The sequence below is a fragment of the Arthrobacter sp. MDT1-48-3 genome, assembly GCF_054511015.1.
In genome coordinates this window covers 113917-171587 of sequence record NZ_JBTNDL010000006.1, presented here as the reverse complement: position 1 = coordinate 171587, position 57671 = coordinate 113917, and the positions used below count along the sequence as shown (strand labels likewise).

Sequence of the window (57671 nt, the reverse complement as noted above, 5' to 3'; positions counted from 1 at the left end):
AACATCATCGAGACCTTGACGGGCTCGGTCTTGCCGGCCTCGGCGAGCAGTGCCTTGGCAGCCTCGATGTCGGCGACGCCGTCGCTCTTGGCGGCGGGAGCGCCCTCGAGGACGGTCTCGTAGTCGGCCTGCGCCGGCTGGTACTCGTGCAGGTTGAGGACGGAGCCCTCGGGGTCGACCGGGGTCACGAACTTGTCCACCATGTCGGCGGTGGGGATGCACTTGGCGAAGGCCTGGCGGACCTTGAGGTCCTCGAACACGGCGCCGGGGCGCTGGTCGAGATCGACGTGCGAGAAGGTCAGCGACTGCCCGGTGTCGACGGTGACCGTCTCACCGATCTGCTCGAGGGCGGTCTTGGTGTCGACGGTCGGGCTGGAGGGCTCGATGATGTCGACGTCGCCGTTCTGCAGCGCCTGGACGGCTTCCTCGTCGACGATGGTCTTGAAGACGATCGTGTCGGTCTTGCCGGCACGCTCCTCGCCCCAGTACTGGTCGTTCTTGACGAGCGTGAGGGTGCCGTTGGTCGCGTTGTCCAGCGTGTAGGGGCCGGACGAGGGGAGGAGCGCCGTGTCCGGCAGTGTCGGGAGGTCGGCTTCGTAGTTCCAGCCGGTGTTCCAGAACTCGGCGACCGGGCCGAGGGCCGCGCGGTCGTCGGCCTGGATGGCCTCGATGAGCTCCGCGCCGTCGCCCTCCGCGGACAGACCGGCCTGCTCGGCGGCGATGTGCGCCGGCATGAGTGCGCCCGACATGACGGACTCCCAGTCGGCGTAGGGCTCGGTGTAGACGACCTCGAACTCCTTGGCGCCGGGCTCGCCCTCGGGCATCTCCATCTGGCCGAAGCCGTTGGTGGAGGACGCGAGGAAGAGATCCGCTTCCTCGCCGGTCTCCGCATCGGTCGTGCCGCTCGGGTGCGTGCCCGAGAAGGCGGCCCACTGCAGGAGCACGTCGTCGAAGTCGATCGCCGTGCCGTCCGACCAGACAGCATCCTCGTTGATGGTGTACTTGACGGTCAGCGGGTCGTCGCTCGTCTTCTCGTAGGTGCCGAACTCCTCGTTCTTCTCGAGGTTGCCGTCGGCGTTGAACGCGACCCAGGAGCTCGTGGTCAGGTTGTTCACGTACGTGTTGTAGACCGCGTTGGTGGCGGCCGTCCCGTCGTTGTAACCGGTCGGGGCCTGGCTGATCGCGATGTTGATCGTCGTGGCCAGGTTCTCCGCGGCACCTTCCGATGCCGGGGTCTCTGCGGTGCCGCCCGCGGATCCGCAGGCGCTCAGGGTGAGCGCTCCGATGGACAGTGCGGCGAGCGTCAGGGTGCGCTTATTACGCATTCGTTAGTCCTTACTGTGCTGGGCGCGAGGGACGCGAGAAAGTCCTCCGAGGCGGATTGTCGCCGTGACGGCAATCACACTCGGACAGCATAACCATGGAAAGTTGCCTTCGGACACTCAGTGAGCCATTGATAACCCATTCGTTACCTCGTGGAAATACGGGGTCCCGGGGCAACAGAAAAGCCCCGGAAACGGCGTGTCTCCGGGGCTCCAGGTCCTGCGTCTGCCTTACTCTGGCGCGGGCACGTCCAGCCACTGGAACCAGCCGCGGTGGAGGACGAGCCAGGCCATCAGGCCGTAGCCGGCCTGGCCGGGACCTCCCCCGTTCGCTGCCAGGTCGTGGCGCCACTGCTCGTGGGCGAGCAGGGGGGTGAAGGTGTCGACGAACACGTGCTTGCGGCGCGTCGTGACGTCACCGAACGCGGCCGAGAGGTCCGCGAGGCGACGGTTGCGCTCCGCGTCGAGGCCGGGGGGCGGCCCGACGACGAGGACCTTGACGCTCATCTGCGACGCACCGTCGAGGATGTTGGCGAGGTTGAGGCGGCTCCTCGCCGTGGACAGGTCGAGGTCGAGGTCGCGGTCCGACAGTCCGATGACGAGGCGGTTCTCGAATCCGTCGCCGAAACGCCGTCCCACCTCCTGCAGCCAGCGGTTGGCGAGGGCTTCGGTCCCCTCACCCGGGGCCGCGAGGCTGTAGGCCTCGACCGAGGCGTTGTCCGGCCGGGTCCGGGCCATCACGCGGCCGAGCCAGCCCAGCGCCCGAGGATCACCGAGCCCCGCGAGGAGTTCGTCGCCCACTGCTGCTAGCCGGATTCTGCGTCGTTCCACTGGTCCCTCGGTGTGCTGGTCGTCGGTGCTGGTCGGTGCTGCTCGGGTGCTGCTCAGGGCCGTAACGGGCCGCCGGGGAACCCGCGCGAGCCATCGACCCGTCCTTAAAGACGTCAGGTGGGGCCTGAGCCCCACCTGACATCATACTGATGGCCTTACTACTGGCGGCCGAAAGCCCTCTTGATGAGGAGTTCCTGCTCCACCGCGTGGTTCTTCGCGGATCCGGTCGCGGTCGAGGCCGAGGCGGGACGCGAGGCCAGGCGCACGGGTCGGTCCAGTTCCTGCGGCAGGTTGAGCCCGATGAACGGCCACGGCCCCTGGTTCGCCGGTTCGTCCTGTGCCCAGACGATCTCCGCGTTCGGGTAGGTGGCCAGTGCTTCGCGGATCTCGTCGAGCGGCAGCGGGTACAGCTGCTCCACACGCACGATCGCCGTCCTGCCGTCGTCGAGCTTCTGGCGTGAGGACAGCAGGTCGTAGTAGAGCCGTCCGGAGACCAGGATCACGCGCTCGACGTCGTTGCCCGGCGTCTCCAGCGTATCGGGGATCACGGGACGGAAGGTCCCCTGTGTGAAGTCCTCCACCGAGCTCGCGGCCGCCTTCAGGCGCAGCAGCTGCTTCGGGGTGAAGATCACGAGCGGCTTCCGCGGGCGGTGGTACGCATGCCGGCGCAGCAGGTGGAAGTGCGACGCCGCCGAGCTCGGGTTGGCGACGACCATGTTCTCCTCGGCGCACATCTGCAGGAAGCGCTCGATGCGTGCGGAGGAGTGGTCGGGGCCCTGGCCCTCGTAGCCGTGCGGCAGCATGAGCACGAGGGAGGAACGCTGTCCCCACTTCTGCTCGGCGGAGCTGAGGAACTCGTCGATGACGATCTGGGCGCCGTTGACGAAGTCACCGAACTGCGCTTCCCAGATCACCAGGGCGTCGGGGCGCTCCACCGAGTACCCGTACTCGAAGCCCATGGCGGCGTATTCGCTCAGCAGGGAGTCGTAGATCCAGAACTTCGCCTGGTCCTCGCTCAGGTCGTCGAGGGGGAGCCACTCGTGGCCCGTCGCGCGGTCGTGGAAGACCGCGTGCCGCTGCACGAAGGTGCCACGGCGCGAGTCCTGGCCGGCGAGGCGCACGGGGACGCCCTCCATAAGGAGCGAACCGAAGGCGGCGATCTCGCCGAAGCCCCAGTCGATCCCGCCCTCGCGGGACATCTGCTCGCGCTTGTCCAGCAGGGCCTTCAGCTTCGGGTGCACCGTGAAGCCCTCGGGGATCGCGGTGTGCGCCGCGCCGATGTGGGCCAGGGTCTCCGTGCTGATCGCCGTCTGCGGTGCCTCGGCCTCGCCGCCGTCCGCCTGCTGGGCGTACGGGCGCTCGATGTCGGAGACCGCCTGCGGGTCCTTCGTGACGATCGGGATCGGGGAGGTCTGTGCGGCGTGCGTCTCCGCGAAGACGCGCTCGAGCCGCTCCTGGTAGTCGCGCAGGGCCTGCTCGGCCTCCTCCTGCGTGATGTCGCCGCGGCCGATCAAGGCCTCGGTGTACAGCTTGCGGACCGAGCGCTTCGCCTCGATCAGGTTGTACATCATGGGCTGCGTCATCGAGGGATCGTCACCCTCGTTGTGCCCGCGACGGCGGTAGCAGACCATGTCGATGACGACGTCCTTGTTGAACCGCTGACGGAACTGGTACGCCAGCTGGGCCACACGGACCACGGCCTCGGGGTCGTCGCCGTTCACGTGGAACACCGGGGCCTGGACCATCTTCGCGACGTCGGTGGAGTACACCGACGAGCGCGACGACGTCGGGCTGGTGGTGAAGCCGACCTGGTTGTTCACGATGACGTGGATGGTGCCGCCGGTGCGGTACCCGCGCAGCTGCGACAGGTTCAGGGTCTCGGCCACCACGCCCTGGCCCGCGAAGGCCGCGTCGCCGTGGATGAGGATCGGCAGGACCGGGAAGGTCTCGCCCTGGTCGAGGAGGTCCTGCTTGGCGCGGACGATGCCCTCGAGCACCGGGTCCACCGCCTCCAGGTGGGAAGGGTTCGCGGCGAGGTAGACCTTCGTCTCGTTGCCGGCGTCGGAGGTGAACGTGCCCTCGGTGCCGAGGTGGTACTTCACGTCGCCCGAGCCCTGGACGGAGCGGGGGTCCTGCGTGCCCTCGAACTCGCGGAACACCTGGGCGTAGGTCTTGCCCGCGATGTTCGTCAGCACGTTCAGGCGTCCGCGGTGGGCCATGCCGATCGCGACCTCGTCGAGGCCGTCGTCCGCCGCACCGGAGATCACTGCGTCGAGCAGCGGGATCAGGGATTCGCCACCCTCGAGGGAGAAGCGCTTCTGGCCGACGAACTTCGTCTGCAGGAACGTCTCGAAGGCCTCGGCGGAGTTCAGCTTGTGCAGGATGCGCAGCTGCTCCTCCCGGCTCGGCTTGGAGTAGGGGTGCTCCAGCTCGTCCTGGAACCACTGCCGCTCGGCCGGGTCCTGCAGGTGCATGTACTCGATGCCCGTGGTGCGGCAGTACGCGTCGCGGAGGACGCCGAGCATGTCGCGGAACTTGAGCATCGGCTGGCCGCCGAAGCCGCCCGTCGGCCACTCGCGGTCCAGGTCCCACAGCGTGAGGCCGTGGGTCCGGATGTCGAGGTCGGCGTGCTTGCGCTGGACGTACTCGAGCGGATTGGTGTCCGCCATGAGGTGACCGCGCACGCGGTAGGCGTGGATGAGCTGCTGGATCCGGGCGACCTTGTTGATCTGGTCCATCGGATCGACCTGGATGTCGGCGCTCCACCGCACGGGCTCGTAGGGGATGCGCAGCGACTCGAAGATCTCGTCGTAGAAGCCCTGCTCGCCCAGCAGTAGCTGGTGGATGATCCGCAGGAACTCGCCACTGCCCGCGCCCTGGATGACGCGGTGGTCATAGGTCGAGGTCAGGGTGATGGTCTTGCTGATCGCGTGCTTCGCGAGGGTCTTCTCGCTCGAGCCCTGGAACTCCGCCGGGTACTCGAGGGCGCCTGCACCGATGATGCAGGCCTGACCCTTGGACAGGCGGGGGACCGAGTGGACCGTGCCGATGCCGCCGGGGTTGGTGAGGGACACCGTGGTGCCTGCGTAGTCGTCGGCGCCGAGCTTCCCGGCACGGGCCTTCTTCACGAGCTCCTCGTAGGCGTGCCAGAACTCCGAGAAGTTCATGGTCTCGGCCTTCTTGATGTTCGGCACCACGAGCGAGCGCGTCCCGTCGGGCTTCGGCATGTCGATCGCCAGGCCGAAGTTGACGTGGGCGGGCTGCACCGCGGAGGGCTTGCCGTCGATCACGTCGTAGTAGACGTTTTGCGACGGGAACTGGGCGAGGGCCCGGATGATCGCGTAGCCGATGATGTGGGTGAAGGACACCTTCCCGCCACGGGCACGCGCCAGGTTGCTGTTGATGACCACGCGGTTGTCGATGAGGAGCTTCGCCGGGATCGCTCGCACGCTGGTCGCGGTGGGGACGCTCAGGCTGGCTTCCATGTTGGTGGAGATCGCCTTGGCCGGTCCGCGCAGCACGCTGACCCTGTTCTCCTCCATGTCGGCGTTGCGGTCCGAGGCCGGCAGCTGTGCCGGGATGGGCTTGGTCCCCGGCTTCTCCTCCCGCGACGTCTCCGGCTTCTTCGCCGGTTCGTTGGGGACGGGCGGCTTCCCGCTCTGCTGGGTGCTGGCGGGCGACTCCCCGGAGGCCTTGGGTGCGGGAGCCTCGGCCTGCACGACCGGGAGTTCCTTGGTGGGGGGATTGGAGGCCGCGGGTGCCGCGGCTGCCGGGGGAGTGCTTCCGTTCGAGGGGCGGGACTCCGGGGTGGTGGCCGCCGGGGAGGCTGCGGGGTCCTCGGGCCTGTCGGCCGCCGTCCGGCCGTTCTCCGCCGACGATCCCTCCGCGTCGAAGGAGTCGAACAGGTCCCACCACTTCTTGTCGACCGAGTGGCGATCCTTCTGGAACTGCTCGTAGAGCTCGTCAACAAGCCACTCGTTCCCGCCGAATTCTTCAGGTAGACGGTGGCTGGTTTGTTCTGGCACTTGGTATACGCCTCTTCCGTAAGTTGCCCTGAGCGCGGTGCGGTCGGCGAGATCGGCGGAAAGCCGTGTCTGGACCCTGTCCAAGTGTAGTGACAGGAGTAACGAACAAGCCAATCAGGCGTGTCCTGCCGAGCTGCGCCGTGCGATACTGCGGGCCCGCACGCACTAGACTCTTTGCGGCCCTCGAACCGGCCGTCGATCCAGGGAGAACCATGCGCTTCATCAATCCGCCCACCACGGACCTCACCTACTCGGACGTGTTCCTCGTCCCCTCCGCCTCGGAGGTCCTCTCCCGCTTCGACGTCGACCTGTCCTCCGACGACGGCACCGGCACCACGATCCCGCTCGTCGTCGCGAACATGACGGCGGTGACAGGGCGGCGCATGGTCGAGACCATGGCGCGGCGCGGCGGCATCGGCGTCCTTCCGCAGGACGTCCCGGTCGAGGTCATCGCGGAGGTCACGTCGTCTGTCAAGGACCGCCATCCGGTCTTCGAGACGCCGTTGAAGCTGCAGCCGGGCAACACCGTGATCGACGCGCTGCACCTCATGCACAAGCGCGCGCACGGCGCGGTGCTCGTGATCGACGACGGCGGCGCGTGCGTCGGGGTGGTCAACGCCTCGGACTGCGAGGAGGTGGACCGCTTCGCCTCGCTCGAATCCGTCATGCGGCCGGCTCCGGCCGCCCTCGAGGCGTCGTTGTTCGACGAGGACCCCGCCGCCGCCCTGCAGAAGGCCTTCGAGGACCTCGACGGAGCCCGCGTGCCGCTCGCGCCCGTGGTGCGCGACGGCGTGCTCCAGGGCGTCATCACCCGGACCGGCGCGCTGCGCTCCACGATCTACGACCCCGCGCTCGACGCCTCGGGCAGGCTGCGCGTCGCAGCGGCCGTCGGCATCAACGGGGACGTCGAGGCGAAGGCCGCCGCCCTGCTCGACGCCGGTGTCGACGTGCTCGTCGTCGATACGGCCCACGGCCACCAGCGCAAGATGCTGGACGCGCTCGCCCTCGTACGCGGCCTCGACCCGAAGGTCCCCATCGTCGCGGGCAACGTGGTCAGCGCCGAGGGCGTCCGCGACCTCGTCGCCGCGGGTGCCTCCATCATCAAGGTGGGTGTCGGCCCGGGCGCCATGTGCACGACGCGCATGATGACCGCCGTCGGGCGTCCGCAGTTCTCCGCCGTCCACGAGTGCGCGCAGGCGGCCGCCGAACTCGGCGCCCATGTCTGGGCCGACGGCGGCGTCCGGTACCCGCGGGACGTGGCCCTCGCCCTGGCCGCCGGTGCGAGCCAGGTCATGATCGGATCCTGGTTCGCGGGCACCTACGAGAGCCCCGGCGACCTGCAGACCGACAGCAACGGCCGCCGGTACAAGGAGAGCTTCGGCATGGCGTCCGCCCGTGCGGTGCAGAACCGGACGCGGCGCGACGACGTCTTCGCGCGTGCCAGGAAGGGACTGTTCGAGGAGGGCATCTCGACCTCGAAGATGTACCTCGATCCGGCCCGTCCGGGTGTGGAGGACCTCCTCGACATGATCACGGCGGGCGTCCGCAGTTCGATGACCTACGCGGGTGCCGCATCGCTGGCCGAGTTCCGGGAGCGGGCGCTCGTCGGGGTGCAGTCGGCAGCAGGGTACGAGGAGGGGCGGCCGCTCCAGCAGAGCTGGTAGGTCCGTCCGGCCGTGCGGCCCTGCGCCGTCGGAGGAATTCCCGTGCGGCGGATGGCGACCAGCCGATAGACTGGTCTCCTTATGGACAGTCCTTCTAGGGGCCGGCTCGACGCCGGCGCACCCTCTCCTCTTGCCCATCCCCTGCCCGAGCCCGGTCTCCCGCGTCCTGTCGACGCCGGCCCCGACCAGGACGCGGAGACCCTCCCGTCCGACGCGGCGGACCCCCTCAGACGCGGACCGCTCCGTCCCCGTCCCGGTGCCACCGGGGAGGGGATGTAGCGGTGGAATGGATCTACCTGGCCGCAGGCCTCCTGCTCGTCGTCGGGACCGGATTCTTCGTGGCCGTCGAGTTCGCACTCGTCGCCCTCGACCAGACCTACGTGCAGCGGGCCGTCGATGACGGCGACACGAAGGCCGAACCGCTGCTCCGGTGCCTGAAGTCACTGTCCACCCAGCTCTCGAGCTGCCAGCTGGGCATCACCCTGACGACCCTGCTCACCGGCTATGTCATGGAACCGTCCGTCGGGCGGCTGCTCGAGGCGCCGCTGGGCTCCCTCGGGCTGTCGGAGGCGCTGGTCGCCTCGACGTCCCTCATCATCGCGATGATCCTGGCGACCCTGCTGTCCATGCTCATCGGAGAGCTCGTTCCCAAGAACCTCTCCATCGCGCTGCCCTTCAACGTGGGCAAGGCCCTCGCCCGGCCCCAGCTCCTGTTCACGGCCGTATTCAAGCCGGCCATCATCGTGCTCAACGGCTTCTCCAACCGGGTCCTCAATGTCTTCGGCCTCGAGGCGAAGGAGGAGATCTCGGGCGCCAGGACGCCGTCGGAGCTCTCCTCCCTGGTGCGCCGCTCCGCGGAGATGGGCACGCTCGACCAGGGGACGGCGAACTTCCTCGCCCGGACCTTCAGTTTCTCGGAGCGCACCGCGGCCGACGTCATGACCCCCCGGATCCGCATGGAAGTCATCGACTCGGACCAGACCGTCGCCGACGTCGTCGAGGCCGCGCGCCGCACCGGCTACTCCCGCTTCCCCCTGATCGGGGATTCCGCCGACGACATCCGCGGAGTGGTCCACGTGAAGAAGGCCGTGGCCGTGCCGCGCCACAAGCGTGCGGAGCTGCCCGCGGGCACCATCATGACCGACGTCCTGCGCGTGCCCGAGACCGTGCACCTCGATTCGCTGCTGAGCGAGCTCCGTGACGCGAACCTGCAGCTCGCCGTCGTGCTCGACGAGTACGGGGGCACGGCCGGCGTCGCGACGCTCGAGGACCTGGTGGAGGAGATCGTCGGCGAGGTCAAGGACGAGCACGACAAGCTCAAGCCCGGCGTGCTGCAGAGTGCCGCGGGGGACTGGTTCTTCCCGGGCCTCATGCGGCCCGACGAGCTCACGATACAGATCCCAGGACTCGTGGTGCCGGACGAGGCGGGCTACGAGACGGTCGCCGGTTTCATCATGGCCGAGCTGGGCCGCGTGGCGGCGCCGGGCGACCGCGTGGAGGTGCCGGCCGGCACCCTCACCGTGGAGCGCATGGACGGACGTCGGATCGACCGCGTCCAGTTCGTGCCCGCCCCCGCGGCCTCGCGGGAGCCCGGGGGCGCGGCGGACGACGCCGTCGTGCCCGAGCACCAGGCGGTCCCGCAGGGCACGCACGGTGTGCCGGAGGTCCGTCCCGCCCTGGCCGGCAGTACGGCCGTACGGAAGGATGATCGATGAGTGACTGGGTAGGAATCGTCTGGCTCGTCGTCCTCCTGATGGGCAACGCCTTCTTCGTGGCGTCCGAGTTCGCCATCATGTCCGCGCGGCGCAGCCAGATCGAGCCCCTGGCCGACGAGGGCTCGAAACGCGCACGGACCACGATCTGGGCCATGGAGCACGTGTCGCTCATGCTCGCCTGCTCGCAGCTGGGCATCACGGTCTGCTCGCTCCTGATCCTGCAGGTCGCGGAGCCGGCGATCCACCACCTCTTCGTGGTGCCGTTCGAGGCCCTGGGGGTTCCGGAGGGACTCGCCGACGGCGTCGCCTTCGCGCTGGCCCTGGTCCTGGTCACCTTCCTTCATGTGACGTTCGGCGAGATGGTGCCGAAGAACATCTCGGTCTCCGTCGCCGACAAGGCCGCTCTCCTCCTGGCGCCGCCGCTCGTGATGATCGCGCGGGTCGTCAACCCCGTGATCTCGTCGCTCAACTGGGCGGCCAACCACATCCTCCGGGCCCTGAGGGTCGAACCGAAGGACGAGGTCTCCTCGACCTACACGCTGGAGGAGGTGCAGTCCATCGTCGAGGAGTCGACCAAGAGCGGCCTCGTGGACGACGAGTCCGGCCTGATCACGGGAGCTCTCGAGTTCTCGGGTCAGACGGCCGAGACCACCATGGTGCCCCTCGGCGAGCTCGTGACCGTCCGCACCGACGCCACGCCGGAGGACTTCGAACGTGCCGTCGGGCGCACCGGGTTCTCGCGCTTCGTCCTGGTGGACGAGAACGGCAACCTCACGGGCTACATGCACCTGAAGGACATCATGTCGATGCCGCAGGCGATGTACCGGCGGCCGATCACGGAGAACAAGGTGCGGACGCTCGCGAACCTGTCGCTGGGCGACGAGATCGAGGACGCGCTGACGGTCATGCAGCGCACCGGGTCGCACCTGGCGCGCGTGCTTGGCCCCGACGGCTCCACCCGCGGCGTCCTCTTCCTCGAGGACGTGATCGAACAGCTGGTCGGCGAGATCCGGGACGCCACCCAGAACCAGGGCGCCCGCCGCACCGGCGAGGGGATCGGCGGCACGGAGACTCCGGTCCGCTGACGATCACGGGAATGCGAACCGTTCGCGTTTCGGTTATGCTCGAATCGCTAACGTAAATAATTCTCATTAGTTTGATCGAGGTTCCGATGCCCGTCTCCCGCCGTCTCGCCGTGCCCGCCCTCCTGGCGGCCTCCGCCCTCGCCCTCGCAGCCTGCGGGGACGGGGCCGCAGCGGGTGCGTCCGGCGATGCCGGTGCGGGGGAGCAGCTCAGCATCGTCACCTCCACCAACGTCTACGGCGACATCGCCGCCACGATCGGCGGGGACGACGTCGCCGTGACGTCGATCGTCGACAGCCTCAGCCAGGACCCGCACTCCTACGAGGCGACCGTGCAGGACAAGCTGTCGGTGTCGGAGGCCGATCTCGTGATCGAGAACGGCGGGGGATACGACACCTTCCTCGGGCGGCTCGCCGGGGAGACCGGGGTGGAGACGGTCCTCGATGCCGTCGAGCTCTCCGGACTCGACGAGGGTGCCGCGGAGGAGCACGCCGACGAGGGCGAGCACGCCGGGGAGGAGGGGCACGGGCACGGGGGCTTCAACGAACATGTCTGGTACGACCTGCCCGCGATGGCGAAGCTCGCCGACGCCGTCGCCGACGAGCTCGGCACGCTGGACGAGGCCAACGCGGACGCGTACCGCGACCGGGCCGACGCCTTCATCACGGAACTGCAGTCCGTCCAGGACCGGCTGGCAGCCCTCGCAGCGGAGGGACCCGGCGGCGTCGTGGCCGTGACGGAGCCGGTGCCGGCGTACCTCCTCCAAGCCGCGGGCCTCGAGGACGGGACGCCGGAGGAGTTCGGCGAGGCGATCGAGGAGGAGACCGACGTGCCCGTGGCGGTCCTCGAGGAGATGAAGACGCTCGTCTCCGGCGGCACGCTCGCCTTCCTTGCCTACAATGGCCAGACGGAGGGGGCGCAGACCGAAGCCGTCCGCGCCGCTGCCGACGAGGCGGGACTCCCTGTCCTCGACTTCACCGAGACGCTGCCCGACGGCGAGGACTACATTTCCTGGATGACGGCCAACACCGATAGCATCGAGGCCGCCCTCCGATCCTGAGGACCACCGCGACGACAGGGTCGGGCCTCCGCCGGTTCGACCCGGTACTCCACCCCCGACAGACTGGAAGCCGCCCCGCATGACCCCGACGACCTCCCGGCCGGCACGCTCCCCGCACGGGGCGGCGGGCAGGCCGGCGATCAGCCTGCGCGGCGCCGCCCTCTCCTTCGGCAGCCGCACGCTGTGGGAGGACCTCGACCTCGACGTGATGCCGGGCGAGTTCTTCGCCGTGCTCGGCCCCAACGGATCGGGGAAGACCAGCTTCCTGAAGGTGCTCCTCGGACTGCAGCCACTCGACTCCGGAACGGCGACCATCGACGGCCGGCCGATCGCCCGCGGCAGCAGGACCCTGGGCTACATCCCGCAGCAGAAGTCCTTCCCGCCCGAGACCCCGCTCCGGGCCCGCGACCTCGTGGGACTCGGCATCGACGGCCATCGGTGGGGAGTGCGGATGCGGAGCCGGAGCCACCGCGACCTGGTCGACGGCCTCCTGCGCGACGTGGGTGCGTCGTCCTACGCGGATGCGCCCGTCGGGCTCCTCTCGGGCGGTGAGCAGCAGCGGCTGCGGGCGGCCCAGGCGCTCGCCACCGATCCGCGCGTGCTCCTGTGCGACGAGCCCCTGCTGTCGCTCGACCTGAACCACCAGCAGGCGGTGAGCTCGCTCATCAACCGGCAGTGCCACGAGAGGCACAGCGCCGTGGTGTTCGTGACCCACGAGATCAACCCGATCATCGACTACGTGGACCGCGTGCTCTACCTCGCGGACGGCAGGTTCCGTGTCGGTTCGCCCGCGGAGGTCATGACGAGCGAGGTCCTGTCGGACCTCTACGACAGCCCGGTCGAGGTCCTGCACAGCAACGGCCGGATCGTCGTCGTCGGACTGCCGGACGCGACCACGCACCACCACGAGGGCGTGTAGGCATGGACGTCCAGGACATCGTCGAGGCCGTCTTCACCTTCGACAACTACGCGCAGCTGCTGCCGCTCGTCCGCAACTCCCTGATCGCCGGAGCGGTGCTGGGCGTGCTGGGCGGGCTCATCGGGACGTTCGTCATGATGCGGGACCTCGCGTTCGCGGTCCACGGCATCGCGGAGCTCTCCTTCGCCGGGGCCGCCTTCGCGCTCCTCGTCGGTGCGAACGTCGTCGCCGGTTCCCTCGTCGGATCGGTGCTCGCCGCCCTCGTCCTCGGGCTGATGGGCATCCGTGCGCGCGACAGGAACTCCATCATCGGCGTCGTCATGCCCTTCGGGCTCGGCCTGGGTATCCTCTTCCTCGCCCTGTACGAGGGGCGCGCGGCCAACAAGTTCGGCCTGCTCACAGGCCAGATCGTCTCGGTCGACGACGTGCAGCTGAACCTGCTCCTGGGGTGCGCCGTCGTGGTCATCGTCGCGCTGATCGCCATCTGGCGGCCGTTGACCTTCGCCAGCGCCGACGCCGATCTCGCAGAGGCCCGCGGCGTACCCGTGCGGGGACTGTCGATCCTCTTCATGGTGCTGCTGGGTGTCTCGGTGGCCCTGTCCATCCAGGTCGTCGGCGCGCTCCTGGTCCTCGCCCTGCTCATCACGCCTGCCGCCGCGGCCCTGAAGGTCACCTCGGCACCGGGGCTCGTCGTGCTCCTCAGCGTGGTCTTCGCCTGCACCTCCGTGGTGGGAGGGATCCTGCTCGCGCTCGGAGGGCGGATCCCGATCAGCCCCTACGTGACGACGATCTCCTTCGCGATCTACCTGGTGTGCCGCCTGATCGGGTCGCGACGCACCGCCCGCAGGTCGCGGAGAGCAGTCCTGTCGTCCGGGAGAGTCCGAGCTGCGGGAGATGGGCGGCAGGGAGTCTGAGCTAGGGCTCCTGGGTCCGGTCCGGTTGGCTGACGGCGTCCGCGATCGCCTGCTCCATGCTGCGCAGGAAGCGGGTGACGGTCTCGGTCTCCTCGCTGGTCAGGGAGTCCGCCGCGGCCAGGACACCCCGCTTCTCGATGTCGAAGGCCGTCCGGAAATCGTCGGTCGCCTTGTCGCCGGGCTCGAGGAGGACGGCGCGACGGTCCACGGGATGGCGTCGCCTGCGGATGAAGCCGGCCCGCTCGAGCCGGTCGATCACCAGGGTGGTCGACGCGCTCGAGATGCCGAGGGCGAGGGCGAGGTCCTTGGGGCTGGCGCCCTGGTCCCGCTGCCATACGCCGAGCAGGTGGCGGAGCGCTCCGAGGTCCGTCTCGTTGATGTTGAGCCGTTGGCTCAGGCGGCGGCGGAGGCCGCTCTCCACCGTCCGGTAGGCCCTCAGGGCATTGAGGACGTCGACACCCGTCGCGGCCTGCCCGGTCCCGCCCTCGTCGGACGGGGGATACCAGTAGCCCGCTCCCTGCCGTGCCTCCGAAGGTTTCATGCCTACATCTTAGACCAACTAGTAGTCAATCTATCTAGGTAAGCCGGGACATTTCCGCGACGGCGCTCAGGCCTGGTGGGCGGCCGGGGTGGGGGAGGGGAACTCGAGGGTCGTCATGGCGACACCCAGGGCGGCGAGGAACCGCGCGGTGGTGCGGCATTCCTCGGGTGAGAGGCCGCCGGCGATCGCCATCATCCGCTCGTGCAGGATGCCCATGGTCGAGCGGACCTCGTCATCGGTCGCGGCCGTCGGCCAGATCTCGATCACACGGCCGTCCGTCGGGCTCCGCCGCCGTTCGGCGTGACCGCTCTTCTCGAGGCGGTCGACCAGGACGGTCGTGGCCGCGGTGGAGATCTCGAGCTCGCGTGCCAGTGCGGCCGCGCTGAGCGGATGCCCGGACCGGCCCGCGTGCAGCATGAGGCGCAGCGCCGTCATGTCCGTCTTGCCGAGGTGCATGGAATCGCGGCTCCGGCCCCGCATGAAGCCCTCCGCGTTCCGGTAGCGCCGCACGGCGTCGACGAGCTCGTCGACCTGGCCGGCGCGGTCGCTCGGGGAGCCGGCGGGCGTCGGGTCCGCCTCGGACGGGGTGGAGCTGTCGGAAGACATCACCCCTCCAGCGTAATCGACGGCACCGACGCCGTCAGGGCCTCCGGGACGGGAGCGGGGCTCCTTGTCGGGGGCGAGCCCGCGGGGCTGCGCCTCCGAGGTCAGGATCGTCGTGCCGCCGTGCAGTCGGGGCACAGCCCGTGGATCTCGACGGTGTGCGCCGCGTCGGTGAAGCCGTGCTCCGCGGCGATGCGCGCGGCCCACTGCTCCACGGCCGGCGCCTCGATCTCGACGGCCTTCCCGCAGTTCCTGCACAGCAGGTGGTGGTGGTGGTGCTCGACGGCGCAGCGCCGGTAGACGGCCTCGTTGTCACCGTTGCGCAGGACGTCCACCAGGCCGTCCTCGGCCATGGACTGGAGGATGCGGTAGGTCGTCGCGAGCGAGACGGACTCGCCGCGGTCGTGCAGCAGCCGGTGGAGTTCCTGCGTGCTCACGAAGTCGTCCAGCTGGTCGAGCGCAGCGCCGACGGCGACCCGCTGCCGCGTGACGCGCTGTTCGGACCCCTTCCGCGCCGGTGTCTCCTGCTGGGCGGTGGGTCCTGCCGGTGGAACTGCCTCGGATGTCGTTTCAGGCGTCATGTCATACCCTTTCCGCGGGCACTCGGAGGCCCTGGACCAGAGTCAAGATTATCAGCGCCGCCGCCGGTAGTCTGGGCCCATGCTGATGACCAAGTTCTCCCATTCCTGCGTCCGGCTCGAACAGGACGGCTCCGTGCTCGTGATCGATCCGGGGACGTTCTCCGAGATCGAGGAGGCCCTCGCAGGTGCCTCGGCCGTCCTGGTCACGCACGAGCATCCGGACCACATCGACGTGGACCGGGTGGTCGCGGTGCTGTCGGCCGACCCCTCGGTGGAGCTCTGGGCGCCGCAGGGTGTCGCGACCGCCGTCACCGAGGGCCTGGGTGACGCCGCGGGGAACCGGATCCACTCCGTGGCGGGGGGCGAGGAGTTCTCGGCAGCGGGCTTCGGCGTGCGGACCTTCGGCGGCCAGCACGCGCTGATCCATCCCCTGATCCCGGTCATCGCCAACGTCGGATTCCTGGTGGGAGCGGTCTACCATCCAGGGGACGCCTTCATCGTCCCGGACGGCGTGGACGTCGGCACGCTCCTCGTCCCCGTGCACGCGCCCTGGTCGAAGCTGGCCGAGGTGGTCGACTTCGTGGCGTCGGTCCGTGCGCCCCGCGCCTTCCAGATCCACGACGCCCTCCTGAACGAGACCGGTCTCGGCATGGTGGAGGGCCACGTGACGCGCCTCGGTTCGCGCTACGGCACGTCCTTCCGCCACCTCGCGGTCCGCGAGACCGTCGAGGTCTGACGCGTCAGGCGACGGATCCCGTCGCCGGCCACCTGCCCGACGAGAAGAAGCCCTCGAGGATGCCCAGCGCAGGCGTGGGGTCCAGGCCCTGCCGGGCGAGCCATGCGTCGTCGTCGTACGTGGCGGCGTAGCGGCTCCCCGAGTCGCACATCAGCGAGACGATGCTGCCCGTGCGGCCGTCGGCGATGAGGTCGGCAACGAGCTGCCAGACACCCCACAGGTTCGTGCCGGTGGACGGCCCGGCATGCAAGCCCGTCAGGGTGCGCAGGTGCCGGGCGGCCGCGACGGACGCCGCGTCCGGGACACGGATCATGGTGTCGATCACGGACGGCACGAAGCTCGGCTCGGGGCGCGGCCGGCCGATCCCCTCGATGCGGGACGGCCGCCCCACGGGTCGCGACCCGGGCTCCGCCCACGCGGGATAGAACGCGGAGTTCTCCGGGTCGACGACGGCGAGGCGGGTGGGGTAGCGGTGGTACCTGAGGTGGCGCCCGATCGTCGCGCTCGTACCACCGGTCCCCGCGCCGACGACGATCCACTCCGGCAGCGGATGGGCTTCGAGTGCGAGCTGACCGAAGATCGATTCGGCGATGTTGTTGTTCCCCCGCCAGTCCGTGGCCCGCTCGGCGAAGGTGAACTGGTCCATGTAGTGGCCACCGGTCTCCTGCGCGACGGCCTCTGCCGCGGCGTAGACCTCGGAGGCGTGCTCCACGAAGCGGCACGTCCCGCCGTACTGCTCGATCAGCGCGATCTTCTCCGGGCTCGTGGTGCCTGTCATGACCGCGATGAAGGGCAGGCCGAGGAGCTGGGCGAAATAGGCTTCGGACACCGCGGTCGAACCGCTCGAGGCCTCGACGATCGTCGTCCCCTCGGTGATCCAGCCGTTGACGAGGCCGAACAGGAACAGGGACCGGGCGAGCCGGTGCTTGAGGCTGCCGGTGCGGTGGGTCGATTCGTCCTTGAGGTAGACCTGCACGCCCCAGTGCGCGGGGAGGGGCACGGCGAAGAGGTGGGTGTCGGCCGAGCGGTTGGCGTCCGCCTCGATGCGCTGCACGGCGTCGTCGGACCAGACTCTGGCGGCGGCGGGGAACCTGGACATCCGGCCAGCCTACAAGCTGTCGCGGGTCCACGACGGGCGCTGCCGGGAAGGTCCTTGGTGTCGGGACCGCCGTGTGGTGGACTGGCGTCCATCAGGACCGGGCGTAGCCACCACCGCGATCCGGTCACCCGTCCCGACAGGAGATCTCGATGAAGACTCTGATGGATGTGCAGGAACTGCAGGACCGGATGACCTCCGGCGCGCAGACCCTCCTGCTCGATGTGCGCTGGGCCCTGGGCGACCCCCATGGCCACGAGCACTACCGCGCGGCCCACATACCCGGCGCCGTGTACGTGGACATGGAGACGCAGCTGTGCGCGCCCGGCGGGCCCGGTCTCGGCCGCCATCCGCTGCCCGCCGCCGACACGCTGCAGGAGGCGGCCCGCCAGTGGGGCCTCAACGACGGTGACACGGTGGTCGCCTACGACGAGTCGGGCAATCTGGCGGCGGCGCGCCTCTGGTGGCTCCTGAGGGACGCCGGCTTTCCCTCGGTCTGCCTGCTCGACGGCGGCCTGACGGCATGGCGCGCAGCCGGATTCGACGTGGAGGGCGGGGAGGAGCGGCACTGCGTCGGCTCCGTCCGGCTGTCCGCGGGCCATATGCCCGTGGTCTCGATCCCCGACCTGCTCGAACCGGCGGACCGCGGCCTGCTCCTGGATGCACGCGCCGGGGAACGTTACCGTGGCGAGTCGGAGCCCGTGGATCCGCAGGCCGGCCACATCCCGGGGGCCGTCAGTGCGCCCACGGCGGACAACCTCCGTGACGACCGGCGCTTCCGCCCGGCCGAGGAACTGCGGCGGCGTTTCGGTGCGCTCGGCGCGGACCGCGGACGTGTCGCGGTGTACTGCGGCTCGGGCATCACCGCAGCCCACGAGATCGCGGCCCTCGACATCGCAGGCATCGACGCCTCGCTGTTCCCTGGCTCCTGGTCGCAGTGGTCGACGACGGCAGGGCTTCCCGTCGCGACGGGCGCCTGATCCCCGCGATGCGCCGGCGGCCGGCCCGCGGCGGGCCGGTCTGGCCCGCCACGGGACGGCAGGGTAGCGTCGGAGCATGAACCCAGGACGTCCCGTACCGCCGCCCCTGCGCGGCGGCGTCGCGCTGACCCCCGGGCCGGCGCACGGCGACGTCCCGTCGGACGAGGCCCCAGGAGGATCGATGAGCACGCTGTTCACCCGGATCATCAACGGAGAGGTCCCCGGCCGCTTCGTCTGGCAGGACGACGACGTCGTCGCGTTCCTCACGATCGCCCCGATCACCCCCGGCCACACGCTCGTGGTGCCGCGCCGGGAGATCGAGCACTGGCTCGAGGCCGACGCCGGGACGCTCTCGAAGGTCATGGCCGTCGCCCAGAGGATCGGGAAGGCCCAGGAGGAGGCTTTCGGCGCGCGGCGCGTGGGGGTCCTGCTCGAGGGCTACGAGGTGCCCCATCTCCACGTCCACGTCTGGCCGACGCAGTCGCCGAAGGACTTCGACGTGAAGCGGGTGGACCTCGCGCCCGATCCCGCCGCCATGGACGGAGCCGCAGAGGCCCTGCGCGATGCCCTGCGGAAGGCCGGCCACGGAGCGAACGTCCCCGACTGACCGGGCGGGCACGATGCCGTCGCGGGACCTTCCCGACCCGGTGGTCCGGCCCCGTACCTCGAGCGCCCTCGGGCGGCTCGAGGCCGCGCGGCACTCCCGGCTCGTCCCGTCCCTTGACGGGCTGTCGCCGACCCCTCCTACCGCGCGGCGGCGAGCGCCTCGTTGAGGGCCGTCCGCACCCGCTTCTCGGACACCGAGTACGCGGTGCCGAGGTCCTGGGCGAACAGGCTGACCCGGAGTTCCTCGATCATCCAGCGCACCCGTGCCAGCGAAGCGGGCCGGTGTCGTCCCGCGGCGAGCGACGCGACGGCGTCGTCGTACTCGTCCTCGAGGCGCTGGATGACGGCCGTGGCGAGCCCGTCGCGCTGCACATTCGTCGGGAGCTTCTCGAGCCGGACCTCGATCGCCTTCAGGTAGCGGGGCAGGTGGGCGAGCTGGCCGTAGCCCGTCGCGGCGACGAAGCCGGGGTGGACGAGGTGTTCGAGCTGGCTCCGCACGTCGTTGAGGGCCGTGATCAGGGCGAGGCTCGTGGTGCCCCGCAGCTGCTTCTGGATGCGGCGATGGCTCGAGAGCACCTTCTCCACCGTCGCCGTGACCGTGAAGACGGTATCGATCAGCTCGGCCCGCACCTCCTCGTACAGGCGGTTGAAGGCCTCCTCGGTCCAGGGCAGCTCCTCCGGGACGAGCTTGTCGATGGCGGCCAACGAGCAGTCACGGATGAGTTCGGCGACACTGCCGTGGGGGTTCTGGCTGAACGTGAGTTTCTCGGTGTTGCTCAGGTGCTCCAGGACGTACTTGGCGGGGCTCGGGATGCGCAGCGACAGAAGCCGGATGACGCCCGCCCGCATGACGGTCGACTGCTGGCCGGCGTCCGGGAAGACCTTCAGGCCCACCGACGTGCCCTCGTCGACGACGGCGGGGAAACCGGTGACGCGGTGGCCGCCGATGGTGCGGGACACCTCGCGCTCGATCGTGCCGAAGGCCCACGTGGTCTCGCCGGTCCGCTCGGCCACCGCGGGTGCCTCCGCCACGGCGAGGCCGCCGCGGGCCGGTGCCCCGCCCGGGGCGGCCTGTCCGCCGCGGGCGGCGGCGTCCGCGGATCCGGCGTTCCGCGCGGCGCCGCGTCCCGCATGGTCGGTCCTGCCGTTCCGGCCGGCGGGTGCGGTGGCGGCCTTTCCCCGCCCACCACGGCCGGGTCCGCCCGCGGGTCGCATGCTGCCCGGGGTGGCGCCCAGTGACTGCGCGATGGCGCGGCTCACCGCGGGTGCCAGGGACTCCTTGAGCGCTTCCAGGTCGCGGGACTCGTCGAGCACGCGGCCGTCGGCGTCGACGATGCGGAACATCATCAGCAGGTGCGGGGGGACCGCCGACCAGTTCCACGACCCCGGCGGGACGATGTGCCCGCGCAGGCGCCGCAGCGCGAGTTCGAGGGACGCCTCGAGGTCGTCCTGCGCCGGGTCGAAGTCGGCGGCCAGGGCGGCGACGGCGGTACGGGCGACGTCGGGCGCCGGCACGAAGTTCTTCCGCACCTGCTTCGGCAGCGACTTGATGAGCGCCGTGACGAGTTCCACGCGCTGGCCCGGGATCTGCCAGCGGAAGGGCTTCGGGTCGAGCTGGTTGAGGAACAGGACCGGGATGGTCACCGTGACGCCGTCGTGGGCGCCCGGTGTCAGGGGCGAGAACTCGTAGGCCAGGGGCAGCTCGAAGCCCGCCTGGTGCCACACACTCGGGAAGGCCGCCTCGTCGAGCTCCGCGGCGTCCTCGCTGAGGAGTTTCTCCGGATCGAAGTCGAGCAGGTCCGGCTGGTCCTGGCGCGCGGTCTTCCACCACGAGTCGAAATGGCGCTCCGAGACCACCTCGGTGCCGATCCGCTGGTCGTAGAACTCGAAGAGCGTCTCGTCGTCCACGCGGAGGTCCCGCCGTCGGAGGCGGTTCTCGAGCTCCTCCACCTCGGCGAGGCGGGCCTGGTTGCGGCTGAAGAACGTGTGGTGCGTCTTCCAGTCGCCCTCGACGAGGGCATGCCGGATGAACAGCTCCCGCGCCACCTCCCGGTCGATCCGCCCGTAGTTGATGCGGCGCTGCGGCACGATCGGCACGCCGTAGAGCGTGACCTTCTCGTACGCCATGACCGAGCCCATCTTCCTCGACCAGTGCGGCTCGCTGTAGGTGCGCTTGACGAGGTGCGGCGCCACCTGCTCGGCCCACAGCGGGTCGATCCGGGCGACGACACGCGCCCACAGCCGCGAGGTCTCCACCAGCTCGGCGGCCATGACCCAGTCGGGCGACTTCTTGAACAGCGCCGAGCCGGGGAAGACGGCGAAGCGGGTCCCGCGGGCACCGGCGTACTCCCGCTTGCGCTGGTCGTAGAGGCCGATGTTGCTCAGCAGACCCGAGAGCAGGCTGATGTGGATCTGCTCGTGCAGCCCGACCGGGTCCACGGGACCGGCGGGCAGGGTGATGCCGAGCGGCTTCGCGAGCTGGCGCAGCTGCTGGAAGAGGTCCTGCCATTCCCGGACGCGCAGGTAGTTGATGAACTCCGCCTTGCAGAGCTTCCGGAACTGTGTCGAGGAGAGCTCATCCTGCTTCTCCTGCAGGTACCGCCACAGGTTGAGAAAGGCCGTGAAGTCCGAGTTCTCGTCCACAAAACGCTTGTGTTTCTCGGCGGCCTGCTGCTGCTTCGCCGGCTGGTCCGCCGAGGGCCGCTCGCGCGGGTCCTGGATGGTCAGCGCGGCGGCGAGGACCATGACCTCCTTCACCGAGCCACGCGAGCCCGCCTCCACGATCATGCGCCCGAGGCGGGGGTCCACGGGGAGCTGCGCGAGCTTGCGACCGACGGCGGAGAGGCCACCGTCGTCCTTCAGCGCCCCCAGTTCACGCAGCAGGGCGACGCCGTCGTTGATCGCCTTCGTCTCCGGCGGCTCCACGAAGGGGAACTCGGCGATGTCCTTGGGACTGCGCGTGACACCCATCGCGGCCATCTGGAGGATGACCGCCGCGAGGCTCGTCCGCAGGATCTCCGGCTCGGTGAAGGGCCTGCGCGACGCGAAGTCCTCCTCGGAGTAGAGGCGGATCGCGATACCGTTCGAGACACGTCCGCTACGGCCGGAGCGCTGGTTCGCCGACGCCTGCGAGACGCGCTCGATGGGCAGCCGCTGCACCTTCGTGCGGTGGGAGTAGCGGGAGATGCGGGCGGTCCCCGTGTCGATCACGTACTTGATGCCGGGTACGGTCAGCGACGTCTCGGCGACGTTTGTCGCGAGGACGATCCGGCGGTGGCTGCCGGTGGGACGGAACACCCGGTGCTGCTCCTCGAGCGAGAGCCGGGCGAACAGGGGCAGGACCTCCGTGCCGCGCAGGCGGGCCGTGGACTGGATCCGTGCCCGGAGGGCATCGGCGGCGTCGCGGATCTCGCGCTCGCCGGAGAAGAACACGAGGATGTCCCCGGGGGCTTCGAGCGAGAGTTCGTCCACGGCGTCGCAGACGGCGTCCAGCGGGTCGCGCTCCTCCTCGAGCTCGCTGTCCGCGCCGCCGTCCCCGTCGTCGAGCCCGCCGGGCGGCTGGTCGAGGGGCCGGTACCGGATCTCGACGGGATACGTGCGCCCCGAGACCTCGATGATCGGGGCGGGGGAGGTGTCCTCGACGGCGGCGTCGGCCGCAAAGTGGGCGGCGAAGCGCTCCGGGTCGATGGTGGCCGAGGTGATGATGACCTTGAGGTCGGGCCGTTCGGGCAGGATGCGCCGGAGGTACCCGAGGATGAAGTCGATGTTGAGGCTGCGCTCGTGGGCCTCGTCGATGATGATGGTGCTGTACTTGCGCAGCATCCGGTCGTGCTGGATCTCGGCGAGCAGGATCCCGTCCGTCATCAGCTTGATCTTCGTCTTCCGGCCCACCGACCCGGTGAAGCGGACCTGGTAGCCGACCTCCTCGCCGAGGTCCACCTGCAGTTCCTCGGCGATGCGCTCGGCGACCGTACGTGCCGCGAGGCGCCGCGGCTGGGTGTGGCCGATCAACCCGTGCTCGGCGAGGCCCAGCTCGAGGCACATCTTCGGGATCTGCGTCGTCTTACCGGACCCGGTCTCGCCGGCGATGATGGTGACCTGGTTGGCCGCGATCGCGGCCATGATGTCTGCCCGGCGTTCCGAGACGGGAAGGTCCGCGGGGTAGGAGATTGTCAGTGCCATAGTTGCCTGCCAGTCTAGTTGCTCGCACCCGGCGGCAGGCGGGCGTTCACTGAGGGCAGGCCTCCGTCACTCGTGGGCGTCGGCTCCGGAGCGGACACCGGTCGCAGCGGAACGGCGCAGTCGCTCGGCCACGACGAGGGCGCGCTCGCGCATCTCGGCGGGCTCGAGGACCTCGAAGTCGATGTCCCAGCTCGCGAGGTAGGCCAGCGGGAAGTCGAGGGAGTCGAAGCCTGCCCGGAGGAGCGTGTGCCCGTCGCCGTCCGCCTCGAGCGTGCCGGTGCTCGACGGGACGCGCGCCTCGAGTTCCGCCAGGGGCGCGGAGAACCGGATGACGGCGTCGTACGAGTAGGGCGACCGCGTGATGGACTCTTGGACGTAGGCCGCGAGGTCCGCGGCGGGCAGCGGGCGGGGCGCGAAGCGGTCCCTCGCCACGGGGACGCTCTGGCAGCGATCCACGCGGAACGTCCGCCAGTCCTCCCTCGAGCGGTCGAAGGCCACGAGGTACCAGCGCCTGCCCGTGTCGACGAGGCGGTAGGGCTCGACGATCCGCCGGGACGATTCGCCGTCGTGCCGGTCGTAGCGGAACGCGACGCAGCGCCGCTCCGTGATGGCCGCCGAGAACGCCGTGAGCACCTCGGGGTTGACCGGCGTGCTGGCCGCCGCCATGCGCGTCACCGCGGAGCGGAGGCCCGAGAAGCGCGGGCGCAGGCGGGGCGGCAGGACCTGTTCGAGCTTCGTGAGGGCGCGGACGGACGCTTCCCCGACCCCGGAGACGGGGCTGGCCGTCACCGCCGTCAGCCCGATCGCGACCGCGAGCGCCTCGTCGTCGTCGAGCAGGAGCGGCGGGAGCTGCGCGCCGGCGCCCAGCTGGTAGCCGCCGGCCACGCCGGGGGAGGCGTTGATCGGGTAGCCCAGGGTGCGCAGTTTCCCGATGTCCCGGCGGACGGTGCGTTCGGTGACATCCATGCGCTGCGCCAGGGCCGGTCCGGTCCACTCCCGCCTCAGCTGCAGGAGCGAGAGGAGTTGCAGCAGGCGGGCCGACGTCTCGATCATGCCGCAACGGTACAGCGACCTGCGGACAGCTGCTGTCCGCATCACGCGTTGTGCGGGGAGCGCGTCCGCCGGGTGTGCGGCCACGTCCTGCCTCGGGTCGTGCCCTTCCTCACCCGCTGTCCCGCCGGCTGCAGGACCAGCCACAGCATCCACCCGGCCAGGGCGGCCGTTCCCACGAGGACCGCGAGGAGACTGGGTGCGGCGTCGTCCACGAGCAGCGCCAGGGCGGCCACGGGCTGCGCTGCCGCCTGGATGCGGAGGAAGGACAGGCCCAGCTCGGCGAGGGCGGTCCTGCTGATCCAGCCGTGCAGGGGCAGTGGCAGGAGCAGGAGGTAGAGGACGAAGACGGCGTGCAGTCCGGCCACGAAGACAGGGAGCCACAGTGACCCGGCAGGCACGTTGACCGCGTAGGCCACCACCAGGAGCAGGAGGGACAGCGAGACAGGCCCGATCGACGGGGCCACGGCCGCACCCGCCGCCACGACGACGGGCAGCAGGACCCACGCGGAACCGTTCCAGACGACACCCCCCAGCAGGACCGCGGCGAGGGCCGTGGCGCACCGCACCAGCCACAGGGGGACGAGCCCCTGCCGGTCGGGCACCGCCGGGACGCCGCTCCGCGCCCGGCGCCGAGGGATCACGGTCCCCTCCAGGCGGTGCTCCGGCCTCCGCGCCGGTCGGCCTGCCGAACAAGCAGGCGGAGGCCTGCGTCGAGACCCGTGTCGGCCCCGGGATCCGGGTCGGAAGCCGCAGCGAACCCGTCGCGGCCGGTGTCCACCCCTGCCGCCGCCATCCCGCGGAACACGGGGATGCCCCCGTGCCGCAGGTCGTCGAGCAGGAGGCGACGGCGCAGGAGGGTGAGCCGTACCGCCAGGGACTGCGCCGTCGTCGACTCCGTCCTGTGGAGCGGCGGCACGCAGTCGACGCCGGCGACGAGGTGCCCCTGGGCCTGCCACAGGCGCAGGAGGCGGGCGGGCTCCTCATCGAGGAAGGCGGAGAACACGACGACGACGGCACCCTGCGGAGGGACGGGGTCGCGTCGCCGTCGCCGTCGCGGCACCACCGACGTTCCGGCCAGGCGGGTCCTGACCTGCTCCAGGTGCCGCGCACCCGCGGCCGAACGCAGGGCCCGTCGGGCACCCGACAGGTCGGCGAGCCCCACGCGGTCGCCGACCGCCAGGTAGGACGCCGCCACCGTCGCCGCGGCGGTACGCGCCACGTGGAGGGATGCCGGGGCAATGCGCGGCGGATCAGCGACGAACCAGTCCCCGGTCGACGCCGGAAGGTCGTGGGCCTGGTCGACGACGAGGAACACGGATGCCTCGGCATCGGCGAAGGTCCGGCGGACCATGAGCCTGTCCTGGTCGGCCGATCGGCGCGCGGTGGCCCGCCAGTCGATCCGCCGGAGCCGGTCACCCGTCTGCAGGGGTGCGATGGACCGCAGCTCCCCGCCCTCGCCGGGGCGCCTCGACGCGTGGGTCCCCGCAAGGCCCACGAGGCGTCGCGAGGCTGGATGCGCGAGCAGTGGTCCCACCGGCGGGAGGATGCCGACCCGGACCGGGACGGCCTGCGCGAAGCCCGTCGCGTCCGAGAGGTCTGCCCGGAAGCTCGCCGCGCCGTACGCCAGGACCTCGAGCTCCCCGGACGGCGGTGCATCCACGAGCACCGAGCACTCCTCGTCCGACCGCAGGACCAGTGCGTCCGGCCGGCATCCCGCCGCGGCCAGCGTGGTCGCGACGAGCCGCTTCTGCGCGGGCTCCGCCTCCTGCTGCGGTGCGAGCAGGAGGCGGAGGCGTGAGCCCCGGCCCTCGGCGCGCCGCTCCACCGTGATGCGGGCGGGTGGGCCCGCGCCGACGCGCATCCCGGTGCGGCCGGACAGGGCGAGGAGTGCGAACGGCGTGGCGAGGGCGACCGTGTCCGCCCGGCCCGACACGAGTCCGGCCACGACGCAGACCAGGGTGAGGACCACGGCCAGGGCCCAGACGGGGGACCTGCCGTCCCGGCCGCTGCTAGCCATGCGGCGCGGTCGACGGCGTCGGGATCTCTGCTAGGACGTCCCGCACCACCGTCTCGGCAGCAACGCCCTGCGCCCAGGAGGACGGCGTCAGCGTGAGCCGGTGAGCGAGGACGGCGACGGCACCGTCCTTCACGTCCTCGGGAAGGACGAAGTCGCGGCCGTCGAGCACCGCGAGGGCGCGGCCGAGCAGCACGAGCGCCTGGGAACCACGGGGCGAGGCGCCCACCTCGACGGCGGGGTGGCTGCGCGTCGCTGCCGTGAGCCGCACCGCGTAGTCGATGACGTCGTCGTCCACCCCCACGGACTCGACGGCCGCCTGTAGGCGCAGCAGGCCGTCGGCCGTCGTGACGCTCTCCACCCGCGTCTCCTCCTGGCGGCGCGAGATCCTGCGCGCGATGATGTCCCGCTCGCCTGCCGGGCCCGGGTAGCCGAAGCGCAGGCGCACCAGGAAGCGGTCCAGCTGCGCCTCCGGCAGCGGATACGTGCCCTCGAACTCGATCGGGTTGGATGTCGCGAAGACATGGAAGGGCCGCCGGAGCGGCAGTGTGGTGCCTTCCGCGGACACCTGCGCCTCCGCCATGGCCTCGAGGAGGGCGGACTGGGTCTTGGGTGATGTCCTGTTGATCTCGTCGGCGAGGAAGAGGCCCGCGAAGATCGGGCCGGGCCGGAACTCGAACTCCCGCGTGGCGGGGTTGAAGATCGACGAGCCGGTCACGTCGGAGGGCAGCAGGTCGGGCGTGAACTGGAGCCGGCGGAACTCGAGCCCGAGCGCCTGCGCGAGGGTCTTCGCCGCGAGGGTCTTCCCGAGGCCGGGCAGGTCCTCGAACAGGACGTGCCCGCCCGCGAGGACGGCGGCGAGGGCCAGGCGTAGCGGATCCTCCGCGCCGACGACGACGGTCCCGGTGCGGTCGAGCACCTGGCGTCCCACGCGCGCGGCCTCGAGCGGATCCCCGTCCCCGGGATCGGCGGTACCGCCTGCCGCACCGGTCAGGTCGGCGTTCCGGGCTGTCATGGTCTCTCCTCGTGCCGGGCGGCGGGAAGGGTGGCCGCGGATGGGCGGGCGTGCGTCCGGGAGCCTGTCGACGTGGCTGCGATCCGGTCCAGCTCGTCGAGGAGGGACCGGATCTCGCGGTGCGTCAGGGTGGCGGGCCGTGCCCGCGTGAGGAAGGTCTCGAGCCCGCTGCTCCTCGGGACGTCCGGCCGCGCCGCGGCCAGGGACGCCGCGACGGCGTGCATCTCGAGGACCGCCCGCGTGCCGGGGTCGGCGGACGAGAGCGAGAACTCCAGCGCCTGCAGGTCCGCGAGGCCCCGGGCCTGCTCGGGCAGCGCCGGCAGGGTGGGGCGGGGGACCTCGATCGCTTCGAGGAGCCCGTTCGCGACACCCGCGGCGAGGGCCGCACCCACGAGGACGACCGCGTGGCGATCGTCGAGGCCGAAGAACCAGCAGGCGACGATCGCGAGCACGATCAGGACCCCGGTGACGGCCCACGCGGACGGTCTCACGGTGTCACCGCGGGCCGGGATGCGAGCGCGGCGGAGAGCTCTCCGACGGCGGCCACGGCCAGCTCGCGGTCGGCGGGGCCCAGGGGGAGGGACGGCCGGGCGCCGCGTGCCTGCCCGAAACGGGCGCGCTGGTACAGGCGGTTGAGCGCGACCAGCGGCCGGGCGGGAAGATCGAGCGAGGGAGCTGCAGCACGGGCGAAATCCGTCGAGGTCTGTGCCGGCCCGCGCCGCACGCCTGCCGCGGCGCACAGGCGTTCGAGGTCCAGCCAGCACCGGATGACGGCGTCGGAGGTGTCGGTATCGCCGGTCAGTGCGGCACGGAAGGCCTCGGTCCAGGCGGGAAGGGCATCGGCGGGCGGTGCCGGCGTCGCGGGTGGTTGAAAAGCTGCCTGGTCCACCACGCGGTCCTCCGCCGTCTGTCCCGTGCGGAACCGCAGCAGGTACCGCACGAGCAGCGCCAGTGCGGCCATCGCGACGAGCAGGAGGGCCGCCACCGCGAGGTCGCCGCCGATCACCAGGCGCTCGCCGTCCCCGGGCAGGATCTCCTCCTGCGCGGTCGCCGACGGCGCCACCAGTGGGCCGGAGGGGATGGCGGGAGCGTCCAGCACGGGACGGGCCGAGAGATCCCCCATGGAAGCGGCAGCGAGGACGGCGAGGACGAGCACGAGGACCGTGAGCACCGCGGGGACGCGGTCCGGCCGGGGCCGCTGCGGCTCACCGTTCGTCCCCACGTTCCCCCCGCCGGTAGGTGCTGGTCCGGCCCCGGGGGCCGCATCCTGTGGAGCCTACCAAAACAGAACCGCCGCCGGCCTGGTGGCCGACGGCGGTGGACTCTGCGTGAGTCGTTTGTGCCCTCGATAGGATTCGAACCTACGACCTTCTGCTCCGGAGGCAGACGCTCTATCCCCTGAGCTACGAAGGCGGACACGGGAACTCCCGTACCCGTTAGGGACTCGTAGAGCTTATCAGGTGGCGGTCGGGTCGGGAAACGCTCGTCGGTACCGACCGCGTCGCCGCCCCGTCCGGGTGTCAGTAGCCGAGGAAGGCATCGGTCCGGATGCGCGCGACGCCGGCCCTGCGTACCTCCGAGCGGATCCGCCCGAGGAACGCCGGCGACCCCGAGGCGAGCACCCTGCGTTCCCCGAGGTCCGGCACCGCGGTGAGGAGGGTGTCCGAGGTCGGCTCGGCGCCACCGTGGATCCACCGTTCGGGGAGTGCCGGCGCAGGCCCCGCCGTGGGCATGAACAGCACCACCCGCGTGCCGAGCTCGAGCAGCTCGTCGCGGAAGGCGATCTCCTGTTCGCTCCTGACCTCGTAGGCGAGGACGACGTCGCGCTCCTCGCCGCGCGCGGCGAGGTCGCGCAGCTGGCTGATGAAGGGGGTGACCCCGATCCCGCCCGCGGCGAGGAGCAGGGGGACCGACGGATCGCGCGGGAGGCTGAAATCGCCGCCCACGAGTGTCCCGGTGATGCGGGCCTCCTTCGGCAGCTCGAGGAGTGCCTTCTTGAAGGAACTGCCCGATGCGGTGGTCCGCAGGCCGAAGGAGAGGGCTTCCCTGTCCTGCGGGGCGGAGGTGATGCTGAAGATCCTCCGGCTGCCGCGGCTGTCCGCGCCGCGGTGCGGCATGGAGAGCTCCATGTACTGCCCTGCCCGGAAGCGCACGGGGCGGGCAGGTTCGAAGACGAGCTCGGTGCTGGTGGGTGTCAGCTGCCGCGATCCGGCGAAGGACAGCCGTACGCCGCGCCGCTGGCCCATGAGGAACGCGACGGCGTTGCCGATCAGGAGGGCGAACTCCGGGCCGAGGAAGACCGGTCCGACGGACAGCTGGAGCGCGAAGACCGCGCCGACGGTCCCGGCGAACAGCCACTGCTGCCAGCGGAGCGGAGGCAGGGTGAGCGGCTCCGTCATCATGAAACCGAGCAGGAACAGGACGGGGTACGACGTCAGGACGAGCTGCAGTCCGGTGCCCGGTGTCATCCCGGACCGGGCGAGTCCGTAGAGCAGGATGCCGACCGCCACGAGCAGGAAGACCGCCCCCATCGGGAGCTTCCGCGTGCGGTACAGGAGGAGCGCGGCGCCCAGTGCGACGACCGGGAGCATGTAGGGGTTGGCGACCCACCAGGCCGCGGCACCCACGCCGAGCAGGGTGGCGACCACGGCACCCGTCGCCGCGGGGTTGAAGATGTGCCGTCCACGGAAGGCCAGGAGGAACTTCGACGCACCGGCGGCGATTCCGGCCGCGAGGATGCCGCCGAGCCCGGACGCGGTGCTCGAGGGGAAGATGATCAGGAACACGATCAGTCCCGTGATGAGCGACGAGTCGGTGTGCGGACGCAGCCGCAGGATCAGGGCCATCAGCCGGGTCCCGATGATCGTCCCGCCGACCGCGGCCACGAGCGTCCCGCCGAGCTCGGTCGGGGTGTAGGCGAGGAGGCCCGTCAGCGACAGCGCGAACGCCTCCACCGTCAGCACCAGGAGCAGGATCAGCGTCAGCCGGTACATGGTCATGCGGCCCAGCAGGCCGTCGAGTGCTGCGGTCATGAGAACAGGGCTCCTGCGAGGGGGTCGGAATAGCGGGCGCGTCCGTCCGAGTACATCAGGACGAAGTCGAAATCGAAGGTTCCGGCGAGGTCCGCGGGGTCCGCGACGAACAGGGCGGTGCACAGGCCGTCGGCCGTCATGGCGTCCTCGGCGAGGACCCAGGTGGCGACGACGGAGTCCACGGTACGGCCCGTCCGGGCGTCGAGGACGTGGTGCAGGCCGTCCCCCCACACGCGGCGGTTGGCGGCCGAGGCGCACAGCGCGCCGGCGCCCAGTTCCACCGTCCCGATGGCCGACGACGGATCGTAGGGGTGCTCGAGGCCGACGGTGATGGTACCGGCGCCTGCCCGCCGCATGTCGCCGCTGGCGTCGACGACCACGTCCTCGTGGCCGGCAGCGACGAGGGCGCCGAGCATGAGGTCCACGAGCTGGCCCTTGCCCGCGGCTCCGACGTCCAGGAGGGCCGGCTCGAGCAGCGTGACGCCGTCGTCCGTCCACTCGAGGACGTCCTCCCAGGCCCGCGCCGGTGCCGGCGCCTCGGAGGGGACGAAGGAGTAGGCGGCGTCGTAGCCCTGGGCGGCGAGCCGCTCACCGACCAGGGGGGAGACGCCGCCGCCGGTGAGGTCGTACAGCGAGCGCAGGAGCCGGCCGAGGGGCGCCCCGTGGTGGGGCAGGGCGAGCCGTCCTCCGGTCCGCGCCAGCGCCGTGATGCCCGAGTCCTCCCGGAACCGCGAGTAGACGGCGTCGTACTCCTCGGCGAGTCGCAGCAGCCCGGACCTCTGCTCCGGTGCCAGGGGCGAGGCGCTGTCCACGCGCCACCGGGTGCCGATCGCGTCGAAGCCGAAGGTGTCCGCCACGCCGATCGGCCTAGAGCCGGGCCTCGCTCTTGATCTTGCCGGTCGCCTCGTTGAAGCCTCCGCTGGTCAGCGAGGACCCGGCCACCTTGTCCACGGAGAGCTCGTCGAGCTTCTTGCCGACGATCGCGTCGGAGATCCCGCCCGCGAAGCGTCCCTGGTACGTCTTCGTGGTCGGGTTGTCGGGCATCGGCTCGACCTCCACGGCTGTGACGACGTCGGCCTCCAGCGTGAGGGTCACCCCCACCTCCTCCGGACCGGCGGGGGACTGGTAGGAGCCGTCCTGGGTGTAGGTGCCGTCCTTGTAGACCTGGCCACCGGTTCCGGCCCCGCCCGGAGTCCCGGGGTCGGCGGGTGCGGCCGACCCGGCGTCGGGGTCGCCGGCCGCGGACGTCGTAGGAGCAGCGGCGGGTGCCTCGTCGGCAGGTGATCCGGCCTCGGCGCCGGCGCAGCCCGTCACGCCGAGGATCGAGACGGCGGCGAGAGCGGTCAGCACCCGTTGGTGGATGGAGAACTCCGTGCGACCCCGTGTTCCGGTCGGGGATGTCTCCGTCAGGCCTGTACTGGTCATGTGGTTGCTCCTGGTGATCGCCGGGCGGAACGCCCGCGCCGAAGAATTGGTTTAAACCGAAAGTAACGCGTCCGTACCGTTCAACGTCCTATTGCGGGATTCGTTTCTGCGCGCGCCGGAGACGGGCCTCGCAGGCCTGCTCGGGCCCGTGCCCCCTCCGGAGGCGGCGCATCCAGGAGCCGACATGGGCCGCGTCACGAAAATCAGGGTGCCGGGGACGGCGCCGCTATGCTTGACGGGTGACTCCCGAAGAACTCTCTGCCGCTATTTCCGCCTGCCTGAGGGCCGCCGTCGAAGCCGGTGACCTCAGTATCGACCTCCCCTCGGAGGTGCGCGTGGAGCGACCGAAGAACCGGGAGCACGGCGACTGGGCCACGAACATCGCCCTGCAGCTGGGCAAGAAGGCCGGGATGAACCCGCGCGCGTTCGCCCAGCTCCTCAGCGACCGGCTCGCAGGGATCGACGGCGTGAAGAGCGTCGACATCGCGGGCCCGGGCTTCCTCAACATCACGCTCGACGCCGGGGCCGCGGGCGAGCTGGCCCGCACGATCGTCGAGGCCGGCCCCGCCTACGGCACCAACGAGGCACTCGCGGGCCACACCATCAACATGGAGTTCGTATCGGCCAACCCTACGGGTCCGCTGCACCTCGCCCACACGCGGTGGGCCGCCCTCGGTGATTCCATCGCGCGCGTACTCCGGGCCAGCGGCGCACAGGTGACCACGGAGTACTACATCAACGACGCCGGCACCCAGATGAACAACTTCGCGGCCTCCGTCCTTGCGACCATCAAGGGCCGACCGACGCCGGAGGGCGGTTACCCCGGCCAGTACATCGCCGATCTCGGCCGCTCCGTCCTCGCCGACCGCCCCGAGGTGGCGGACCTGGACGACGACACCGCGCTCCCGATCGTGCGCGCCCTCGCCTACGAGGCACAGATGGCCGACATCAGGGAGACGCTGGCGGACTTCGGAGTGCACTTCGACGTGTTCTTCTCCGAGTCCGCACTGCACGACGGTGGCGCCGTGGAGCAGGCCGTCGACCGCCTGCGCGGGCAGGGCCACGTGTTCGACGAGGGCGGCGCCGTCTGGCTCCGCACGACCGACTTCGGCGACGACAAGGACCGCGTCCTCATCAGGGCCAACGGCGAGCCCACGTACTTCGCCTCCGACGCTGCGTACTACCTCTCCAAGAAGGACCGGGGCTTCCCCGAGAAGATCTATCTCCTCGGAGCGGACCACCACGGCTACATCGGCCGCCTCAAGGCCATCGCGGCCTGCGCCGGCGACGACATGGAGGAGAACATCCAGGTCCTCATCGGCCAGATGGTGTCCGTGAACGGCGCCAGGCTCTCCAAGCGCGCCGGAAACATCATCGAGCTGCGGGACCTGCTCGACTGGCTCGGCAAGGACGCGTTGCGCTACTCCCTCGGACGGTCGCCGGCCGACTCGGCCATGTCCATCGATCCCGAGCTGCTGCGGAAGAACACCAACGAGAACCCCGTGTTCTACGTGCAGTACGCCCACGCCCGGACGCACGCCGTCGCGCGCAATGCGGTGTCCGCGGGAGTGGACACCAGCACCTTCGACGCCGCGTCGCTCGCGCACCCCACCGAGGGCGAGCTGCTGGCGGCACTCGGACAGTTCCCCGGCGTCGTGGCGCAGTCAGCGACCTTCCGCGAGCCGCACCGCGTGGCCCGGCACCTCGAGGTCATCGCGGGGACGTACCACCGCTGGTACGACGCGTGCCGGGTCGCCCCGCTCGGCGACGCCGCCGTCGAGGACGTGCACCGCTCGCGCCTGTGGCTGAACAACGCGACACAGCAGGTCCTGGCCAACGGCCTGGACCTCCTCGGCGTGTCCGCGCCGGAGAGGATGTAGCCGTGGCTGCCGAAGCATCCCCGCTCGCACCGGACTGGCTGTCCGTCCCCGCCGACCAGGCCCGGCTCGATGCCAAGCTGTGGGCCGAGGACGTGGACCGCGGGACGGACGGCGTGCTGCAGGTCGACGGGATCCCCGTGACCGAGCTCGCCCGGCAGTACGGCACGCCCCTCTTCGTGATGTCCGAGCGCGACTTCCGGACCCGAGCCGCCACGTTCCGCGACGCGTTCGATGACGCCTTCCGCGACCTGTGCGGGGGAGTGGACGTGTTCTACGCCGGCAAGTCCTTCCTCTGCAGCGAGGTGGCGCACTGGGTCCGCGAGGAGGGCCTCGGACTCGACACCTGCTCGGGCGGGGAGCTCGCCGTGGCCCTGCGCGCCGGGATGCCGGGACACCGGCTCGGGCTGCACGGGAACAACAAGTCGGCCGCCGAGATCACCCGCGCCATCGATGCCGACCTCGGCCGGATCGTCGTCGACAGCCTGCAGGAGGTCACCCTGGTCGGCGACCTGGCCGTCCAGCGCGGCCGCAGGGCGAACGTCATGATCCGCCTGACGCCCGGGGTCCACGCGCACACGCACGAGTTCATCGCCACGGCCCACGAGGACCAGAAGTTCGGCCTGTCGCTCACCACCGAGCAGGGCCCGGGACAGGACGACGTGCAGGACGACGTGCAGGACGACGGCGCGTCGTCGCCCGCTGCCCGCGCGGTCGCCGACGCCCTCGCCCACCCGGGCATCAACCTCCTCGGCGTGCACTGCCACATCGGGTCGCAGATCTTCGAGCCCGAGGGCTTCGAACTCGCGGCGCAGCGGCTGCTCGGTTTCCTCGCCGGAGTGCGTGACCGGCACGGCGTCGAACTGCCCGAGCTCGATCTCGGCGGCGGCTACGGCATCGCCTACACCGAGGCGGACGAACCTCGGCCGGCAGCGGAGATCGCCCGTGCGATGGCCGCCGTCGTCGGATCCACCTGCCGCGAGCTGGGGCTGCGGGTACCGCGGATCTCGATCGAGCCGGGCCGCGCGATCGTGGGTCCCACCACCTTCACCCTCTACACCGCCGGCACCACGAAGACCGTGCGCGTGGACGCGGCCGCGAACGGATCCGAGGTCGTCCAGGACACGAGCGTTACGCACCCGCGCCGCTATGTGTCGGTGGACGGCGGCATGAGCGACAACGCCCGTCCGGTGCTCTACGGCGCGGATTACTCGGCCGTGCTGGCCTCCAGGACGTCCGCAGCCGATCCCCTGCTCTCCCGCGTGGTTGGGAAACACTGCGAGAGCGGTGACATTGTGGTGCGGGACGTCTACCTCCCGGAGGACACCGGAGCCGGCGACCTCCTCGCCGTCCCGGGCACCGGAGCCTACTGCTGGGTGTTGTCGAGCAACTACAACTACCTTCCGCGCCCGCCCGTCGTGGCGGTGGCCGACGGGGCAGCCAGGCTCATCGTCCGCGGCGAGACCGAGGAGGACCTGTTCCGCAGGGACGTCCAGCGCGAACCCGCCGTACCCGTCCCGGATCCAGGAGCTTCACACACCGCATGAATGCACCAGCAACGACCCCCGCACCCCTGCGCGTAGCCCTGCTGGGCTGCGGCAACGTCGGCTCCCAGGTGGCCCGCATCCTCCTCGAGAACGCGGAGGACCTCGGCCGCCGCGCGGGCGCGCCCCTCGAACTCGTCGGCGTCGCCGTCCGCACCCTGGACGCGCGCCGCGACGTCGAGCTCCCGGAGGGACTCCTCACGACGGACGCGGAGTCGCTCGTCGAGGACGCCGACATCGTGATCGAGCTCATGGGCGGCATCGAGCCGGCCAAGTCCCTCATCCTCCGGGCGATCCGGCACGGGGCCACCGTCGTCAGCGGCAACAAGGCCCTCCTCGCGCAGGACGGGCCGGAGCTCTACGAGCAGGCAGACGCCGCCGGGGTGCAGCTGTCCTACGAGGCGGCCGTCGCCGGGGCGGTGCCCATCCTCCGGCCCATCCGCGACAGTCTGTCGGGGGACCGCATCACGCGCGTGCTCGGCATCGTCAACGGCACCACGAACTACATCCTCGACCAGATGGACTCCACCGGGGCATCCTTCGCGGACGCACTGAAGGCCGCCCAGGACCTCGGCTACGCCGAGGCCGATCCCACCGCCGACGTCGAGGGCCATGATGCCGCCGCGAAGGCCGCGATCCTCGCCTCCCTGTCCTTCCACACGCGCTTCGCCCTCGAGAACGTCCACTGCGAGGGCATCACGACCGTCACCGCCGACGACATCGCCGCCGCGACCGAGGACGGCTACGTGATCAAGCTGCTGGCCATCGCGGAGATGCTCACGGACGACGCCGGCGCAGCCGGGGTCGGCGTGCGCGTCCACCCGACCCTCCTGCCGCGGTCGCACCCGCTCGCAGCGGTCCGCGGCGCCTTCAATGCCGTCTTCGTCGAGGCGGAGAACGCCGGCGAACTCATGTTCTACGGTCAGGGAGCCGGTGGCACCCCGACGGCGTCGGCCGTGCTCGGCGACGTCATCAGCGCCGCGCGCCGCATGGTGCTCGGCGGTCCCGGCCGCACCGAGACCACCACCGGCCACGTCCCGCCGCTGAGCATCGACACCGTCCGGACGAGCTACTGCATCGGCCTGCAGGTCGCCGACCAGCCCGGGGTCCTGGCGCGCATCGCGCAGATCTTCGCCGAGAACGGCGTCTCCATCGAGACGATGCGCCAGCGCATCCACCAGGGCGGTGCCGACGGCGGCACCACCGCCGAACTGAGGATCGTCACCCACCGTGCCCCCGAGGCGTCGCTCGCGGCGACCGTCAAGCAGGTCGCGGCGCTCGACGTCATCACCGCCGTCTCATCCGTGCTCCGAGTAGAGGGAATCTAAGTGGCCCACCAGTGGCGCGGAGTCATCCGCGAATACGCCGAACGACTGCCCGTGACGGATGCGACCGAGGTCATCACCCTCGGTGAGGGTGGAACGCCCCTCGTGCACGCACGGCACCTGTCCGAGCTGACGGGCTCCACCGTCTACCTGAAGGTCGAGGGCATGAATCCCACCGGGTCCTTCAAGGACCGGGGCATGACGATGGCCATGACCGCCGCCGTCGCGGCCGGCGCGAAGGCCGTGGTGTGCGCATCGACGGGCAACACCTCCGCATCGGCCGCCGCGTACGCCACGCAGGCGGGCATCACGTGCGCCGTGCTCGTGCCGGACGGCAAGATCTCCATGGGCAAGCTCAGCCAGGCCATCGCTCACGGCGCCCAGCTCCTGCAGGTCAACGGCAATTTCGACAACTGCCTCGACGTCGCGCGGAAGCTCGCGGAGGCCTATCCCGTCTTCTTGGTGAACTCCGTGAACCCGGCGCGGCTCGAGGGGCAGAAGACCGCGGCCTTCGAGGTCGTCGACACCCTGGGCGACGCCCCGGACTACCACCTGATGCCCGTCGGCAACGCCGGTAACATCAGCGCGTACTGGAAGGGCTACAAGGAGTACGCGGCGCCCTACGCCTCCATGCACCATGGTGAGCTGCCCGCCGTCGCCACCCGGACGCCGATCATGTGGGGTTTCCAGGCGGAAGGCGCGTCGCCGCTGGTCAAGGGCCACCCGATCACGGAACCCGACACCATCGCCACCGCCATCCGGATCGGCAACCCCGCGTCGTGGGACTTCGCCGTCGCCGCCCGCGACGAGTCCGGCGGACTCATCGAGGCCGTGACCGACGAGGAGATCCTCGACGCGCACCGCTGGCTGTCCTCCCGCGAGGGCGTGTTCGTGGAGCCCGCATCCGCCGCAGGCGTCGCCGGGCTGATCAAGAAGCACGCCGAAGGGCTCGTGCCGTCGGGCAAGACGATCGTCATCACGGTCACCGGCCACGGCCTGAAGGACCCGCAGTGGGCGCTGCGCACGGCGGACGGCGCCGACGTGGAGCCCACGAAGGTGGAGTTCGACGTCGTCAGCGTCGCCGCCGCGCTCGGGCTCGAGGACTGACATGGCGGGTGTGCAGGCAGCACCTGCGTCGTCGGAGGTCTCGGAGGTCTCGGAGGTCTCGGACTTCCCGGCCGTCGAGGCAGGCCAGGACGTGGTGGTGCGGGTTCCCGCCACCAGCGCGAACCTGGGGCCCGGCTTCGACACCCTCGGACTCGCGCTGGCGCTGCACGACACCGTGCGTGTCCGCACCACGACGTCGGGCTCGACGACGGTGCACGCCACGGGGGAGGGGGCGGCCGGACTGCCCGCTGATGAGACCCACCTCGTCGCGAGGTCCCTGATCAGCACGCTGCACCGCGTGGGGCGGCGGGCGCCCGGGCTCGAGCTCGACACCGTGAACGTCGTGCCGCACGGCAGGGGCATGGGCTCCTCCGCCGCGGCGATCGTCGCCGGGGTCCTCGCCGGCAACGCCCTGCTGCCCGCGGACGAGCAACTGGACGCCGCGCACCTCCTGCAGTGGGCGGCCTCGATCGAGGGCCACCCGGACAACGTGGCCCCCGCGCTCGGCGGAGCCCTCGCCATCTCCTGGGAGAGCGGCAGGGCCTACCACACCACGCGCGTCGAGGTTCATCCGGACATCATCCCCGTGATCGCCGTCCCGGATCTCGCGCTGTCCACGGAGAGCGCCCGCGCACTCCTCCCGCCGTCGGTCTCCCACCACAGCGCCGCGGCGAATGCCGGCCGCGCCGCGCTCCTGGTCCACGCCCTCGGCGCTGATCCGTCGCTGCTGTTCCCCGCCACGCAGGACTCCCTGCACCAGGACTACCGCGCGCAGGCGATGCTCCCGAGCGCCACCCTCCTGCGAGGCCTCCGTGCGGCGGGATTCGCCAGCACCATCTCAGGGGCCGGACCGAGCGTCCTGACCCTGGCGGTGGGAGAGGCCGGTGCCCGTGCCGCCGAGGACGCCGTCCGGTCGCTCGTCGCACAGGGCGACACCCCCGCGTCCTGGCGGGTCCTCCGGCTCGCGGTGGAGCGGGAAGGTGCTAAAGTGGAGGTGCACCAGGGGTAGGAACGTCGGGCGAATCTTGCGTCTTGCGCAACTACCGTGTCTTTCACCAGACGCCATGTGCTTCTGTTGAGCTGGCCGTCCTCTTCTCTAGACCGCCGCGAAAACTGCAGGTTCCATCAGCAGCAGCACATCCTCCGGTGTAGCCTCCGACCTTATCTTTGTGCGTGCGGATCTCTCCTCCCGCACATCGACATCCGCGGGCTCCCAGCACACGCGGCCCTGCCGGATTGCCTCCGGCTCGGCCGAACCCCGCCTGCTTTCACCTGCGGCACGGGGCAAACCACCGCGGACCACCGATCAGGTGGCCGCCCGACGAGGGGGAAGGATCCTTCGTGACTGAAACCACTGACCTGTTACCAGGTGTGGCCACCCAAGACGCTGAAGCAACCGGCGCAACAACTTCCAAGAGCAGCGGCCTTGCAGGCCTGAAGCTCGCCCAGCTCCAGGCCCTCGCGGGCCAGCTCGGCATCACCGGCGGATCGAGGATGCGCAAGAGCGACCTCGTGTCGGCGATCTCCGACCACCAGCGCGGATCCGCAGTCGCCGACCGCCAGAAGACCCCCGCGGTCCGCAGTGAGCGCAGCGCAGACGCAGAGCGTCCCGCGACCGCCACCGTCCAGACCGGGACCGCCGCGGACAGCGGACAGGACGAGCAGTCGGCTCCGGCCGAGCGCCAGCCCCGCACCCGCAACCGCAACCGCCGCGCGGGCAGCGACGGCGTCGTCTCCGCACCCGCGTCCGACGCCGAACCGATCGCCACCGAGCAGGTCGAGGCCCCGTCGCGCGACGCCGCCGAGGAGACTCCTGCCGGTGAGCAGCAGGACCGCGACAACGGCGGGCGCAACCAGCGGAACCGCCGCAACCGTCGCGGCGAGGACCGCTCCGAGGCCCAGGCGGGCTCGAACGAGTCCCAGAACGGCTCGCAGGGCGACGCCCAGAACGCCGGCCAGAACGAGTCCCAGCCCGAGGCCCAGTCCGGCCAGCAGGGCGAGGGACGGGGCGACCGCAACGAGCGCCGCTCCCGTTCACGCAACGGTCGCGACGAGGACCGTTCGAACGCTCCGGGCGACGGCCAGAACGACAGCGGCCGCAACGGCAGCGAGCGCAGCGACAACCGCGGCAACGGCTCCAACGGAGCCAATGGCGATGACGACGGCCGCGGCCGCAACCGCCGCAACCGCGCGAACCGCAACGGCACCAGCGGTCCCGAGGACCGCAACAGCCGCTTCCGCGACCGCAACGACCGCAACGAGCGCAACGACCGTCGCCGCAACCGCAACCAGCCCGACGTCGACGACGTCGAGGTGACCGAGGACGACGTCCTGCTGCCGGTCGCCGGCATCCTCGACGTCCTCGAGAACTACGCCTTCGTGCGCACCTCCGGCTACCTGCCGGGCCCGAACGACGTCTACGTGTCGCTCGCCCAGGTCAAGAAGCACAACCTGCGCAAGGGCGACGCCGTCGTCGGCGCGATCCGTGCTCCCCGCGAGGGCGAGACCCAGGCCAGCGCACGCCAGAAGTTCAACGCCCTGGTGCGCGTCACCTCGGTGAACGGCAAGCCCGCCGAGGACCTCAAGGACCGCGTCGAGTTCGCGAAGCTCGTTCCGCTCTACCCCTCGGACCGCCTTCGCCTCGAGACGGACCCGAAGAAGATCGGCCCCCGCGTGATCGACCTCGTGGCCCCGATCGGCAAGGGCCAGCGTGGCCTGATCGTCTCCCCGCCGAAGGCCGGCAAGACCCTCATCCTGCAGGCGATCGCGAACGCCATCACGATCAACAATCCTGAGGTCCACCTCATGATGGTCCTGGTCGACGAGCGTCCCGAAGAAGTCACGGACATGCAGCGGACCGTCAAGGGCGAGGTCATCGCCTCGACGTTCGACCGTCCCGCCGACGACCACACCACGGTCGCCGAACTCTCCATCGAGCGCGCCAAGCGCCTCGTGGAGATGGGCATGGACGTCGTCGTGCTGCTCGACTCCATGACCCGCCTCGGACGTGCGTACAACCTCGCCGCTCCGGCGTCGGGCCGCATCCTCTCCGGTGGCGTGGACTCCGCGGCACTGTACCCGCCGAAGCGTTTCTTCGGCGCAGCGCGCAACATCGAGAACGGTGGCTCGCTCACCATCCTCGCCACCGCGCTGGTGGAGACCGGGTCCAAGATGGACGAGGTCATCTTCGAGGAGTTCAAGGGCACCGGCAACATGGAGCTCCGCCTCTCGCGCAGCCTCGCCGACAAGCGCATCTTCCCCGCCGTCGACGTCAATGCCTCCGGCACGCGCCGCGAGGAGAACCTGCTCTCGCCGGACGAGGTCAAGATCATGTGGAAGCTGCGTCGCGTGCTGTCGGGTCTGGAGACCCAGCAGGCACTCGAGCTGCTCACCAACAAGATCCGGGAGACGCAGTCCAACGTCGAGTTCCTGATGCAGGTCCAGAAGACCACGCTGGGCTCCAAGGACTCCGACTAGCAACGGCAGCCGTTCGGGACGGGCCGGCCATCTGGCCGGCCCGCCCCGGGCGGCTTCGTCCGTTAACCGGGGCGGTCGTCCCTGCCCTCCCGACCTTCGTAGACTGGCGGTAGACGCCGAAAGAGGTACACCCGATGTTCGAATCCATCCAGGGACTGCTCGACGAGCACTCCGAGCTGCAGGACCAGCTCGCCGACCCCGCCGTCCACGCCGACCAGGCGCTGGCCCGGAGGCTCGGCCGCCGGTACGCGGAGCTCGGCAGGATCGTCGATGCCCACAACCGGTGGACCGCCCTGCACGACGACCTTGAGGCCGCCCGCGAGATGGCGTCGGAGGACCCCGAGTTCGCCGCCGAGGTGCCCGTGCTCGAGGAGCAGCTCGCCACCGCCCAGGAGCGCCTGCGCCGCCTGCTCATCCCGCGTGACCCGAACGACGGCCGCAACGTCATCATCGAGGTCAAGGGCGGCGAGGGCGGCGACGAGGCGGCACTCTTCGCCGGCGATCTGCTCCGCATGTACGCGCGCTACGCCGAATCCCGGGGGTGGAAGACCGAACTCATCTCCGCCAACGAGTCCGACCTCGGTGGCTACAAGGACGTCCAGATGGCGATCAAGGGGTCCTCCAACGACCCCGCCGAGGGTGTCTACGCGCGCCTCAAGTTCGAGGGCGGCGTGCACCGCGTCCAGCGCGTGCCCGTCACCGAGTCGCAGGGCCGCATCCACACCTCCGCCGCAGGCGTCCTCGTGCTGCCCGAGGTCGACGAGCCGGAGGAGGTCGAGATCAGCCAGAACGACCTGAAGATCGACGTCTACCGCTCCTCGGGCCCCGGCGGACAGTCCGTCAACACGACCGACTCCGCGGTACGCATCACCCACCTGCCCACCGGGATCGTCGTCGCGATGCAGAACGAGAAGTCGCAGCTGCAGAACCGCGAGGCCGCGATGCGGGTCCTCCGCTCCCGCATCCTGGCACACGAGCAGGAGAAGATCGACGCCGCGAACTCCGACATCCGCAAGTCGCAGATCCGCACCATGGACCGGTCCGAGCGCATCCGGACCTACAACTACCCGGAGAACCGGATCGCCGACCACCGCACGGGCTACAAGGCCTACAACCTCGACGCCGTCATGAACGGCGATCTGGAGCCCGTGGTGCAGTCGGCCATCGAGATGGACGAGCAGGCCCGCCTGGACGCCATCGGCACGGAAGAGTAGGCGTGGAGGAGGCCCTGCGGGTCGCCGAACAACGGCTCCGCGACGCAGGGGTCCCCAGCCCCCGGGTGGACGCCGAGCTCCTGGCCGCCCACCTGCTCGGCGTCTCCCGCGGGAGGCTCAGGGCGCTGGCCCTGACCGGTGCCCCGGTGCCCCCGGGATTCGAGGCCCTCGTCGACGAGCGCGCGCGGCGCGTCCCGCTCCAGCACCTGACCGGGGTCGCCCACTTCCGTCGCGTCGAACTCGCGGTGGGTCCCGGCGTCTTCGTCCCGCGGCCCGAGACGGAGACGGTCGCACAACTGGTGATCGACCGGGCATCGCAGCTCGAGGGACCGAAGATCGTGGACCTCGGGACGGGATCGGGCGCCATCGCCGCGGCCGTGGCCGACGAGGTGCCCGGTGCGGACGTGCACGCCGTCGAGCTCAGCGACCTCGCCCTGGCCTGGGCCGCCCCGAACCTCGAGCCGTTCGGCGTGCAGCTCAGCCAGGGCGACCTGGCGACCGCACTCGCCGACCAGGACGGCACCTTCGACATCGTCGTGTCCAACCCCCCGTACATCCCGGCCGATGCCGTGCCGAACGAGCCGGAAGTGGCGGAGCACGACCCGCAGATGGCTCTCTACGGCGGGGGGGCGGACGGCATGCGCCTGCCGCGTGCCGCGGCCGCCTCCGCCGCCCGCCTCCTTCGGCCGGGCGGCTACTTCGTGATGGAGCACGCGGAGGTGCAGGCGCCCTGGGTCGCCGCCTTCCTCGAGCAGGCGGATGTCTGGACGACGATCCGGACGCACCAGGACCTCAGCGGACGGGACCGCGCGACGAGCGCCGTCCTCCGCGCCGGCACGACGCCGGACACCACCGGGAAGGCAGCGCGATGACCGAACGCACCACGGGCCCGGGAGCCGTCGGCCCCCTGACGGTACCCGACGCGACACCCGACGGCGCCGCGACCCGCACCGACACCGTCGCGGTCGCCGCCGTGACCTACGACCGGCACGAGGAGCTCGCGCAGCTCCTGCGCTCCCTGGTGGCGCAGAGCGCCCCGATCGCGACGGTCGCCCTCGTCGACTCGGGCACCCGGCCCGCGACCGACGTCGTCGAGGCCGCCGGCGGGACCATCCACTACCTCCGCTCGGAAGCCAACCTCGGCGGAGCCGGCGGCTTCGCCTTCGCGATCCTCGCGGCGATCGCGAGCGGCGCCCGGTGGATCTGGCTGATGGACGACGACGGGCACCCCGAGGACGAGCGCTGCCTCGCCGAACTGCTGCGCGCCGCCCACGACCACGACCTCGACATCGTCAGCCCGCTCGTCGCCGCGACGTCGGATCCCTCCCGGCTGTCCTTCAACTTCCGCATCAACGGCCTCCTCACCAACGACCGCGCCACGCTGGAGGCGATGGGCTATCTGCCCGACATGGTGCACTTCTTCAACGGTGCGCTGATCCGGGCGGAGGTGTTCGCCACGATCGGCCTGCCGGACATGAAGTTCTTCATCCGGGGCGACGAGGTCGACTTCCTGGCCCGCGTGCGGAAGGCGGGCCTGAAGTACGGCACCCTGGCGACCGTCGCCGTCCGCCACCCGGCCACCTGGTCCGAGATGAAGCCGATCTTCGGCGGCTTCATCACACCCGTCATCCCCGAGGGCGAGTTCAAGCGGTTCTCGTACTTCCGGAACCGCGCCTACCTGGCGCGCAAGTACCGCAACCTCCGCTGGTTCGGCGCGGACGTCATCGGCTTCCCGTACTACTTCCTCACCCAGCGCGACCTCAAGGGGCTCCGCGCCTGGTTCGCCGCCTACTCGGCCGGTCTGCGGGGCACGGGCTTCGGCCCTCCGCCGTCGTCCTGACCTGCACCCCGCCCCGCCCCGCCCTGCCTCGCCGGGCAGCACGATGTGCGGAGCCGCCTGCCCGGATGGAAGGATGGGCAGGTGACAACGAGCTACGACTGTTCCGATCCCGCCCAGCGACGCGACGGCCTCACGGCCGCCCAGCGGGCGGTGTCGCTCAAGCAATGTGTCGTCCTGCCCACGGACACCGTGTACGGGATCGGCGCGGACGCCTTCTCACCGCAGGCGGTGGCCACCCTCCTCGCGTCGAAGGGCCGCGGCCGGAACATGCCCCCGCCCGTCCTCATCCCGCGTATCCAGACGCTCGACGGACTGGCGACCGATGTGCACCCGGACGCCCGTCGGCTCGCCGAAGCGTTCTGGCCCGGCGGGCTCACCCTGATCTGCCACGCCCAGCCCTCCCTGACGTGGGACCTCGGCGACACCCTGGGAACCGTCGCCCTCCGCATGCCGGACGACGACGTCGCGCTCGAACTGCTCGGGCTCACGGGCCCGCTCGCGGTGTCGTCGGCGAACAGGACCGGCGCGCCGGCAGCGACGACGGCGCCGGATGCCGCGGCGCAGCTGGCCGAATCGGTCGCCGTGTACCTCGATGCCGGTCCACGCACCGCTGCCGAGGGGACCGGATCCACCATCGTGGACGCCACCGGGGAGACTCTGCGGGTGGTGCGGCAGGGAACCCTCGCGCTGGACCGCCTCCGGGAGGTCGTCCCCGGCATTCTCGACATCGACGGGCATGCCGCGGACGGTGGCCCCGCCGCGCGGGACGACGCCGCCGACGACGGTGCTGCAGGGGGCCAGGCCTCCGCCTGAGCCGCGTCAGTCGGCGGGTGCTCCGCCGTCGTCCGCCCGATCCTGCGCGCGTGCGAGGACCTCACGGACCCGGGGGGCGGGCGGGATGCCCTGATCCTCCGCCCAGCCCGGTACCTGGTCCTGGCCGAACCACATGAGCTCCACCCGGCGGACGTGCCCGTCGAGCCGGCCGCCCAGCAGGCCCGACAGTGCGTAGCCGCTTCCCACCGCGAGGCGGCACAGCGCCGCGGGCAGGATCCGGGGCCGTCCGCCGGCCGCCTCGAGGACGGTCCGCACGGTGAGTCCTTCCCACGGCTGCAGCACCCTGGACGGGACCGGCCCCGCGTGGCGGCCCACGGCGAGGACCAGACCGGCTAGGGCCTCGACGGACGTGATGGGCGACCTGGCGCTGCCCGGGGAGGCCACCGAGGCGAGGGGCGAGCGCGCGAGGCGGGCCAGCGCCGCCGTCGTCGGCCTGCCGCGCCCCTGCACGGACGTGGCACGGATGGTCACCACCGACAGCGCCGGCTCGTCCGCGGCCACGCGATCGATCGACTGTTCGCCGAGCGCCTTGCTGCGCGAGTACGCCGAGAACGGGTGCACCGTGTCCGTCGCGTCCAGTACCGGCGTCCTGCCCTGCACCGCGGCACTGCTCAGGTGGATGACGCGACCCACGCCCGCGGTCGCCGCGGCCCGGGCCACGACGGCGGGCAGCAGGGCGTTCGCACCCAGCAGTGCCTGCACGTCGCCGGATGACGGCGTTGCGAGTCCGGCGGCGTTCACGACGACGGAATGGCCCGCCATCGCGGCGCGGAGGCCGGCGCCGTCGAGGAGCGCCGCTTCAGCGACGAGCGCCTCCGGTGTGTCCGCAGCCGTCACCAGGCGGGGTGCCGCAGCGGGCACCGCGTCCACGCCTGCCGCGCGGAGCGCCCGGAGGACCTCGGAACCGACGAAGCCCGAGCCGCCGAGGACGAGCCAGCTCATGCGGTGCCTCCCTGGCGGCCCGACGGACCGGACAGGGGCGCGAGGGGCGGCTCCGGCTGCCAGTCGGGGTCCTTCAGGATGACCCTGGCAGCCCGCCAGCCGCGCCAGAGGGCGGACAGGCCGGAGAGTGACCGCTCCACCGCCACCAGGCGCAGGACCTCCTTGGCGGCCGAGAGGAAGGTCCCGACGCCGAACGCCACGGCGCTGTGGCGTCCGTGGAGCCGGAGGTAGCGCGCGAGGTGGCCGCGGTTGCGCATGCCGCAGAACCGCGAGAGGTTGCTCGAGTCGTTGAGATGCCGGACCCGGAGGTCCACCTGGCGCTGGGCACGGGTCTTCCGCAGCACGAAGGCGTCGACGTACGCGACGGGATGCCGCTGCGAGATGAGCCAGCCGTACGTCAGGTCGTCCCCGTTGAGGAAGAACCGTGCGTCGGGGAGTCCGGTCTCGCGGACGACGTCGGCCGCCACCAGCATGCCCTCGAAGCACCCGACATTCGTGTGGAAGACGCGCGACCGGGCGAAGACGTCACCGCGGACCGGCAGGTGGACGCCGAGGGCCTCGTTCAGGATGTGCTGCCAGAAGAAGGGCTCACCCGCGGAGTCGTACCGGCGGCCGTGGATGCACGAGTAGCGGGGCATCCACGGGGCGAAGGACGCGAGCGCATCGGGGAACACGACGACGTCGTCGTCCATCAGCCACAGCCATTCGGCGCCCTCGGCCAGGGCCCTCGCCATCCCGGCGGCGAAACCACCGGCGCCGCCGGCGTTGTCCGGCAGACGGTGCACGATCAGCGGAACGGGCAGGTCCAGTTCGGCGAGCAGGTCCGCCGTGCCGTCCGTGCTGGCATTGTCGACGACGACCACGCCGGCCGGCGCCGGATCGAGCACCGCGATGGATGCGAGGAGTTCCCGGAGGTGGCCCACCCGGTTGAAGGTGGTGACGACGATGAACACGCTCGGAGAAGCGGCGTCAGGGACGTGCAACGTGTTCCTTCCGGGCCGCGCCAGGGCGGTGCGCAACGGACCAGGCAGAGGCGGTGCAGTTAGTATTCTCGGGTAGTAGCAGTCTATTACACCGTGTTCCGGTCCCGACCGGGCCAGTCCTGCACAGCCGGGCCGGGCAGCCCCCGGCGGTCGCGCCTCCGGGTGGAACGCGGTGTCGGCCTGCATGACACCGTTAGGAATCATGGCACTCAACGAAGGCCGGGCACCCGCCCGGAAATCCGGCTCCACTGCAGCGGCTCCGTCCGGCGACAAGCCGGCGATCTGGCTGTGGTCGCAGTACCTTCTCGACGCTGCGGCCTGGATCGTGGCCATCCTCCTCGCGCTGATCCTCCGCTACGAACTCCTCGTCAAGGAGGTCAACGTCCCCGGGATCGCGGCGTTCTGCGCCGTGGCCGTCGTCGCCCAGCTGGTGGTGGGACTCAGCTTCGCGCTGTACCGGGGACGCTACAGTTTCGGCAGCTTCCACGAGGCGAAACTGCTCGTGATCGTCGCGGTCCTCGTCGCCGTGATCCTGGTGCTCGTCAGCGTGGCGTTCTTCACGGTCATCGAGGTGCCGCGCAGCATCGGCATCATCGCCTTCCCGTTCGCCTGCATGTTCCTGGCCGCCACGCGCTACCTCAAGCGCATGTACGTCGAGAGCAAGGCGAAACCGGGGGAGGACGCCCAGCGCACGCTGATCTACGGAGCAGGCTTCCTCGGCAACTCCCTCGTCGGCCGCATGATGCAGGACCCGGGATCGCCCTACTTCCCCGTCGGCCTGATCGACGACGACCCCGCCAAGAAGCACCTGCGCCTGGCATCGGTGCCCGTCCTCGGCAGGATCGACGACCTGCGCGACGTCGCGGCCCGCACCCAGGCCTCCGTCCTCGTCATCGCCTTCGCCGACGTCGAGGCCGCCCAGGTGCGCCGTGTCTCGGACCTCGTCGCGGGCCTCGGCATCAAGGTGCTGGTCCTGCCGCCGCTGCGGGACATGCTCGGCGGCGCCGGCGCGGGCATCGCCGACTTCCGGGAGGTCGCGGTCGAGGACCTGATCGGGCGGCGCCCGGTGGACATCCACCCGGACGAGGTCGCGGGCTACGTCACCGGGAAGCGGGTCCTGGTGACCGGTGCAGGGGGGTCGATCGGGTCCGAACTGTGCCGCCAGCTCGCCGGCTTCCTCCCCGCGGAGCTCATCATGCTCGACCGCGACGAGACCGGCCTCCAGTCGACGCAGATCTCGCTCACGGGCCGGGGACTGCTCACGGGCCGCGACACCGTCCTGGCCGACATCCGCGACGCGGACGCGCTGCTCGACATCTTCGAGGACCGGAAGCCGGAGGTCGTCTTCCACGCCGCGGCCCTCAAGCACGTGTCGCTGCTGGAGCAGTATCCGGAGGAGGCCTGGAAGACGAACGTACAGGGCACCCTGAACGTGCTCCGGGCATCCTCGGCCGTCGGCGTGACCAACTTCGTCAACATCTCCACGGACAAGGCGGCCGACCCCACCAGCGTGCTCGGCCACTCCAAGCGCGTCGCGGAGAGGCTCACGTCCTGGCAGGCGGAACGCACCGGCCAGAAGTACGTCTCCGTCCGCTTCGGCAACGTCATCGGGAGCCGCGGCTCCATGCTCCCCCTCTTCACGGAGCAGATCCGCAACGGCGGACCGATCACGGTGACCGATCCCGAGGTGACCCGGTTCTTCATGACCATCCCGGAGGCCTGCCAGCTCGTCGTGCAGGCCGGGGCCATCGGCAGGGGAGGGGAGGTGCTCATCCTCGACATGGGGGAACCCGTGAAGATCCTCGACGTCGCGCAGCGCATGATCGCGATGTCCGGCAAGGACATCGACATCGTCTTCACGGGCCTGCGGCCGGGCGAGAAGATGCACGAGGACCTGATGGGCGCGGGGGAGGACGACTCCCGTCCGCTCCACCCCAAGATCTCCCACACCTCCGTCGCCCCGCTCGACCCCCAGCGGCTGAGCCTCCGGGAATGGAAGGCCGAGGGCGGCTTCGACGGCCGGCGGAGCATCGCAGCCGTCGGCGGCGAAGGCGGTGCCGGACCGGCATCACCGGGCGGAGCGAGCGCCTCCCCGTCCCGCTCGGGTGCCGGCGGGCCGGCGTCATGACCGGACTCCTCACCCTCGTCGCTCTCGTCGCGCTGGGTGTCTCCCTGGCGCTGCCCGTCGTCGTCAAGCCGTTGCTGAGGACGCTGGGCGTCATCGACATCCCGAACGACCGCTCCTCGCACAGCACGATCGTGATCCGCGGCATGGGAGTGGCCGTGGCAGTGGCGCTCCTGGTGGCGCTCGCGCTCTCCCTCGCGACGGGTCTGGTCGCCGTGGACAGGTCGCTCATCCTGATCATCATCTGCATGGTCGGCGCCTCCGCCACCCTCGGCTGGATCGAGGACTTCCGCGGCCTGTCCATCCGGGTGCGCCTCTCGGCGCAGCTGCTGGTCGGCGTGATCGGCACGGCGGCGCTGGCCACCACCATCGACGACAGCAGCTACTGGTGGGTCCCGATCGGGGCGATCGCCCTCGCCACCTACATCAACGCCGCGAACTTCATGGACGGGATCAACGGGATCTCGGGCATGCACGGACTCGTCGTCGGACTCTTCTACTCGCTGGCCGGCGTGCTCAGCGACCAGCTGTGGCTGACGGTCGCGGGCCTCGTGGTGGCGGCGGCCTTCGCCGGGTTCCTGCCGTGGAACCTCGGCCGGGGGTTCGTGTTCCTCGGCGACGTCGGCAGCTATCTCCTCGGTGCCTCCATCGCCGCGATCGCGGTCACGGGACTGCTGGCGGGGGTCTACCTCGAATACCTGCTCTCGCCCGTCCTGATCTACCTCGCCGACACCTTCACCACCTTTCTGCGCCGTGCCCGCCGGGGCGAGCGCCTGTACACCGCGCACCGGCAGCACGTGTACCAGCGGCTCACGGACACCGGCCTCAGCCATGTGCAGGTCTCGATCCTCGTCAGCGTCCTCTCCGCCCTGACGGCGGCGGCGGGATTCGTGCTTGCCACCGCGACGGCGCCCCTCGCCGTCACCGCGTCCCTGTTCGCCGCGGCCGTCGTCGCGCTGTACCTGTATTCGCCCCGGATCTTCCGCGCCCTCGCACGGCGGCGGGTGGCCGACCGGGCCTGAGGCCCGCGGCCCGTCTTCGTGGTGCTGTAGAATTTCAGGCGCCGGGTGCGACGACGACGGATCGCGCGGACCCGCACCAGCCCTCCCGACGCCGTCGACGGAGGACCAGCAGGGCGCCGGACGGCGCAGCCGACAGAGCGGACAGCACGTGCCACGACCGGAGCACCCGGCGACCGGAGCCGACCACCCGAACCTCGTGACCGCCTCGGAGGCCACCGCGTCCCCCTGGCTCGGCATCCTCGCGCGGAGTGCCGCCGCAGGCGGTGCCGTGGCGCTGGTGCTCGCGGCCGCCGCAGCCCTCGCGACCGCACCCTCCGCGGGCCTGAGCGTCGTCTTCGGCGCCGCACTCGTCATGGCGTTCTTCGGTATCAGCCTCCTGATCGGGCACTTCACCGGCAGGACCAATCCCTCGGGTGCCCTGGGCCTCTTCGCCGTCACCTACGCCATCAAGGTGGTCGGGTTCGCCGCGGTCCTGTTCTTCCTCGGGACGCCGGGCTGGCTCGACCGCACCTGGTTCTTCACCGGAGCGCTCGCCACCGTCATCGCGTGGCAGGTCGCCGAGGTCCTCGCGTTCTCCAGGCTGAGGACGCCCCTCTACGACGAGAGTGTTCCGGCAGCGACCGGTGCGCCCATGGCGTCCGACCCGGCAGAGGGGCACTGACATGGCAGGCACCGACCGGGGCCCGGACGAGGCTGCCGCCACGCCCCCGCAGGATATCGACGCCCGCTTCTCCAACGGCGGCTACAACGCGGGCATGGCCGTCTTCAGCTACATCATTGGCGGGATCCTGGTGTGGAGTTTGATAGGCTGGGGGCTGGATAATCTCCTCGACACGCGCTGGTTGGTGCTGGCGGGAGCGTTCTTAGGTGCAGCAGGGGGTTTCTATCTCTCCCACATGCACAATCTCACCCGGAACCATGCAGCGGACCCGCACAGGGGCTCGCCGGCTACGTCCCGCGCCGAGGCCGAACCCGAGTGATTCCCCATAACTTAACGAGTCGGACCAGTTCCACTGCGACCGAACAGATCTTGCCCAACGATGGACACTGCAGAGAGGAAACGCGTTGATCGCGCTTGCGCTCCCGGCCGCAACTACCGAAGAGGGATTCGTAGCCCCGACGATCGAGGACACCCACTACCGGGACATCCTCCCGTGGGGCGGCGAGTACGGCGTCCTGCTGGACCCCGGTTTCGGGAAGCAGATGCTGCTGACCATCCTCTCGGTCGTCCTCATCGCCACGTTCTTCCTGATCGCCTCCCGCCGCCGGCAGCTGGTCCCGGGGAAGGTGCAGTTCCTCGGTGAGGCCGCGTACGGTTTCGTGCGCAACTCCATCGGCAAGGACATCATCGGCGGCCGCGACTTCCTCAAGTACGTCCCCTGGCTCTTCACCGCCTTCTTCTTCGTGCTGGTGAACAACATCTTCGGGGCCGTCCCGTTCCTGCAGCTGCCGACGTTCTCCCACCCGGGCAGCGCCTACGGCATCGCCGCCATCTTCTTCCTGCTCTGGGTCGGCATCGGCCTCAAGAAGCACGGCATCCGCTACTTCAAGCTCGCCGTCGTCCCGTCGGGCGTCCCCTGGTACATCCTCCTGATCGTGGTGCCGATCGAGATCATCTCGAACTTCATCGTCCGGCCGGTCACGCACTCGCTGCGACTCTTCGCGACCATGCTCGCCGGCCACCTCATCGTGACCCTGGCCGGCTCGGCCATCGAGTACATGGTGATGACGGGGAACATCCTGCTGCAGGGCACGAGCGTGCTGGTCCTCGTCGGATCGGTCGCCATGTACATGCTCGAGGCGCTGATCATGATCCTCCAGGCCTACGTCTTCACGCTGCTCGCCGCGATCTACATCGAAGGCGCGCTGCACGCCGACGCCCACTGATTCACACAAGTCTTCCCCGTCGGGGATGATCCCAAACAACCTGTCGCACCAAGGCGGCATCTTGAAAGGAACACAATGGAAGTACAGGGTAGCCTCAACCTCGTTGGATACGGTCTCTCCGCAATCGGCGGTGGTATCGGTGTCGGCCTCGTCTTCGCGGCCTACATCAATGGCGTAGCTCGCCAGCCTGAGGCACAGCGTGTCCTCCAGCCCATCGCCTTCCTCGGCCTCGCACTGACCGAAGCCCTCGCGATCCTGGGCCTCGTCTTCGCCTTCGTCATCGGCGCCTGATCAAGCCGTCCTGACCGACCGAAGACACGTTGAAGAAAGACGGGTGAAAAATGCTTAACGCAGCGATTATGGCGGCGGAAGAGGGCTCCAACCCTCTGATCCCTAACCTCTGGGAACTGCTGGTGACCGTTGTCGGCTTCGCCGTCCTGCTGTTCATCGTCTTCAAGTACGTCATGCCGGCGTTCGAGAAGACATTCGCAGAGCGCACCGAGGCGATCGAAGGCGGTATCGCCAAGGCAGAGGCCGCACAGGCCGAGGCCAACGCGGCCCTCGACGAGTACAAGCAGCAGCTTGTCGATGCTCGCACCGAGGCGAACCGCATCCGTGAGGAAGCCCGCGCCGAAGGCGCTCAGATCCTCGCGGACCTCAAGGAGAAGGCGGCGGCCGAGTCCGCTCGCATCACCGAGCAGGCTCACGTGCAGATCGAAGCAGAGCGCCAGGCCGCAGTGGTCTCGCTCCGCGCCGAGGTCGGTACGCTCGCCACCGATCTCGCGAGTCGCATCGTCGGGGAATCGCTCGCCGATGACGCCCGTTCGTCGCGTGTCATCGACCGGTTCCTCGCGGACCTCGAGACCTCGTCGCAGAGCGCAGGTGCAGCGAAGTAATGGCAGGAGTATCGAGCCTCTCCCTCGCAACGGTCCGTGAAGGACTGGAGTCCCGGCTGCCCGGCACGAGCCTGGCGCTGGCCGAGGACCTGTTCGGCGTGCTGTCGATCCTCGACAGCAATGCCGGACTGCGCCGCGCGCTGACGGATCCCTCGCGCACCGGCAAGGACAAGGCCGTGCTGGTGGACCAGCTCATCGCCGGTCGCGTCTCGTCCGAGGCAGCCGGCGTGGTCCGTGACCTCGTCAACGAGCGCTGGGCGAATGCACGCGACATCGGCGATGCCCTGGAGACCCTCGCGGCCACCGTGGTCATCTCGGTGGCCGAGCAGGGCAGCGGTGTGGAGGGCTTGGAACAGCTCGAGAACGAGCTGTACTCCTTCATCCAGGTCGTGGCCTCGAACCACGCCCTGCAGAGGGCACTGTCCGAAGCACAGGCGTCGCCGGAGTCGAAGGTGGCCCTCGGCCTCAAGCTCGTGCCCCAGGCCGGTCCCGCCGGCCGGCTGCTGATCGCCCAGGCCGTACGGTCGCCGCGCGGACTGAAGCCCGCGGCCCTCGTGGAACGATTCCTCGAGCTGGTCGCCGCACGCCAGCAGCGCTGGATCGCCGACGTCAGCGTCACCCGTCCGCTGACGGCGAGCCAGCTCGAGAAGCTGGAGTCCGGGTTGAACACCATGTACGGCCGCGAGCTCAAGGTCAACGTGAAGATCGACCCCTCACTGATCGGCGGAGTCCGTGTCAGCGTCGGAGACGAAATGGTCGACTCCACGGTGATCACGCGCTTGTCCGAGCTCCGCCGCAAGCTGGCGGGATAGGCGAACGCGCCTCGTGACATCCGTGTCACATCCACAGAACCACACACCGGTCGCCACGCATCCCACGGGGACCAACAACACAGGAGAGCAGGGACTGAGATGGCCGAATTGACCATCAACGCCGAAGACGTCCGTAGTGCGTTGAACGACTTTGCGGCGTCCTACGAGCCCGGAAACGCGGAGCGCGTCGAAGTCGGCCGCGTGACCACCGCCAGTGACGGCATTGCCCGTGTCGAGGGTCTTCCCTCCGTCATGGCCAATGAGCTGCTGCGGTTCGAGGACGGCACGCTCGGACTCGCCCAGAACCTCGACACCCGCGAAATCGGCGTCGTCGTCCTCGGCGACTACAACGGAATCGAAGAAGGCCAGGAAGTGCACCGCACGGGGGAGATCCTCTCCGTTCCCGTCGGTGACGCGTTCCTCGGCCGCGTCGTCGACCCCCTGGGCCAGCCCATCGACGACCTCGGCGAGATCGTCGCCGAGGGCCGCCGTGCGCTCGAGACCCAGGCTCCCGGCGTCACGCAGCGCAAGTCGGTGCACGAGCCCATGCAGACCGGGCTCAAGGCCATCGACGCGATGATCCCGATCGGGCGCGGCCAGCGGCAGCTGCTCATCGGTGACCGCCAGACCGGCAAGACCGCGATCGCCGTGGACACCATCATCAACCAGAAGGCCAACTGGGCTTCCGGTGACGTGAACAAGCAGGTCCGCTGCATCTACGTCGCGATCGGCCAGAAGGCATCGACGATCGCCGCCGTCCGCCAGACCCTCGAGGACAAGGGTGCCCTGGAGTACACGACCATCGTCGCGTCCCCCGCATCGGACCCCGCAGGCTTCAAGTACCTGGCGCCCTACGCCGGTTCGGCCATCGGCCAGCACTGGATGTACGGCGGCAAGCACGTCCTCATCGTGTTCGACGACCTGTCGAAGCAGGCTGAGGCCTACCGTGCGGTGTCGCTCCTCCTGCGCCGTCCGCCGGGACGCGAAGCCTACCCGGGCGACGTCTTCTACCTGCACTCCCGCCTCCTCGAGCGCTGTGCCAAGCTCTCCGACGAGCTCGGTGCCGGTTCGATGACGGGCCTGCCGCTGATCGAGACCAAGGCGAACGACGTGTCCGCCTACATCCCGACCAACGTCATCTCCATCACCGACGGCCAGATCTTCCTGCAGTCGGACCTCTTCAACGCCAACCAGCGCCCCGCGGTCGACGTCGGTGTGTCCGTGTCCCGCGTCGGCGGTGCCGCACAGGTGAAGTCGATGAAGAAGGTCTCGGGCACGTTGAAGCTCGACCTCGCCCAGTACCGCGACATGCAGGCCTTCGCGATGTTCGCCTCCGACCTGGATGCGGCCTCGCGCCAGCAGCTGACGCGTGGAGCCCGCCTGATGGAGCTGCTCAAGCAGGGCCAGTACTCGCCGATGCCGGTCGAGCAGCAGGTCGTCTCCATCTGGGCCGGAACGAACGGCTACCTCGACGACGTACCCGTCGAGGACATCAACCGCTTCGAGACGGAGTTCCTGGAGCACCTCGGCCACACGTCGCCGATCCTCACCACGCTCGCCCAGACGGGCAAGCTCGAGGACTCGACCATCGACGAGCTGAAGACGCAGATCACCAACTTCAAGCAGGGCTTCTTCGGAGCCGGCGCGAACGGTGTCCACGCGGGCCACGAGGAGCACGAAGCGATCGACGCCGATTCGGTCGAGCAGGAAAAGATCGTTCGACAGAAGCGCTAGCGGACCTGCTGCCGGGAGGGTGAACCCCCTCCCGGCGGGCAGGACCCTGGCCTGATCGCTTCCCCCACCGGGAGCGGAGGAAAGGACAAGAATGGGAGCCCAGATCCGGGTCTACCGCCAGAAGATCGCCTCGACCACGTCGACGCGCAAGATCTTCAAGGCGATGGAGCTGATCGCGACTTCTCGCATCGGCAAGGCACGCGCACGTGTTGCATCGGCCCTGCCGTACGCGAACGCGATCACGCGGGCCGTGTCGGCCGTATCGTCGCAGTCGGAGATCGACCACCCGCTGACCACCGAGCACGGTCAGGTGCGTCGCGCAGCGGTGCTGGTGCTGACCTCCGATCGCGGCCTCGCAGGTTCGTACTCGGCCAGCGCCCTCAAGCAGGCGGAGGGGCTCTTCGAGACGCTCCGCTCCGAGGGCAAGGAGATCCAGGCCTACCTGCTCGGACGCAAGGCGCAGTCGTACTTCGACTTCCGCGGACGCGGCTACGAGCGGGTCTGGACCGGCGGCACCGATGCTCCCGAGTTCAGCACCGCCCGCGAGGTCGGTGAGGCTCTCCTGTCCACCTTCCTGAAGGACTACGAGGACGGGGGCGTGGACGAGATCCACGTCGTCTACACGAAGTTCCGCTCCATGGTCGTGCAGGAGCCGTCGGTCATGCGCCTGCTGCCGCTCGAGGTCGTGGACGAGCAGGTGCCCCAGGACGACGAGCTCCTCCCGCTCTACGAATACGAGCCGGAGCCGGAGCAGGTCCTCGACGCACTCCTTCCGAGGTACATCGAGTCGCGCATCTTCGCTGCCATGCTGCAGGCCGCCGCGAGCGAGCTCGCCGCACGCCAGCGGGCCATGAAGTCCGCGGGTGACAACGCGACCGAGCTCATCAAGAAGTACACCCGCCTCCGCAACACCGCACGCCAGGCGGAGATCACCCAGGAACTCTCGGAGATCGTGGCCGGCGCGGACGCGCTCAACGCGTCCTGACGCTCCTGCCCATCCGGGCCCGCGAGGGCGCCGGGTGCACCGCTAGACTTAGTTCCACGCCATCTACGTAAATGAAGTGAGAGAGATGACTGCCCAGACTGTTGAACACGGTACGGACTCAGTTGCCCCCGGCGCCACCGGCCGTATTGCACGTGTCATCGGCCCGGTTGTCGACGTCGAGTTCCCGGCCGACGCAATCCCCGCAATGTACAACGCCCTCACCACCGAGATCACTCTCAACGGTGAGACCCGCCTGATCACCTTCGAGACCTCGCAGCACCTCGGCGACAACCTCGTGCGTGCCATCTCGCTGCAGGCCACCGACGGCCTCGTCCGCGGCACCGTCGTGCAGGACACCGGAGCAGCGATCTCCGTGCCCGTCGGCGACGGCGTGAAGGGCCACATCTTCAACGTCCTGGGCAAGCCCCTCGACGTCGAGGAGTCGGCGCTCGAGATCACCGAGCGCTGGCCCATCCACCGCAAGGCGCCCAGCTTCGCGTCCCTCGAGGGTTCGACGGAGATGCTGGAGACCGGCATCAAGGTCATCGACCTCCTGACCCCCTACATCAAGGGCGGCAAGATCGGACTGTTCGGTGGTGCCGGTGTCGGCAAGACCGTCCTCATCCAGGAGATGATCACGCGTGTCGCCCGCAACTTCGGTGGCACCTCGGTGTTCGCCGGGGTCGGTGAGCGCACCCGTGAGGGCAACGACCTCTGGGTCGAGATGGAAGAGGCCGGCGTCCTCAAGGACACCGCCCTCGTGTTCGGCCAGATGGACGAGCCGCCGGGAACGCGCCTCCGCGTGGCCCTCTCGGCGCTGACCATGGCCGAGTACTTCCGCGATGTGCAGAACCAGGACGTGCTGCTCTTCATCGACAACATCTTCCGGTTCACGCAGGCCGGCTCGGAGGTGTCGACCCTCCTGGGCCGCATGCCGTCCGCGGTGGGCTACCAGCCCAACCTGGCGGACGAGATGGGTCTCCTGCAGGAGCGCATCACCTCGACCAAGGGCCACTCGATCACGTCCATGCAGGCGATCTACGTGCCCGCTGACGACTACACCGACCCGGCTCCGGCAACCACCTTCGCGCACCTCGATGCGACCACCGAGCTCTCGCGCGAGATCGCGTCCCGTGGCCTGTACCCGGCCGTGGACCCGCTCGCCTCGACCTCGCGCATCCTGGATCCGCAGTACATCGGCCACGACCACTACAACACGGCCGTGCGCGTGAAGCAGATCCTGCAGAAGAACAAGGAACTGCAGGACATCATCGCGATCCTCGGCATCGACGAGCTCAGCGAAGAGGACAAGGTCATCGTCGCGCGTGCGCGCCGCATCCAGCAGTTCCTGTCGCAGAACACCTACACCGCCAAGCAGTTCACCGGCGTCGAGGGTTCGACGGTCGCCATCAAGGACACCATCGAGGGCTTCTCGGCGATCTGCAACGGCGACCTCGACCACATCGCGGAGCAGGCGTTCTTCAACGTCGGTGGCCTCGACGACGTCGAGCGCCAGTGGGCCAAGATCCAAGAGCAGACCGGTAAGTAACGCCGATGGCATCACACGGCGAACTCGAGGTCGAAATCGTCGCGGCCGACCACTTCGTGTGGTCGGGCGCGGCGCGTACGGTCAACGCGCGCACCGCTAACGGGCAGATCGGGATCCTTCC

50 protein-coding genes and 1 tRNA gene (2 of these 51 only partly in view) are annotated in these 57671 nt (G+C 70.2%); 31 read left to right on the top strand and 20 right to left on the bottom strand.

All coding sequences use genetic code 11. From position 1 onward, the window contains the following. From ACX80L_RS13905 to ACX80L_RS13895, 3 genes are all read right to left on the bottom strand, one after another. Window positions 1–1325: the 5' portion of an ABC transporter family substrate-binding protein gene (locus ACX80L_RS13905; protein WP_459269467.1), read on the bottom strand. Its footprint begins 457 nt before the window's first position; the window shows 1325 of its 1782 coding nt (coding positions 1–1325); its start codon is at window positions 1323–1325; the stop codon falls past the left edge of the window. 228 nt (window positions 1326–1553) lie between these two features. Beyond that, window positions 1554–2153 carry a GDSL-type esterase/lipase family protein gene (locus ACX80L_RS13900; protein ID WP_133080880.1) on the bottom strand — a complete coding sequence of 200 codons (600 nt, stop codon included), beginning with the start codon at window positions 2151–2153 and terminating at the stop codon, window positions 1554–1556. A 158-nt stretch (window positions 2154–2311) separates the two neighbouring features. Continuing rightward, window positions 2312–6178, bottom strand: coding sequence for a multifunctional oxoglutarate decarboxylase/oxoglutarate dehydrogenase thiamine pyrophosphate-binding subunit/dihydrolipoyllysine-residue succinyltransferase subunit (locus tag ACX80L_RS13895; protein ID WP_459290338.1), 3867 nt, complete (start codon window positions 6176–6178; stop codon window positions 2312–2314). 212 nt (window positions 6179–6390) lie between these two features. On the opposite strand from ACX80L_RS13895, the gene guaB1 reads away from it, so the two are divergent. The 6 genes from guaB1 (at window position 6391) to ACX80L_RS13865 (ending at window position 13533) form a co-directional block, all read left to right on the top strand. Further along, a complete protein-coding gene (guaB1, locus tag ACX80L_RS13890; RefSeq protein ID WP_459290336.1) occupies window positions 6391–7842 on the top strand; it encodes a GMP reductase in 1452 nt (483 codons plus the stop codon). Window positions 7843–8123: 281 nt separating this feature from the next. Further along, entirely contained in the window at window positions 8124–9557 is a 1434-nt protein-coding gene (locus tag ACX80L_RS13885; protein WP_459290334.1) for a hemolysin family protein, read from the top strand. Beyond that, window positions 9554–10642, top strand: coding sequence for a hemolysin family protein (locus ACX80L_RS13880; RefSeq protein WP_133080876.1), 1089 nt, complete (start codon window positions 9554–9556; stop codon window positions 10640–10642). Before ACX80L_RS13885 ends, ACX80L_RS13880 begins: the two co-directional genes overlap by 4 nt. 71 nt (window positions 10643–10713) lie before the next feature. Next, a complete protein-coding gene (locus ACX80L_RS13875; RefSeq protein ID WP_459290332.1) occupies window positions 10714–11700 on the top strand; it encodes a metal ABC transporter solute-binding protein, Zn/Mn family in 987 nt (328 codons plus the stop codon). Between the two features lie 79 nt (window positions 11701–11779). Continuing rightward, a complete protein-coding gene (locus ACX80L_RS13870; protein ID WP_208739951.1) occupies window positions 11780–12619 on the top strand; it encodes a metal ABC transporter ATP-binding protein in 840 nt (279 codons plus the stop codon). Window positions 12620–12621: 2 nt separating this feature from the next. Then, window positions 12622–13533 (top strand): metal ABC transporter permease, encoded by a 912-nt coding sequence (locus ACX80L_RS13865; protein ID WP_459290330.1) that lies wholly within the window; start codon window positions 12622–12624, stop codon window positions 13531–13533. 1 nt (window position 13534) lies between these two features. Here the strand turns inward: ACX80L_RS13865 and ACX80L_RS13860 are convergent, their stop codons facing one another. The 3 genes from ACX80L_RS13860 to ACX80L_RS13850 form a co-directional block, all read right to left on the bottom strand. Continuing rightward, window positions 13535–14074 carry a MarR family winged helix-turn-helix transcriptional regulator gene (locus tag ACX80L_RS13860; RefSeq protein WP_208739952.1) on the bottom strand — a complete coding sequence of 180 codons (540 nt, stop codon included), beginning with the start codon at window positions 14072–14074 and terminating at the stop codon, window positions 13535–13537. Window positions 14075–14140: 66 nt separating this feature from the next. After that, window positions 14141–14680, bottom strand: a complete 540-nt coding sequence (locus ACX80L_RS13855; RefSeq protein ID WP_459290328.1) for a MarR family winged helix-turn-helix transcriptional regulator — start codon at window positions 14678–14680, stop codon at window positions 14141–14143. Window positions 14681–14781: 101 nt separating this feature from the next. Further along, window positions 14782–15258, bottom strand: a complete 477-nt coding sequence (locus tag ACX80L_RS13850) for a Fur family transcriptional regulator (RefSeq protein ID WP_133080871.1) — start codon at window positions 15256–15258, stop codon at window positions 14782–14784. Window positions 15259–15337: 79 nt separating this feature from the next. Between ACX80L_RS13850 and ACX80L_RS13845 the strand changes: the two genes are divergently transcribed. Next, on the top strand, window positions 15338–15994 hold the full coding sequence (locus ACX80L_RS13845; protein ID WP_208739953.1) for an MBL fold metallo-hydrolase: 657 nt from the start codon (window positions 15338–15340) through the stop codon (window positions 15992–15994). Between the two features lie 4 nt (window positions 15995–15998). On the opposite strand, the gene ACX80L_RS13840 is transcribed toward ACX80L_RS13845, so the two are convergent. Next, window positions 15999–17093 carry a PLP-dependent cysteine synthase family protein gene (locus ACX80L_RS13840; RefSeq protein WP_459290327.1) on the bottom strand — a complete coding sequence of 365 codons (1095 nt, stop codon included), beginning with the start codon at window positions 17091–17093 and terminating at the stop codon, window positions 15999–16001. Window positions 17094–17242: 149 nt separating this feature from the next. On the opposite strand from ACX80L_RS13840, the gene ACX80L_RS13835 reads away from it, so the two are divergent. After that, the gene (locus tag ACX80L_RS13835; RefSeq protein ID WP_133080869.1) at window positions 17243–18070 is read left to right on the top strand and encodes a rhodanese-like domain-containing protein; all 828 of its coding nucleotides are present in this window, start codon (window positions 17243–17245) and stop codon (window positions 18068–18070) included. Between the two features lie 181 nt (window positions 18071–18251). Continuing rightward, entirely contained in the window at window positions 18252–18677 is a 426-nt protein-coding gene (locus ACX80L_RS13830; protein ID WP_459290364.1) for an HIT family protein, read from the top strand. A 137-nt stretch (window positions 18678–18814) separates the two neighbouring features. Here the strand turns inward: ACX80L_RS13830 and hrpA are convergent, their stop codons facing one another. The 11 genes from hrpA to ACX80L_RS13775 form a co-directional block, all read right to left on the bottom strand. Next, window positions 18815–22858, bottom strand: a complete 4044-nt coding sequence (hrpA, locus tag ACX80L_RS13825; protein ID WP_459290325.1) for an ATP-dependent RNA helicase HrpA — start codon at window positions 22856–22858, stop codon at window positions 18815–18817. Window positions 22859–22924: 66 nt separating this feature from the next. Next, window positions 22925–23911, bottom strand: coding sequence for a WYL domain-containing protein (locus tag ACX80L_RS13820; protein WP_133080867.1), 987 nt, complete (start codon window positions 23909–23911; stop codon window positions 22925–22927). 41 nt (window positions 23912–23952) lie between these two features. Continuing rightward, entirely contained in the window at window positions 23953–24552 is a 600-nt protein-coding gene (locus tag ACX80L_RS13815; protein ID WP_459290323.1) for a hypothetical protein, read from the bottom strand. Continuing rightward, window positions 24549–25928: a DUF58 domain-containing protein gene (locus tag ACX80L_RS13810; RefSeq protein ID WP_459290321.1), complete on the bottom strand. Its 1380-nt coding sequence runs from the start codon at window positions 25926–25928 to the stop codon at window positions 24549–24551. Before ACX80L_RS13810 ends, ACX80L_RS13815 begins: the two co-directional genes overlap by 4 nt. Further along, window positions 25921–26940, bottom strand: a complete 1020-nt coding sequence (locus tag ACX80L_RS13805) for an AAA family ATPase (RefSeq protein ID WP_208740068.1) — start codon at window positions 26938–26940, stop codon at window positions 25921–25923. The genes ACX80L_RS13810 and ACX80L_RS13805 overlap by 8 nt, the downstream gene beginning before the upstream one ends. Further along, window positions 26937–27431, bottom strand: a complete 495-nt coding sequence (locus ACX80L_RS13800) for a hypothetical protein (protein ID WP_208740067.1) — start codon at window positions 27429–27431, stop codon at window positions 26937–26939. The genes ACX80L_RS13805 and ACX80L_RS13800 overlap by 4 nt, the downstream gene beginning before the upstream one ends. Beyond that, on the bottom strand, window positions 27428–28162 hold the full coding sequence (locus tag ACX80L_RS13795; protein WP_459290318.1) for a DUF4129 domain-containing protein: 735 nt from the start codon (window positions 28160–28162) through the stop codon (window positions 27428–27430). The genes ACX80L_RS13800 and ACX80L_RS13795 overlap by 4 nt, the downstream gene beginning before the upstream one ends. A 118-nt stretch (window positions 28163–28280) precedes the next feature. Then, a tRNA-Arg gene (locus ACX80L_RS13790) sits at window positions 28281–28353 on the bottom strand. A gap of 107 nt (window positions 28354–28460) precedes the next feature. After that, complete coding sequence (locus ACX80L_RS13785) at window positions 28461–29972, bottom strand: FAD-dependent oxidoreductase (RefSeq protein ID WP_459290317.1); 1512 nt, start codon at window positions 29970–29972, stop codon at window positions 28461–28463. Continuing rightward, window positions 29969–30829 carry an FAD:protein FMN transferase gene (locus ACX80L_RS13780; RefSeq protein ID WP_459269113.1) on the bottom strand — a complete coding sequence of 287 codons (861 nt, stop codon included), beginning with the start codon at window positions 30827–30829 and terminating at the stop codon, window positions 29969–29971. The genes ACX80L_RS13785 and ACX80L_RS13780 overlap by 4 nt, the downstream gene beginning before the upstream one ends. Window positions 30830–30839: 10 nt before the next feature. Then, entirely contained in the window at window positions 30840–31397 is a 558-nt protein-coding gene (locus ACX80L_RS13775; protein WP_459290315.1) for an FMN-binding protein, read from the bottom strand. A 239-nt stretch (window positions 31398–31636) separates the two neighbouring features. Here ACX80L_RS13775 and argS point away from each other — a divergent pair, with 239 nt between their 5' ends. From argS to ACX80L_RS13725, 10 genes are all read left to right on the top strand, one after another. Next, complete coding sequence (gene argS / locus ACX80L_RS13770; RefSeq protein WP_459290313.1) at window positions 31637–33277, top strand: arginine--tRNA ligase; 1641 nt, start codon at window positions 31637–31639, stop codon at window positions 33275–33277. A gap of 2 nt (window positions 33278–33279) precedes the next feature. After that, window positions 33280–34821 (top strand): diaminopimelate decarboxylase, encoded by a 1542-nt coding sequence (lysA, locus tag ACX80L_RS13765; protein WP_459290311.1) that lies wholly within the window; start codon window positions 33280–33282, stop codon window positions 34819–34821. Beyond that, window positions 34818–36146, top strand: a complete 1329-nt coding sequence (locus ACX80L_RS13760) for a homoserine dehydrogenase (RefSeq protein ID WP_208741511.1) — start codon at window positions 34818–34820, stop codon at window positions 36144–36146. Before lysA ends, ACX80L_RS13760 begins: the two co-directional genes overlap by 4 nt. After that, the gene (gene thrC, locus ACX80L_RS13755; protein ID WP_133080856.1) at window positions 36147–37250 is read left to right on the top strand and encodes a threonine synthase; all 1104 of its coding nucleotides are present in this window, start codon (window positions 36147–36149) and stop codon (window positions 37248–37250) included. A 1-nt stretch (window position 37251) separates the two neighbouring features. Beyond that, complete coding sequence (gene thrB, locus ACX80L_RS13750) at window positions 37252–38259, top strand: homoserine kinase (RefSeq protein ID WP_459290309.1); 1008 nt, start codon at window positions 37252–37254, stop codon at window positions 38257–38259. A gap of 332 nt (window positions 38260–38591) precedes the next feature. Beyond that, on the top strand, window positions 38592–40727 hold the full coding sequence (gene rho, locus ACX80L_RS13745; protein WP_459290307.1) for a transcription termination factor Rho: 2136 nt from the start codon (window positions 38592–38594) through the stop codon (window positions 40725–40727). A 134-nt stretch (window positions 40728–40861) separates the two neighbouring features. Further along, window positions 40862–41941 carry a peptide chain release factor 1 gene (prfA, locus tag ACX80L_RS13740; protein WP_133080853.1) on the top strand — a complete coding sequence of 360 codons (1080 nt, stop codon included), beginning with the start codon at window positions 40862–40864 and terminating at the stop codon, window positions 41939–41941. Between the two features lie 2 nt (window positions 41942–41943). Beyond that, on the top strand, window positions 41944–42813 hold the full coding sequence (gene prmC, locus ACX80L_RS13735) for a peptide chain release factor N(5)-glutamine methyltransferase (RefSeq protein ID WP_459290305.1): 870 nt from the start codon (window positions 41944–41946) through the stop codon (window positions 42811–42813). Further along, on the top strand, window positions 42810–43781 hold the full coding sequence (locus tag ACX80L_RS13730) for a glycosyltransferase (protein WP_459290303.1): 972 nt from the start codon (window positions 42810–42812) through the stop codon (window positions 43779–43781). Before prmC ends, ACX80L_RS13730 begins: the two co-directional genes overlap by 4 nt. An 81-nt stretch (window positions 43782–43862) precedes the next feature. Continuing rightward, window positions 43863–44594, top strand: coding sequence for an L-threonylcarbamoyladenylate synthase (locus ACX80L_RS13725; protein ID WP_133080850.1), 732 nt, complete (start codon window positions 43863–43865; stop codon window positions 44592–44594). A gap of 6 nt (window positions 44595–44600) precedes the next feature. On the opposite strand, the gene ACX80L_RS13720 is transcribed toward ACX80L_RS13725, so the two are convergent. Continuing rightward, window positions 44601–45557 carry an NAD-dependent epimerase/dehydratase family protein gene (locus ACX80L_RS13720; protein ID WP_459290301.1) on the bottom strand — a complete coding sequence of 319 codons (957 nt, stop codon included), beginning with the start codon at window positions 45555–45557 and terminating at the stop codon, window positions 44601–44603. Further along, window positions 45554–46540, bottom strand: a complete 987-nt coding sequence (locus tag ACX80L_RS13715) for a glycosyltransferase (RefSeq protein WP_459269103.1) — start codon at window positions 46538–46540, stop codon at window positions 45554–45556. Before ACX80L_RS13715 ends, ACX80L_RS13720 begins: the two co-directional genes overlap by 4 nt. A gap of 202 nt (window positions 46541–46742) precedes the next feature. Here ACX80L_RS13715 and ACX80L_RS13710 point away from each other — a divergent pair, with 202 nt between their 5' ends. The 12 genes from ACX80L_RS13710 to ACX80L_RS13655 all read left to right on the top strand — a co-directional run. After that, window positions 46743–48668, top strand: a complete 1926-nt coding sequence (locus ACX80L_RS13710; protein ID WP_459269102.1) for a polysaccharide biosynthesis protein — start codon at window positions 46743–46745, stop codon at window positions 48666–48668. Continuing rightward, entirely contained in the window at window positions 48665–49687 is a 1023-nt protein-coding gene (locus ACX80L_RS13705) for an MraY family glycosyltransferase (protein WP_459290299.1), read from the top strand. Before ACX80L_RS13710 ends, ACX80L_RS13705 begins: the two co-directional genes overlap by 4 nt. Window positions 49688–49835: 148 nt before the next feature. Then, window positions 49836–50348, top strand: coding sequence for a hypothetical protein (locus ACX80L_RS13700; protein ID WP_459290297.1), 513 nt, complete (start codon window positions 49836–49838; stop codon window positions 50346–50348). 1 nt (window position 50349) lies between these two features. Next, window positions 50350–50667, top strand: a complete 318-nt coding sequence (locus ACX80L_RS13695; protein WP_244186259.1) for a hypothetical protein — start codon at window positions 50350–50352, stop codon at window positions 50665–50667. An 85-nt stretch (window positions 50668–50752) separates the two neighbouring features. Beyond that, window positions 50753–51574: a F0F1 ATP synthase subunit A gene (gene atpB / locus ACX80L_RS13690; protein ID WP_133080844.1), complete on the top strand. Its 822-nt coding sequence runs from the start codon at window positions 50753–50755 to the stop codon at window positions 51572–51574. A gap of 75 nt (window positions 51575–51649) precedes the next feature. After that, on the top strand, window positions 51650–51865 hold the full coding sequence (locus tag ACX80L_RS13685; RefSeq protein WP_019481292.1) for an ATP synthase F0 subunit C: 216 nt from the start codon (window positions 51650–51652) through the stop codon (window positions 51863–51865). A gap of 50 nt (window positions 51866–51915) precedes the next feature. Next, window positions 51916–52470, top strand: a complete 555-nt coding sequence (locus ACX80L_RS13680) for a F0F1 ATP synthase subunit B (RefSeq protein WP_133080843.1) — start codon at window positions 51916–51918, stop codon at window positions 52468–52470. Then, the gene (locus ACX80L_RS13675; RefSeq protein ID WP_459269100.1) at window positions 52470–53282 is read left to right on the top strand and encodes a F0F1 ATP synthase subunit delta; all 813 of its coding nucleotides are present in this window, start codon (window positions 52470–52472) and stop codon (window positions 53280–53282) included. The genes ACX80L_RS13680 and ACX80L_RS13675 overlap by 1 nt, the downstream gene beginning before the upstream one ends. Window positions 53283–53381: 99 nt before the next feature. Then, window positions 53382–55016 (top strand): F0F1 ATP synthase subunit alpha, encoded by a 1635-nt coding sequence (gene atpA, locus ACX80L_RS13670; protein ID WP_133080841.1) that lies wholly within the window; start codon window positions 53382–53384, stop codon window positions 55014–55016. 91 nt (window positions 55017–55107) lie between these two features. Then, on the top strand, window positions 55108–56001 hold the full coding sequence (locus tag ACX80L_RS13665) for a F0F1 ATP synthase subunit gamma (protein WP_459290296.1): 894 nt from the start codon (window positions 55108–55110) through the stop codon (window positions 55999–56001). Window positions 56002–56086: 85 nt separating this feature from the next. Further along, window positions 56087–57550, top strand: a complete 1464-nt coding sequence (gene atpD, locus ACX80L_RS13660) for a F0F1 ATP synthase subunit beta (RefSeq protein WP_133080839.1) — start codon at window positions 56087–56089, stop codon at window positions 57548–57550. Window positions 57551–57555: 5 nt separating this feature from the next. Continuing rightward, window positions 57556–57671 carry the start of a F0F1 ATP synthase subunit epsilon gene (locus ACX80L_RS13655; protein WP_459290294.1) on the top strand. Its footprint extends 178 nt past the window's final position, so only the first 116 of its 294 coding nucleotides appear in the window; its start codon is at window positions 57556–57558; its stop codon lies off the right edge, out of view.

What these genes read in the sequence shown, in the direction of transcription:
- guaB1 (WP_459290336.1), top strand. Translation starts at nt 6,391, where the DNA reads ATGCGCTTCATCAATCCGCCCACCACGGACCTCACCTACTCGGACGTG.
- ACX80L_RS13880 (WP_133080876.1), top strand. Translation starts at nt 9,554, where the DNA reads ATGAGTGACTGGGTAGGAATCGTCTGGCTCGTCGTCCTCCTGATGGGC.
- ACX80L_RS13870 (WP_208739951.1), top strand. Translation starts at nt 11,780, where the DNA reads ATGACCCCGACGACCTCCCGGCCGGCACGCTCCCCGCACGGGGCGGCG.
- ACX80L_RS13865 (WP_459290330.1), top strand. Translation starts at nt 12,622, where the DNA reads ATGGACGTCCAGGACATCGTCGAGGCCGTCTTCACCTTCGACAACTAC.
- ACX80L_RS13860 (WP_208739952.1), bottom strand. Translation starts at nt 14,074, where the DNA reads ATGAAACCTTCGGAGGCACGGCAGGGAGCGGGCTACTGGTATCCCCCG.
- ACX80L_RS13855 (WP_459290328.1), bottom strand. Translation starts at nt 14,680, where the DNA reads ATGTCTTCCGACAGCTCCACCCCGTCCGAGGCGGACCCGACGCCCGCC.
- ACX80L_RS13850 (WP_133080871.1), bottom strand. Translation starts at nt 15,258, where the DNA reads ATGACGCCTGAAACGACATCCGAGGCAGTTCCACCGGCAGGACCCACC.
- ACX80L_RS13845 (WP_208739953.1), top strand. Translation starts at nt 15,338, where the DNA reads ATGCTGATGACCAAGTTCTCCCATTCCTGCGTCCGGCTCGAACAGGAC.
- ACX80L_RS13840 (WP_459290327.1), bottom strand. Translation starts at nt 17,093, where the DNA reads ATGTCCAGGTTCCCCGCCGCCGCCAGAGTCTGGTCCGACGACGCCGTG.
- ACX80L_RS13835 (WP_133080869.1), top strand. Translation starts at nt 17,243, where the DNA reads ATGAAGACTCTGATGGATGTGCAGGAACTGCAGGACCGGATGACCTCC.
- ACX80L_RS13830 (WP_459290364.1), top strand. Translation starts at nt 18,252, where the DNA reads ATGAGCACGCTGTTCACCCGGATCATCAACGGAGAGGTCCCCGGCCGC.
- hrpA (WP_459290325.1), bottom strand. Translation starts at nt 22,858, where the DNA reads ATGGCACTGACAATCTCCTACCCCGCGGACCTTCCCGTCTCGGAACGC.
- ACX80L_RS13820 (WP_133080867.1), bottom strand. Translation starts at nt 23,911, where the DNA reads ATGATCGAGACGTCGGCCCGCCTGCTGCAACTCCTCTCGCTCCTGCAG.
- ACX80L_RS13810 (WP_459290321.1), bottom strand. Translation starts at nt 25,928, where the DNA reads ATGGCTAGCAGCGGCCGGGACGGCAGGTCCCCCGTCTGGGCCCTGGCC.
- ACX80L_RS13805 (WP_208740068.1), bottom strand. Translation starts at nt 26,940, where the DNA reads ATGACAGCCCGGAACGCCGACCTGACCGGTGCGGCAGGCGGTACCGCC.
- ACX80L_RS13785 (WP_459290317.1), bottom strand. Translation starts at nt 29,972, where the DNA reads ATGACCGCAGCACTCGACGGCCTGCTGGGCCGCATGACCATGTACCGG.
- ACX80L_RS13775 (WP_459290315.1), bottom strand. Translation starts at nt 31,397, where the DNA reads ATGACCAGTACAGGCCTGACGGAGACATCCCCGACCGGAACACGGGGT.
- ACX80L_RS13760 (WP_208741511.1), top strand. Translation starts at nt 34,818, where the DNA reads ATGAATGCACCAGCAACGACCCCCGCACCCCTGCGCGTAGCCCTGCTG.
- thrB (WP_459290309.1), top strand. Translation starts at nt 37,252, where the DNA reads ATGGCGGGTGTGCAGGCAGCACCTGCGTCGTCGGAGGTCTCGGAGGTC.
- prfA (WP_133080853.1), top strand. Translation starts at nt 40,862, where the DNA reads ATGTTCGAATCCATCCAGGGACTGCTCGACGAGCACTCCGAGCTGCAG.
- ACX80L_RS13730 (WP_459290303.1), top strand. Translation starts at nt 42,810, where the DNA reads ATGACCGAACGCACCACGGGCCCGGGAGCCGTCGGCCCCCTGACGGTA.
- ACX80L_RS13720 (WP_459290301.1), bottom strand. Translation starts at nt 45,557, where the DNA reads ATGAGCTGGCTCGTCCTCGGCGGCTCGGGCTTCGTCGGTTCCGAGGTC.
- ACX80L_RS13710 (WP_459269102.1), top strand. Translation starts at nt 46,743, where the DNA reads ATGGCACTCAACGAAGGCCGGGCACCCGCCCGGAAATCCGGCTCCACT.
- ACX80L_RS13705 (WP_459290299.1), top strand. Translation starts at nt 48,665, where the DNA reads ATGACCGGACTCCTCACCCTCGTCGCTCTCGTCGCGCTGGGTGTCTCC.
- ACX80L_RS13695 (WP_244186259.1), top strand. Translation starts at nt 50,350, where the DNA reads ATGGCAGGCACCGACCGGGGCCCGGACGAGGCTGCCGCCACGCCCCCG.
- ACX80L_RS13685 (WP_019481292.1), top strand. Translation starts at nt 51,650, where the DNA reads ATGGAAGTACAGGGTAGCCTCAACCTCGTTGGATACGGTCTCTCCGCA.
- ACX80L_RS13680 (WP_133080843.1), top strand. Translation starts at nt 51,916, where the DNA reads ATGCTTAACGCAGCGATTATGGCGGCGGAAGAGGGCTCCAACCCTCTG.
- ACX80L_RS13675 (WP_459269100.1), top strand. Translation starts at nt 52,470, where the DNA reads ATGGCAGGAGTATCGAGCCTCTCCCTCGCAACGGTCCGTGAAGGACTG.
- atpA (WP_133080841.1), top strand. Translation starts at nt 53,382, where the DNA reads ATGGCCGAATTGACCATCAACGCCGAAGACGTCCGTAGTGCGTTGAAC.
- ACX80L_RS13665 (WP_459290296.1), top strand. Translation starts at nt 55,108, where the DNA reads ATGGGAGCCCAGATCCGGGTCTACCGCCAGAAGATCGCCTCGACCACG.
- atpD (WP_133080839.1), top strand. Translation starts at nt 56,087, where the DNA reads ATGACTGCCCAGACTGTTGAACACGGTACGGACTCAGTTGCCCCCGGC.